At 52.7% G+C, this 54681-nt stretch carries 50 protein-coding genes, 1 tRNA gene, 1 other RNA gene and 2 riboswitches; of the genes, 34 read left to right on the forward strand and 18 right to left on the reverse strand.

Annotation, left to right across the window (positions count from 1 at the left end; all coding sequences use genetic code 11):
- Positions 1-442 precede the first annotated feature (442 nt).
- The 10 genes from guaB (at position 443) to FHS19_RS33895 (ending at position 8822) form a co-directional block, all read left to right on the forward strand.
- Entirely contained in the window at positions 443-1900 is a 1458-nt protein-coding gene (gene guaB / locus FHS19_RS33850; RefSeq protein ID WP_183587774.1) for an IMP dehydrogenase, read from the forward strand.
- Positions 1901-2123: 223 nt separating this feature from the next.
- On the forward strand, positions 2124-3446 hold the full coding sequence (locus FHS19_RS33855; protein WP_183587847.1) for a D-alanyl-D-alanine carboxypeptidase family protein: 1323 nt from the start codon (positions 2124-2126) through the stop codon (positions 3444-3446).
- A 118-nt stretch (positions 3447-3564) separates the two neighbouring features.
- Positions 3565-4446, forward strand: coding sequence for a pyridoxal 5'-phosphate synthase lyase subunit PdxS (gene pdxS, locus FHS19_RS33860; RefSeq protein WP_183587776.1), 882 nt, complete (start codon positions 3565-3567; stop codon positions 4444-4446).
- 19 nt (positions 4447-4465) lie between these two features.
- A complete protein-coding gene (gene pdxT, locus FHS19_RS33865; protein ID WP_183587778.1) occupies positions 4466-5044 on the forward strand; it encodes a pyridoxal 5'-phosphate synthase glutaminase subunit PdxT in 579 nt (192 codons plus the stop codon).
- A 225-nt stretch (positions 5045-5269) separates the two neighbouring features.
- Entirely contained in the window at positions 5270-6559 is a 1290-nt protein-coding gene (serS, locus tag FHS19_RS33870) for a serine--tRNA ligase (RefSeq protein ID WP_183587780.1), read from the forward strand.
- 67 nt (positions 6560-6626) lie between these two features.
- A tRNA-Ser gene (locus tag FHS19_RS33875) sits at positions 6627-6715 on the forward strand.
- Between the two features lie 130 nt (positions 6716-6845).
- A complete protein-coding gene (locus tag FHS19_RS33880; RefSeq protein WP_183587782.1) occupies positions 6846-7190 on the forward strand; it encodes a hypothetical protein in 345 nt (114 codons plus the stop codon).
- A gap of 18 nt (positions 7191-7208) precedes the next feature.
- Positions 7209-7385 carry a hypothetical protein gene (locus FHS19_RS33885; protein WP_183587784.1) on the forward strand — a complete coding sequence of 59 codons (177 nt, stop codon included), beginning with the start codon at positions 7209-7211 and terminating at the stop codon, positions 7383-7385.
- 30 nt (positions 7386-7415) lie between these two features.
- Entirely contained in the window at positions 7416-7571 is a 156-nt protein-coding gene (locus tag FHS19_RS33890) for a small acid-soluble spore protein P (protein ID WP_183587786.1), read from the forward strand.
- 168 nt (positions 7572-7739) lie between these two features.
- Positions 7740-8822 carry a hypothetical protein gene (locus tag FHS19_RS33895; protein ID WP_183587788.1) on the forward strand — a complete coding sequence of 361 codons (1083 nt, stop codon included), beginning with the start codon at positions 7740-7742 and terminating at the stop codon, positions 8820-8822.
- A 59-nt stretch (positions 8823-8881) separates the two neighbouring features.
- Here FHS19_RS33895 and tadA read toward each other — a convergent pair whose 3' ends face one another.
- Positions 8882-9388, reverse strand: a complete 507-nt coding sequence (gene tadA, locus FHS19_RS33900; protein WP_281382627.1) for a tRNA adenosine(34) deaminase TadA — start codon at positions 9386-9388, stop codon at positions 8882-8884.
- Positions 9389-9674: 286 nt separating this feature from the next.
- On the opposite strand from tadA, the gene FHS19_RS33905 reads away from it, so the two are divergent.
- Positions 9675-11975: an ATP-binding protein gene (locus tag FHS19_RS33905; RefSeq protein ID WP_221224199.1), complete on the forward strand. Its 2301-nt coding sequence runs from the start codon at positions 9675-9677 to the stop codon at positions 11973-11975.
- A 50-nt stretch (positions 11976-12025) separates the two neighbouring features.
- Positions 12026-12730 carry a 23S rRNA pseudouridine(2604) synthase RluF gene (gene rluF, locus FHS19_RS33910; RefSeq protein WP_183587793.1) on the forward strand — a complete coding sequence of 235 codons (705 nt, stop codon included), beginning with the start codon at positions 12026-12028 and terminating at the stop codon, positions 12728-12730.
- Between the two features lie 157 nt (positions 12731-12887).
- Here rluF and motB read toward each other — a convergent pair whose 3' ends face one another.
- Positions 12888-13703 carry a flagellar motor protein MotB gene (gene motB, locus FHS19_RS33915; RefSeq protein WP_183587795.1) on the reverse strand — a complete coding sequence of 272 codons (816 nt, stop codon included), beginning with the start codon at positions 13701-13703 and terminating at the stop codon, positions 12888-12890.
- Positions 13687-14487 (reverse strand): flagellar motor stator protein MotA, encoded by an 801-nt coding sequence (motA, locus tag FHS19_RS33920; RefSeq protein ID WP_183587797.1) that lies wholly within the window; start codon positions 14485-14487, stop codon positions 13687-13689. The genes motB and motA overlap by 17 nt, the downstream gene beginning before the upstream one ends.
- Positions 14488-14833: 346 nt before the next feature.
- Between motA and FHS19_RS33925 the strand changes: the two genes are divergently transcribed.
- Both FHS19_RS33925 and FHS19_RS33930 read left to right on the forward strand, forming a co-directional pair.
- Positions 14834-15127, forward strand: a complete 294-nt coding sequence (locus tag FHS19_RS33925; RefSeq protein WP_183587799.1) for a hypothetical protein — start codon at positions 14834-14836, stop codon at positions 15125-15127.
- A 184-nt stretch (positions 15128-15311) separates the two neighbouring features.
- The gene (locus tag FHS19_RS33930) at positions 15312-15617 is read left to right on the forward strand and encodes a 4a-hydroxytetrahydrobiopterin dehydratase (RefSeq protein ID WP_076176937.1); all 306 of its coding nucleotides are present in this window, start codon (positions 15312-15314) and stop codon (positions 15615-15617) included.
- Between the two features lie 84 nt (positions 15618-15701).
- On the opposite strand, the gene FHS19_RS33935 is transcribed toward FHS19_RS33930, so the two are convergent.
- The 6 genes from FHS19_RS33935 to FHS19_RS33960 form a co-directional block, all read right to left on the reverse strand.
- Complete coding sequence (locus FHS19_RS33935) at positions 15702-16061, reverse strand: c-type cytochrome (RefSeq protein ID WP_183587801.1); 360 nt, start codon at positions 16059-16061, stop codon at positions 15702-15704.
- Positions 16062-16225: 164 nt separating this feature from the next.
- Complete coding sequence (locus FHS19_RS33940) at positions 16226-16714, reverse strand: GNAT family N-acetyltransferase (protein ID WP_183587803.1); 489 nt, start codon at positions 16712-16714, stop codon at positions 16226-16228.
- Positions 16715-16935: 221 nt separating this feature from the next.
- Positions 16936-17427: a C40 family peptidase gene (locus FHS19_RS33945; protein ID WP_376772027.1), complete on the reverse strand. Its 492-nt coding sequence runs from the start codon at positions 17425-17427 to the stop codon at positions 16936-16938.
- A 3-nt stretch (positions 17428-17430) separates the two neighbouring features.
- Positions 17431-17570, reverse strand: a riboswitch (cyclic di-AMP (ydaO/yuaA leader).
- A gap of 375 nt (positions 17571-17945) precedes the next feature.
- Positions 17946-18413: a C40 family peptidase gene (locus tag FHS19_RS33950; RefSeq protein WP_183587805.1), complete on the reverse strand. Its 468-nt coding sequence runs from the start codon at positions 18411-18413 to the stop codon at positions 17946-17948.
- Between the two features lie 4 nt (positions 18414-18417).
- A riboswitch (cyclic di-AMP (ydaO/yuaA leader) is annotated at positions 18418-18555 on the reverse strand.
- A 270-nt stretch (positions 18556-18825) separates the two neighbouring features.
- Positions 18826-19671 carry a hypothetical protein gene (locus FHS19_RS33955; protein ID WP_183587807.1) on the reverse strand — a complete coding sequence of 282 codons (846 nt, stop codon included), beginning with the start codon at positions 19669-19671 and terminating at the stop codon, positions 18826-18828.
- Positions 19672-19681: 10 nt separating this feature from the next.
- Positions 19682-21670 carry a M1 family metallopeptidase gene (locus FHS19_RS33960; protein ID WP_183587809.1) on the reverse strand — a complete coding sequence of 663 codons (1989 nt, stop codon included), beginning with the start codon at positions 21668-21670 and terminating at the stop codon, positions 19682-19684.
- A gap of 152 nt (positions 21671-21822) precedes the next feature.
- Between FHS19_RS33960 and FHS19_RS33965 the strand changes: the two genes are divergently transcribed.
- Positions 21823-22332: a YwhD family protein gene (locus tag FHS19_RS33965; protein ID WP_183587811.1), complete on the forward strand. Its 510-nt coding sequence runs from the start codon at positions 21823-21825 to the stop codon at positions 22330-22332.
- Between the two features lie 134 nt (positions 22333-22466).
- Here the strand turns inward: FHS19_RS33965 and FHS19_RS33970 are convergent, their stop codons facing one another.
- Positions 22467-23132 carry a DNA-3-methyladenine glycosylase gene (locus FHS19_RS33970; RefSeq protein WP_183587813.1) on the reverse strand — a complete coding sequence of 222 codons (666 nt, stop codon included), beginning with the start codon at positions 23130-23132 and terminating at the stop codon, positions 22467-22469.
- Between the two features lie 245 nt (positions 23133-23377).
- Positions 23378-25426: a transglycosylase domain-containing protein gene (locus tag FHS19_RS33975; protein WP_183587814.1), complete on the reverse strand. Its 2049-nt coding sequence runs from the start codon at positions 25424-25426 to the stop codon at positions 23378-23380.
- Positions 25427-25894: 468 nt separating this feature from the next.
- On the opposite strand from FHS19_RS33975, the gene speE reads away from it, so the two are divergent.
- Both speE and speB read left to right on the forward strand, forming a co-directional pair.
- A complete protein-coding gene (gene speE / locus FHS19_RS33980) occupies positions 25895-26722 on the forward strand; it encodes a polyamine aminopropyltransferase (RefSeq protein ID WP_076176946.1) in 828 nt (275 codons plus the stop codon).
- A gap of 14 nt (positions 26723-26736) precedes the next feature.
- Positions 26737-27606, forward strand: a complete 870-nt coding sequence (speB, locus tag FHS19_RS33985) for an agmatinase (RefSeq protein WP_145950243.1) — start codon at positions 26737-26739, stop codon at positions 27604-27606.
- A 97-nt stretch (positions 27607-27703) separates the two neighbouring features.
- Here speB and FHS19_RS33990 read toward each other — a convergent pair whose 3' ends face one another.
- The 5 genes from FHS19_RS33990 to FHS19_RS34010 all read right to left on the reverse strand — a co-directional run bounded on the left by FHS19_RS33990 (position 27704) and on the right by FHS19_RS34010 (position 34482).
- Positions 27704-28993, reverse strand: a complete 1290-nt coding sequence (locus FHS19_RS33990) for an ABC transporter substrate-binding protein (protein WP_183587816.1) — start codon at positions 28991-28993, stop codon at positions 27704-27706.
- Positions 28994-29129: 136 nt separating this feature from the next.
- Positions 29130-30749 (reverse strand): response regulator transcription factor, encoded by a 1620-nt coding sequence (locus FHS19_RS33995; protein ID WP_183587818.1) that lies wholly within the window; start codon positions 30747-30749, stop codon positions 29130-29132.
- Entirely contained in the window at positions 30724-32511 is a 1788-nt protein-coding gene (locus FHS19_RS34000; RefSeq protein ID WP_183587820.1) for a cache domain-containing sensor histidine kinase, read from the reverse strand. The genes FHS19_RS33995 and FHS19_RS34000 overlap by 26 nt, the downstream gene beginning before the upstream one ends.
- Positions 32512-32683: 172 nt before the next feature.
- Positions 32684-33520, reverse strand: coding sequence for a carbohydrate ABC transporter permease (locus FHS19_RS34005; protein ID WP_076176951.1), 837 nt, complete (start codon positions 33518-33520; stop codon positions 32684-32686).
- Positions 33517-34482 carry a carbohydrate ABC transporter permease gene (locus FHS19_RS34010; protein ID WP_183587822.1) on the reverse strand — a complete coding sequence of 322 codons (966 nt, stop codon included), beginning with the start codon at positions 34480-34482 and terminating at the stop codon, positions 33517-33519. The genes FHS19_RS34005 and FHS19_RS34010 overlap by 4 nt, the downstream gene beginning before the upstream one ends.
- A gap of 268 nt (positions 34483-34750) precedes the next feature.
- Here FHS19_RS34010 and FHS19_RS34015 point away from each other — a divergent pair, with 268 nt between their 5' ends.
- From FHS19_RS34015 to argS, 3 genes are all read left to right on the forward strand, one after another.
- Positions 34751-35950, forward strand: a complete 1200-nt coding sequence (locus FHS19_RS34015; RefSeq protein ID WP_183587824.1) for a WD40/YVTN/BNR-like repeat-containing protein — start codon at positions 34751-34753, stop codon at positions 35948-35950.
- A gap of 238 nt (positions 35951-36188) precedes the next feature.
- Positions 36189-36614, forward strand: a complete 426-nt coding sequence (locus FHS19_RS34020; protein WP_183587826.1) for a YwiB family protein — start codon at positions 36189-36191, stop codon at positions 36612-36614.
- The gene (gene argS, locus FHS19_RS34025) at positions 36611-38290 is read left to right on the forward strand and encodes an arginine--tRNA ligase (RefSeq protein ID WP_183587828.1); all 1680 of its coding nucleotides are present in this window, start codon (positions 36611-36613) and stop codon (positions 38288-38290) included. The genes FHS19_RS34020 and argS overlap by 4 nt, the downstream gene beginning before the upstream one ends.
- Positions 38291-38442: 152 nt before the next feature.
- Here the strand turns inward: argS and FHS19_RS34030 are convergent, their stop codons facing one another.
- On the reverse strand, positions 38443-39606 hold the full coding sequence (locus FHS19_RS34030) for a S8 family peptidase (protein WP_183587829.1): 1164 nt from the start codon (positions 39604-39606) through the stop codon (positions 38443-38445).
- Between the two features lie 386 nt (positions 39607-39992).
- Here FHS19_RS34030 and rpoE point away from each other — a divergent pair, with 386 nt between their 5' ends.
- The 8 genes from rpoE to rpmE all read left to right on the forward strand — a co-directional run bounded on the left by rpoE (position 39993) and on the right by rpmE (position 48775).
- A complete protein-coding gene (gene rpoE, locus FHS19_RS34035; protein ID WP_183587830.1) occupies positions 39993-40553 on the forward strand; it encodes a DNA-directed RNA polymerase subunit delta in 561 nt (186 codons plus the stop codon).
- 418 nt (positions 40554-40971) lie between these two features.
- Positions 40972-42573 (forward strand): CTP synthase, encoded by a 1602-nt coding sequence (pyrG, locus tag FHS19_RS34040; protein ID WP_183587831.1) that lies wholly within the window; start codon positions 40972-40974, stop codon positions 42571-42573.
- Positions 42574-42748: 175 nt separating this feature from the next.
- On the forward strand, positions 42749-43132 hold the full coding sequence (locus FHS19_RS34045) for a response regulator (RefSeq protein WP_183587832.1): 384 nt from the start codon (positions 42749-42751) through the stop codon (positions 43130-43132).
- A 176-nt stretch (positions 43133-43308) separates the two neighbouring features.
- Positions 43309-44163: a class II fructose-1,6-bisphosphate aldolase gene (fba, locus tag FHS19_RS34050; RefSeq protein ID WP_183587833.1), complete on the forward strand. Its 855-nt coding sequence runs from the start codon at positions 43309-43311 to the stop codon at positions 44161-44163.
- Between the two features lie 196 nt (positions 44164-44359).
- Positions 44360-45610 (forward strand): UDP-N-acetylglucosamine 1-carboxyvinyltransferase, encoded by a 1251-nt coding sequence (gene murA / locus FHS19_RS34055; RefSeq protein ID WP_183587839.1) that lies wholly within the window; start codon positions 44360-44362, stop codon positions 45608-45610.
- Between the two features lie 197 nt (positions 45611-45807).
- Positions 45808-47154, forward strand: a complete 1347-nt coding sequence (gene rho, locus FHS19_RS34060) for a transcription termination factor Rho (protein ID WP_076176962.1) — start codon at positions 45808-45810, stop codon at positions 47152-47154.
- Positions 47155-47180: 26 nt separating this feature from the next.
- Positions 47181-48455, forward strand: coding sequence for a radical SAM family protein (locus tag FHS19_RS34065; protein ID WP_183587841.1), 1275 nt, complete (start codon positions 47181-47183; stop codon positions 48453-48455).
- A 122-nt stretch (positions 48456-48577) separates the two neighbouring features.
- Positions 48578-48775, forward strand: coding sequence for a 50S ribosomal protein L31 (gene rpmE, locus FHS19_RS34070; RefSeq protein ID WP_076176964.1), 198 nt, complete (start codon positions 48578-48580; stop codon positions 48773-48775).
- A 163-nt stretch (positions 48776-48938) separates the two neighbouring features.
- Here rpmE and FHS19_RS34075 read toward each other — a convergent pair whose 3' ends face one another.
- Positions 48939-50186 (reverse strand): stalk domain-containing protein, encoded by a 1248-nt coding sequence (locus FHS19_RS34075; protein ID WP_183587843.1) that lies wholly within the window; start codon positions 50184-50186, stop codon positions 48939-48941.
- A gap of 181 nt (positions 50187-50367) precedes the next feature.
- Between FHS19_RS34075 and ffs the strand changes: the two genes are divergently transcribed.
- The 6 genes from ffs to FHS19_RS34105 all read left to right on the forward strand — a co-directional run bounded on the left by ffs (position 50368) and on the right by FHS19_RS34105 (position 54403).
- An RNA gene (gene ffs, locus FHS19_RS34080) (signal recognition particle sRNA large type) lies at positions 50368-50635 on the forward strand.
- A 224-nt stretch (positions 50636-50859) separates the two neighbouring features.
- Positions 50860-52581, forward strand: coding sequence for a DNA polymerase III subunit gamma/tau (gene dnaX / locus FHS19_RS34085; RefSeq protein ID WP_183587845.1), 1722 nt, complete (start codon positions 50860-50862; stop codon positions 52579-52581).
- A 44-nt stretch (positions 52582-52625) separates the two neighbouring features.
- Positions 52626-52937: a YbaB/EbfC family nucleoid-associated protein gene (locus FHS19_RS34090; RefSeq protein ID WP_076176967.1), complete on the forward strand. Its 312-nt coding sequence runs from the start codon at positions 52626-52628 to the stop codon at positions 52935-52937.
- Between the two features lie 27 nt (positions 52938-52964).
- Complete coding sequence (recR, locus tag FHS19_RS34095; RefSeq protein WP_076176968.1) at positions 52965-53564, forward strand: recombination mediator RecR; 600 nt, start codon at positions 52965-52967, stop codon at positions 53562-53564.
- 200 nt (positions 53565-53764) lie between these two features.
- Complete coding sequence (locus FHS19_RS34100) at positions 53765-54076, forward strand: hypothetical protein (RefSeq protein ID WP_246426964.1); 312 nt, start codon at positions 53765-53767, stop codon at positions 54074-54076.
- A gap of 54 nt (positions 54077-54130) precedes the next feature.
- Positions 54131-54403 (forward strand): pro-sigmaK processing inhibitor BofA family protein, encoded by a 273-nt coding sequence (locus tag FHS19_RS34105; protein ID WP_076176970.1) that lies wholly within the window; start codon positions 54131-54133, stop codon positions 54401-54403.
- Positions 54404-54681 lie beyond the last annotated feature (278 nt).

Here is a 54681-nt window from a genome sequence, read left to right on the forward strand (position 1 = left end):
CCAGCGCCGATGGTACTTGGACCGAAGGGTCCTGGGAGAGTAGGACGTTGCCAAGCGAAGGACCACTGTTGATGTATATCAACGGTGGTTTTTTTTGTTTTATTCAGCCCCTTGGAATGGTGGATTGCTGGGGGTTTGATAGAATTCAGGTGAAAGCATCTTAAAGGTAGTTCCTCCCCCAGTTTCATGTATGAACCGAAAGGATTTTGGACATCCCACCTATGGGGTGTCTGTTGCATAACTTGTCCGCTTCAAGTGGACATGTATTTCCCCCTGCAAGACAAGGGCGATTCCTCTCATTTTTACCAGACTGATTACCTTGACAGCTTTGAGTGGGCTTTGCTAAGATGGCAATAATATATTTTCAGAAACGATTTTCAAGCCTTGCTGTATAAGGATTTTAACAAATACAATACATGACAAATGAGGGGGAAATTACGAAGTGTGGGAACAAAAATTTGCTAAAGAAGGATTTACGTTTGACGATGTCTTGCTGGTACCCCGGAAGTCCGAAGTGCTGCCAAAGGAAGTCGATGTGTCCACGAGACTAAGCGATTCGGTTAAGCTGAACATTCCTTTGATCAGCGCAGGGATGGACACGGTAACGGAAGCTGCCCTGGCCATTGCGATTGCACGTGAAGGCGGCATCGGCATTATTCATAAAAATATGTCGGTTGAACAGCAAGCGGAGGAAGTGGATCGGGTTAAGCGTTCCGAGAGCGGCGTTATCACCAATCCTTTTTCACTGACAGCCGATCACCTCGTATCCGATGCCGAACAGGTCATGGCGAAATTTCGGATTTCGGGTGTTCCGATTGTGGACGAGCATAACAAACTGATCGGTATTCTTACAAACCGCGACCTTCGCTTCGTTCATGATTACAGCATTAAGATTTCTGAAGTGATGACTCGCGAAAATCTGGTAACTGCCCCAGTAGGTACGACGCTCCAAGAAGCTGAAGTCATTCTGCAGCAGCACAAAATCGAAAAGCTGCCGCTGGTCGATGAGAACAACACATTAAAAGGTCTTATTACCATTAAAGATATTGAGAAAGCCATTCAGTTCCCGAATGCGGCAAAAGATGCACAAGGACGCCTTCTGGTGGGCGCGGCCATCGGCATTTCGAAGGATGGTTTGGATCGGGCGGAGGCTCTGGTGAAAGCCGGGGTTGACGTTATCGTCGTCGATTCCGCGCACGGCCATCATATCAATATTCTGGACGCAGTTCGCAAGCTTCGCAGCCTGTATCCGGATCTAACGATCATTGCAGGCAACGTGGCAACCGGCGAGGCGACACGCGACCTGATCGAGGCGGGTGCCTCGGTTGTCAAGGTCGGCATCGGGCCTGGATCGATTTGTACGACGCGTGTTATTGCCGGTATCGGCGTACCGCAGGTCACAGCGATTTACGATTGTGCTTCGGTAGCCAAAGAATACGGAGTGCCGATCATCGCAGACGGCGGTATCAAATACTCCGGTGAAATTACAAAAGCACTTGCGGCCGGCGGCCATGCTGTTATGCTGGGAAGCCTGTTTGCGGGAACGGAAGAGAGCCCTGGAGAATCGGAAATTTACCAAGGCCGCCGCTACAAGGTATACCGTGGCATGGGGTCCATGAGTGCTATGAAACAAGGCAGTAAAGACCGTTACTTCCAGGACGACGACAAGAAGCTCGTTCCGGAAGGAATTGAAGGCCGCGTAGCTTACAAAGGTCCTTTGTCCGACACGATTCATCAATTGATCGGCGGTCTTCGCTCGGGTATGGGCTATTGCGGAACGAAAAGCCTGCAGGAGCTGCGTGAAGATACGCAATTTATCCGCATCACGGGTGCGGGTCTTCGTGAAAGCCATCCGCACGATGTGCAGATCACGAAAGAAGCTCCAAACTACTCGTTGTAATATTCGACACGGTTTGCACAAAACCAACATCTTCTTGTACAGACAGGCCTAAATTAGGCCTGTCTGTCTTTTTTTGCGGTATACCCTGTGTTAGAATAGACAAGTAAGATTTGAGGGCAAGAGGGGAGTTAACAATTCATTGAGTAAGAAATGGAGCAAGTTGGGGAAACCATCTTCGCACAAACGCAAACGTCACTTTGTCAAAAAGAGCGTAGCTTCGGTTATGCTATTGAATATGTTAATGCTGTCCGCTCTGCCGGCTATGGCTTTAGCAGAGGGAACAACGGCAACAACGACTACTACGAATACGGCGGCGACTACTACGGCAAGCAAGGTGCCAAGTGTATCGTCTCTGCAGCTTCAAGTGAGATCCGCCGTGTTGATCGAACCGACGACAGGGCAAGTGCTCTTGTCGGTAAACGCGGATGATCCACTGCCGCCAGCGAGTATGACCAAGATGATGACCGAGTATCTTATCGCGGATATGGTCAAAAAGGGAAAGTTTAAATGGGACGATGTCGTGACCGTTGGGGAAAATGCGGCCAAGACGATTGGCTCGCGTATTTTTCTTGCCCAAGGGGATCAACATACCGTTGAGGAACTGTACATAGCGATGGCGGTGGGTTCGGCGAACGATGCTACCGTAGCGCTGGCTGAGTATGCAGCCGGGTCTGAACAGGAATTCGCCAAGCTAATGAATGAAACGGCTAAGAAGTTCGGGATGAAGACAGCCCACTTTATCAACTCCACAGGGCTCGACCGTGCGGATATGCCTGAGAAGTATCGTCCTTCTGCAGAAGGGGAGACGGTCATGTCCGCGATGGACGCTGCCATCCTGGGCAAGCATATCGTCCAGGACCATCCGGATTTCTCCAAATATACGGCGATCCAATCCTATAAGTTCCGTGAGCGCGACAAAAATCCGATCATCAATTGGAACTGGATGCTTGAAGCGAATAAGGATATTCCGAACTTTAAGGCTTATGCCTACCCGGGTTTGGACGGCCTTAAGACGGGTCATACCAATAACGCCGGAAACTGCTTTACGGGAACGGCCGAACGCGATGGGATGCGGCTGATCAGCGTCGTCATGGGAACGGACTCGGAAGCACAGCGCTTTACCGAGACCCGGAAGGTGCTTGATTACGGCTTCAACAACTTTGAGATCAAGCAGGCTGTGGCCGGTAAATCCAAGGTTGAAGGCCTGGACTCCGTTGAGGTCAAAAAAGGCGTCAAAACTTCGGTTGGGGTCGTCACGGATGCTCCGGTCTCCTTTATGGTACCTAAAGGCTCCGATGCCAAAGGTGTTACCTTCAAGACTCAGCTTGAACCGGCGGACAAGCTTGTGGCTCCGATCAAGCAGGGAACCAAGGTCGGTACCATCACTTATACCTATAAAGTAGATGGAATCGAAAAGCCTCAGACAAAAACCGTCAATCTGATCACATCGGACGAAGTGGAAAAGGGCAGCTGGCTGCGCCTGTTCTTCCGGGCCATCAAGGAAATGTTTGGTGATTTATTTGACGGAATCAAAAATCTTTTTTAAGATCAATATAAGATTTTTGCTTTAGTCCACAAAAGCAGCTCTGTAGAGTATGCAACCATCCTGCCATCCATAAGGCAAGGGCGGATTACATGATATATATTTCGGGAGGCGTAAACCATTGGAAACGGGAACTTCGAGAGTTAAAAGAGGTATGGCTGAAATGCAAAAAGGCGGCGTCATCATGGACGTCATGAATGCCGAACAGGCAAAGATCGCTGAAGCTGCGGGCGCAACGGCCGTTATGGCATTGGAACGCGTTCCTTCGGATATTCGTGCTGCCGGCGGTGTAGCGCGTATGGCTGACCCTACGATCGTAGAAGAGGTTATGAAAGTCGTATCGATTCCGGTAATGGCGAAAGCCCGTATCGGTCATTATGTGGAAGCGAAAGTGCTCGAATCCCTCGGCGTCGACTACCTCGATGAGAGCGAAGTTCTGACGCCTGCCGATGAAGTATTTCATATCGACAAATGGGACTTCACCGTTCCGTTTGTTTGCGGCGCCAAAGACCTGGGAGAAGCGCTCCGCCGCATCGGCGAAGGCGCGTCGATGATCCGTACGAAAGGCGAGCCGGGAACAGGCAACATTGTCGAAGCCGTTCGTCATATGCGTCTGATCAACAGCCAAATCCGCAAAGTTCAAAGCATGTCGAAGGACGAGCTGTATGCCGAAGCGAAGAACCTGGGCGTACCATACGACCTTCTGCTTGGTGTTCATGAGAGCGGCAAGCTGCCGGTCGTCAACTTTGCTGCGGGCGGCGTAGCTACTCCAGCCGATGCTGCATTGATGATGCATCTGGGAGCCGACGGAGTATTTGTGGGATCGGGTATTTTCAAATCCGATAGTCCGGAGAAGTTTGCCCGCGCAATCGTGGAAGCGACGACGCATTACCAAGACTACAAACTGATTGCCGAGGTATCCAAAAACCTGGGTGCGCCAATGAAAGGCATTGAGATTTCGAAGCTGAGCCCGGCTGAGCGGATGTCGGACCGCGGCTGGTAAGAGAGAGAAGGCTGGACATATGAAAATCGGGGTACTGGCGCTTCAGGGTGCCGTAGCAGAGCATATTCGCAGCATCGAGCTGGCCGGCGCCGAAGGCATCGCCATTAAAAAGGTAGAGGAACTGGAGCAAGTTCAGGGCCTGATTATCCCTGGCGGTGAAAGTACGACCATCGGCAAGCTGATGCGGAAATACGGGTTTATTGAAACAATTCAGCAATTTTCTGAAGCAGGCAAGCCGATTTTTGGCACCTGTGCCGGATTGATCGTGCTGGCAAAATCGATCGAAGGTCAGGAAGAGCCCCACTTAGGGCTGATGAATATCACCGTGGCGCGCAATGCCTTTGGCCGTCAACGGGAAAGCTTTGAAACAGATTTAGACGTCAAGGGGATTGAGGAACCGGTTCGTGCCGTCTTTATCCGTGCTCCTCTGATCCGCAGTGTGGGCGATGGAGTGGACGTACTGTCCTCCTATAATGACGAGATTGTGACCGCGCGTGAAGGTCATTTGCTCGCTTCTTCGTTCCACCCCGAACTGACGGATGATTACCGGCTCCATCAGTATTTTGTGGATATGGTAAAAGCCAGTCAAGCGTCTTAAATCAGCAGGATACACGATGGTAACACGATGACACCTTGACTCTTTTGATGATATCTAAAGGCTGCCTCCTGGGTAAGCTTTAGGTAAAAGGTATTCCTCGGATAGCGGCATCAGCGGCGGTCTGAGGAGTCCTTTCAAGGGGTCAGGGTTGTTTTTTGATTCAAGCAGGTCTCATCATGGAAGTACGTCGCATAAGACGTTTTTCTTTTTAGGAGGAATTGTCCAATGTTGGATGTGAAAATATTACGCGGTGATTTCGCGAGAGTGGAGCAGGCACTCAAAAACCGGAACAAGTCGCTGGATTTGATCGCCGGATTTCCTGAGCTGGATACCCGCCGCCGGGAGCTGCTGCAGGAGAGCGAGGCGCTGAAAAACCGCCGCAACACCGTTTCCGGTGAAGTGGCCAAGCGCAAAAAGAACGGGGAGAACGCTGACGAGCTCATTTTGGAGATGCGTCAGGTTTCGGATCAGATCAAGGCGATGGACGAGGAAGTGCGCGAGCTGGAAGCGTCCATTTCGGAGCTGACGATGGCCATTCCGAATATTCCCCACGAATCGGTACCGGTCGGCCAATCCGAAGAAGACAATGTGGAGCTGCGCCGGTGGTCGGAGCCGAAGACGTTTGATTTTTCGCCGAAAGCCCATTGGGATCTGGCTCAGGACCTGGGCATTCTTGATTTTGAAGCGGCAGCTAAGGTTACCGGTTCGCGTTTCACGTTCTACAAGGGGCTCGGTGCTCGTCTGGAGCGTGCGCTGATCAACTTTATGATGGACCTGCACAGCAGCGAGCACGGCTACGAGGAAATGCTGCCGCCTTATATCGTCAATGGGGACAGCCTGCGTGGAACCGGACAGCTTCCGAAATTTGAAGAGGATCTGTTCAAAATCCGTGACACGGACTACTATTTGATCCCGACCGCTGAAGTGCCGGTCACCAACTATTACCGTGATGAAATTTTGTCGGTGGAGGATCTGCCGAAGCACTTCGTGGCTTACAGTTCCTGCTTCCGTTCGGAGGCCGGTTCGGCCGGACGTGATACACGAGGCTTGATCCGTCAGCATCAATTCAATAAAGTGGAGCTGGTGAAGCTTGTGCATCCGGACTCCTCTTACGAAGAGCTTGAGAAAATGACGGCTAATGCGGAGCGCGTTCTGCAGCTGCTGCAGCTGCCGTATCGCGTGATGGCGCTCAGCACGGGAGATATGGGCTTTTCGGCAGCAAAAACGTATGACCTGGAAGTTTGGCTGCCCGAGAGCGGAGCTTACCGGGAGATCTCCTCTTGCTCGAATACGGAGGACTTCCAGGCACGGCGTGCCAACATCCGTTTCCGTCCTGAGCCAAAGGCCAAACCTGAGTTTGTGCATACGTTGAATGGATCGGCTCTCGCCGTAGGACGGACCGTGGCGGCCATTCTGGAGAATTATCAGCAGGCGGACGGCAGCGTGGTCGTTCCGGATGTGCTGCAGCCTTACATGGGCAATGTTAAAGTTATTGTCCCTAAAAACCAGGGTTGATATTAGCATTAAACTGTGGTAATATATTTTTGTTACGCGCTGCGTGACACTGATGTATTTTCCACGTGGAGGGGTACCGAAGCGGTCATAACGGGGCGGTCTTGAAAACCGTTAGGGCGCAAGTCCACATGGGTTCGAATCCCATCCCCTCCGCCATTTAAAAAACAAATGTCAAAGCCGATTCTGCTTATGCAGGAACGGCTTTTTTTGTTTTTGCCAGACCCCGTCATCGCATAAAAAGAGCGTATCCTCCGCACATTAACAAAGGCAGGGGAGGTGTTCAATCATGAACCGAGATTTTGAATTGAACCAAAACAAATTGGTCCAAGCTTGGCAATCCCAGCTTCCTCAAACGCTTGACTCATCCGACCATGCTCAGGTGTTTGCCGACGAGGCAAATCCCCAGGGGCTGCGGATCCATATCGATACCGCGGGGCGGTCGAATTATTCATTTGACTTCCAGTGCTCCTATGTGGATACACGGGAGGTTAAAGTGGATCTGGTGGATGTAGAACGCGAAGGACGCACGGTAGACGAACGCACGGACGTCATTCAGAATATGGCGCAGGATTACACCCGCCAAATTCACGAGTGCGCCCAAGCCCTTCACGATTTGACGCATCACTCTTAAGAAAAGAGGGAGACGACGATGACCAAAGCCAAACCGGGTGTCGACAAAAATCTCAGCAATGTCGTCGAGGATTTGGATCAAACGGCAGTGAACAGCCATCAGGCAAATCAGTTGCAGCAGAAGCGAAACGACCGCAGGCACTGGGATGAAATCAATCATCAGCACACGGTCGACCTGGAGCATCCGCATTCTTAACCATCCTAATGTATACAGGGGGAATCGCCGATGAGTAAACCAAACGCTGTTCCGGTACCTGAAGCGCAAGAGCAACAGCCGCGTAACCGGGACCGGGAGCGGTCCGGCAAGCAGGAGCCGTTGTCGGGATCGAAGAAGGTTAAAAACCGGAATCATGTTAGTCATTTGAATAGAGAAGGGTCGTAAGGCTCGTCAAAAGAGGCATCCGGCAAAAAGCCAGGATGTCTTTTTTTGCGTTAAAAATGAAAATTCACCAAATGATTTCCAAAAAAGGGTTCCGGTACGGGAAGATATCGTTTATGATTACAAGGGGTATTTTTTGCTTTTTAGAGATGAGAGGAGAGAGAGATTGTGATGAAGAAGAAATGGGCAGCCCTGATTCTTACACTGGTCTTGGCAATGACCGTGGTGCTTGCAGGCTGCAGCAGCAAGAAGGAACCGAAGGAAGCGCTGGAGGCTTCGGCCGTCAATGCAATGAAAATGACATCGTACGAAATGAAGAGCAAGGTAACGATCAAAGATCTGCAGGTTACCAGTGCAAGTGCCGACAACGCCGCAACCAGCCAAGTGATGAGCATGCTGAAAAACGCGGAATTGACGATCGATGGGGTATATCAGAACGATCCGCAGCAAACGGAGATGACGCTCGGGATTAACCTGAAGGGCGACATGTCCATGAGCTTTAACATTCCGATGGTAATGACTCAAGATAAATTGTACGTCAAAGTGCCGAGCATCCCGATGCTGCCGCTGCCTGAAGACGTTGTAGGTAAATTCCTGGTACTCGATATGAAAGAGCTGGCAGAACAGCAAGGAACGTCTTTTAACCCCGACCTGATGAATCCCGAAAAGACGAAGAAGCTGGCCGGCGAAATTATGAATACGCTGTTTACCGAATATGACGGTAAGAAATATTTCAAAGACGTTGCGGTTAAAGACGCGAACCTCCCGGATGGCGTGGATGCCAAGCAGGTGGTTCAATTCTATGTAACCAATGACAACGTGAAAGAAGCGGCGGACATTCTGGTGAACAAGGCGCTGCCGAAAATCCTTGATATTATCAGCAAGGATGAGTACCGTGAAATGCTTGGCGTCAACCAGGAAGACATCGACGAGATGAAGAAGGATCTGAACTCGACGGACAGCAAGGATGAAATCAGCAAAGGTCTGAACGATCTGAAGAACTACCTGAAAGTGAACCAGTTCGAAGTCAACACGGCCATCAATAAAGATAACTTCCCTGCATACCAGGAAGCGGTTATGAACGTAGAAATGAACGATCCGGAAACAAAGGACAACATGAAGCTGTCGCTGCAGGCGACGAGCCAATACAGCAAGATCAATGAGAAGCAAACCTTCAGTATTGGCATTCCAAAAGAAGCGGATGTCATTACGATGGAGCAGCTTCAGGAGAAAATGGGAGCTATGACTTACTAAGCAAACCCCGTACAAGTGACAACAGCCCGGCCAGGGTCACCGGCCGGGCTGTTTGTTTGTCAGCCTTTGCCCCGCAGCTTGCGGAAAAACTGGGTCAGCAGCCCTGCACATTCTTCCTGCAGCACATCGGCAATGACCTCGGTGCGGTGGTTGAAGCGCGGCTCCTGCAGCAGGTTCATCAGCGTCCCGGCGCATCCTGCCTTGGGATCGTAGGTGCCGTAAACAACCCGCGGGATGCGGGACTGGACGATGGCACCGGAGCACATCGGGCACGGCTCCAGCGTGACGTAAAGTGTGCAGTCCAGCAGGCGCCACGACTGTACGGCTATACTGGCTTCCCGGATAGCGACAATCTCGGCGTGGGCGGTCGCATCCTGGGACGTTTCCCTTAAGTTATAACCCCGTCCGATGATTTCCCCATTGCGGACGATGACCGCGCCGATGGGCACCTCGCCCAAGTCCTCCGCCAATTTGGCTTGGTGGATCGCCTCGCGCATCCAGTGCTCATGTCGATCATTATCCACAGAATCATCCACATGAAGCGGATGTTTCGTTTGATTTTCCAATGTAAAAGAGCCTCCCTGTACCGAATTTCGGTTTATTCAGCGAACAAGTATTCTATTGTTAACATGCTGTGCACAAATTTGTGGATAACTTATTGATTACACACAGAATTATCCCCAATTTATTAAATAGTACTGTGAATATGTTGATAAGTCGTGCACATGCTGCGTTATTTCGAGTTATGCCGATCATTTTCGACAAGCTTTTCAAATATCAGCCTACAGAGTATGATGGAATAGATTATTCCAATTATCGCCAAGGCAAGATAAGAGGTGACCCGATGTGTCAATGAAGAAGAAACTGTCCCTCACCATGGCCGGTTCACTCTGTCTGATTTTACTTTTAAATATTATTCTTAGTTTGTACACAACGCAAGCCAGTTTACGCCGGGAAAGTGAACGCAAAATGCTCCTTGCCGCCAGGCAGGTAGCCGCTTCGATTGAGCAGAGCCAGGAGAGCGCGGGCATGGTCGAACGCCAAATCGGGGAGCTTTTGCACGTGGCCGCCAAATTGGCGGCTAAAGAGCTGGACCCGGATATCCAGAACATTACGAATGAACAGCTGACCAAGCTGAGCAAGCAGGTCGGGGTCACTCATATTGCCCTGCTTGTACGCACCGGTGACGATATCATTATTGCCAAGTCCTCAGAACCCGCTGAGCTGGGTCTTTCCACAAAAGACTGGGGGTACTGGTATAAGGCGTTTAAGCAGCTCTTCGAGGAAGAACGGGTAACAATTCCGTATGGAGCGGCCGCCGACCATTTTTGGACCGGACCGTTTGAATATTCCAATTCCACACCGAACGTGATCGACAAATGGGGTTATTATTATGACGCCAAGCGAAATTATATCATTGATCCTTATATCCGCACCGACTCCCTCCATCAGATCGGCACCCATATCCCGAGTCCGGAGGAGGTGCTCGACAAAACGAAGGAAATCAACGGAGAAATTCTTGAGATCAGCTGCATCAATCCGCAGACCTTTGCGGGCGTCCGAATGTCCGGACAAGGATATGTCCATGATAAGACTAAGCTGCATAACCGGCCGATACGCTACGGTACCTATACCTATATCGACCTCGATAACGATAAACGGGCCGTTGAGAAAACAGCACAGACGGGAGTCAACGTCGTTTATGAAACCCGCATTGATGGTAAGAAGCTGTTAAAGAGCTTTATCCCTGTGAATAGTGCCTCCCAGGCATCCTACATCATCAGCATCGTCATGGATTATGCGGAAATATCCAAGGTATTGCAAAAGCAGCTTGTCTCTTATATATCGATTTCGGCCCTGCTGTTGATTTTGTTCGTCATTGTAAGCTATAAACAGGCCGGATCTATCATTCGGCCGATCGATGCGATTCTGGGAAAAGTGAAAAATGTCGCCCAGGGACGCTTCGATACGCCGCTCGTCATCAACAGCAAGGATGAACTCGGACTGCTCGCCGCCAAAATCAATACGATGACCGATAATCTGAGCAGCTATACCGACCAGCTCAAACAAGCCGTGGAAGAGAACCGGTCGGTGAAAGAGCATCTGGAATCTGTTATCCAGCAGACGGCGGATGCCATTCATACGACGGACCTTGAGGGGAATATCATTCAGGTCAATCAAGCTTTTGAAAAGCTGTACGGCTGGTCAAGCCATGAAGTGGTCGGCAAGCGGATCCATCTGATTCCCGACCATTTGGAAGGGGAGGTTCGGACAAGGCTCGACGCTTTAATGCAGGGCGAACAGCTGCCGGCAGTAGAGACGGTCCGGATGAAGAAGGACGGGACACCTGTAGAGGTCAGCATCAGCACGTCCGCGGTCAGGGATCCGGCAGGTAAAGTCGTATCATTCATCAGCATTTCGCGCGATATGACGGAGAGAAACCGGATGGACGAGCTGCTCCGCCGGTCCGAGAAGCTGACCACGGTCGGGCAGTTGGCGGCCGGCGTGGCGCATGAGATCCGCAACCTGCTCACGACGCTGCGGGGATTCCTGCAGCTGCAGGAGTATAACAACCGCGTCGATCCGAGGCACAACCAGATCATGCTGTCTGAGCTGGAGAGAATCAATCTGATCGTGAGTGAATTTTTAATTTTGGCCAAGCCCCAGGCCGTGCACTTCCGAAATAAAAATGTTCGTGATATTTTAGAGGATGTGCTGTCGCTGTTGAACAGCCAGGCCAATCTGCACGGCATTGAGTTCATCATGGCCTCCCAGACGGCCGAAACGGACGTCCATTGCGAGGAGAACCAGTTGAAGCAAGTCTTTATCAATTTGCTGAAAAACGCCATGGAGGCGATGCCAGAGGGCGGCGTCATCCATATCGAACTGTTCCGGCCGGATCCGAATCACCTGGGAATTACGATTACGGATGAGGGCGTAGGGATTCCTGAGCACCAGATGGAGAAAGTAGGAGAGCCCTTCTTCACCAACAAGGAAAACGGGACGGGTCTTGGTCTGATGGTCAGTCAGCGGATTGTGGAGGGCCATAAAGGATCAATCCAGATCGAGAGCGCCGTAAACAAGGGCACTCGCGTTACGCTAACGCTGCCGGCGGCACGGCCGGAGCATGGGGAAGGACGAGAACGGGAATAGCCCGTACACTTGTCCGGGGTAAACCATAATGAGAGATGGGGTTATAAGCTTTGAGGATTAACAAATATATCAGTGAGACCGGGTATTGTTCCCGGCGCGAAGCGGATAAGCTGGTAGAGAGCGGGAAAGTGACGATCAATGGCGTTCAGGCGGTGCTGGGCAGCCAGGCGGAGGAAGGGGACGACGTCCGCATTAACGGCCAGCCCCTGCAGTCAAAGAAGGAGACGCATGTCTACATTGCGCTGAATAAACCGGTTGGGATCACCAGTACGACGGAGCAGCATATCAAGGGCAACATTGTGGACTTCGTGGGCCATTCGGAGCGAATTTTTCCGATCGGCCGGCTGGACAAAGATTCCGAAGGCCTCATCCTGCTGACCAGTGACGGCGACATCGTCAATAAAATACTTCGGGCCGAAGGCAAGCATGAAAAGGAGTACATCGTGACGGTGGACAAGCCGGTTACGCCATCCTTTTTAACAGGCATGTCCAGCGGGGTGAAGATTTTGGGGGAAATGACCCTTCCCTGCAAGGTGACGCGGATCTCGGAGCGGGTGTTCAAGATCATTCTGACCGAGGGGAAAAACCGGCAGATCCGCCGGATGTGCAGCGCCTTCGGCTATGAGGTGCGCAGGCTGCAGCGGATCCGGATTATGAATATTCATCTGGGCCCCCTTGGCAAAGGCAAGTGGCGGGATCTGACGCCGCAGGAAAAGGAAGAGCTCGGACAGCTGCTGAATTACCGCCTCGGGTAGAGGGGCGGGCCAAGCCAGATCGAATTTATGCAGGAGGCTCTTGCGATATAAGCCAAGCTGGTTCCCTGAGGCGTGTACCTTTTAATATTCAAACTATTCAAAAAAGGCTGCTCCCCTTTGCCGAAGGGAACAGCCTGTTCATTTGGTTATCGCTGTGCTATTTTTTATTCGTGGTTACCGGGATTTGCTCGCTGGTATCCTGGTACTTCCGGATGATGGATACCTCGACGCGGCGGTTTTTAGCCCGTCCGGCTGCGGTATCGTTGGAAGCCACCGGCCTGAACTCGCCGAAGGCGGTGGAGGTGAACTTAGCCGGGTCGAGCTGCTTGTTGGTGAGCAGAATCTTCAGGAAGTTGAGCGCCCGGTTGGAGCTCAGATCCCAGTTGGACGCATACTCGCTGTTCGAGATCGGCATATTGTCCGTATGGCCGGACACGACAACGTCATACGTCGGGAACTGCTGCAGCATGCTGCTGATGGCGAGCGCCAGCTGGCGTGACTCAGGCTTCACCTGAGCGCTGCCTGAAGCAAACAGGGCGTTGTCGCTGATCGTGATCGTAAGCTGCGATTGGTTCAGTTTCGTATCCAGCTGGTTCGTCAGGCCGTTCGTCTTGATATATTGATCCAGCTGCTTCTTCAGCTTCTCCAGGTCTTCCTGTTCCTGCTTGGCCAGTTGAGCCTTCTGTTTCTTATCATTGTTATTCGTGACGATGCTCTCTTGAGTGTCCTTTTTGCCCTGATCCATATTTTTATCCATCGGCAAATTCGATCTGAAGTTGAGCACTCCGTTTCCCGTGCTGAGGGCATTGTTGAAGGCCTGGCTCATTTCCTCGAATTTCTTGGCGTCCGTGGCGCTCATGGAATAGAGTACAATAAACAGGGCCAGCAGCAGCGTCAGCAGGTCGGCATAGGGAAGAAGCCAGGATTCGTCGGCATGCTCCTCATGCGGTTCATGTCTAGTCTTTTTGGCCACCCAAACCATCCTCCTTCTCATTCATTTGAGCGCGCTCGGAAGGGGTTAAGAAGACGGAGAGCTTCTGGCTGATCGCAATGGTGGATACGCCGGATTGAATCGACAGCAGTCCTTCCACCATCATGAGCTTGAGCTCCACTTCTTTTTTGGACAGGCGTTTCAGCTTGTTGGCAATCGGGTGCCACAGGACATAACCGGTAAAAATACCAAGCAGTGTCGCAATAAAGGCCGCGCCAATCGCGTGGGCCAGCTCGGCCATATTCTCCATCTTGGTCAGGGCGGCGATCAAGCCGACGACGGCACCGAGAACCCCGAGGGAGGGAGCATACATACCGGCCTGGGAGAAGAGGAGGGCACCTGCACGGTGACGTTCTTCCGTCGCCGCAATATCCTCCATCAAGACGTCGCGAACGAACTCCTGGTCGTTACCATCGATAATCATACGCATACCGTTGCGCAGGAAGGCGTCATCGATTTCTTCGACCTTGGTCTCCAGCGCGAGGAGGCCTTCCCGGCGGGTGATGGAGGCCCATTCCATGAACAGAGTGATGAGCTCTTGACGCTCCATGAGCTTTTGTTTGACGAAGGTCATTTTTAACAGCTTGGGGAACTTCTTGATCTCAGACATCGGAAAGCCGATAAACAACGTAGCGGCGGTTCCGGCGAGAATAATGACATAAGCGGCGGGCGTCAGCAGGCTGACGATCGGGGCGCCCTTCAGCACCATACCGACTAAGACCGCTACCACACCGAGTATCAGGCCAACAATCGTTGAAATTTCCATTGCACACCTCATCCATGAGAAATAGAATTGAATCCTTTCGGAATCGACCGCGTTTACATCCTTGCAACATGGTCGCTTTCACAAAAAACGGTTTATATTATTTATCGACACCATTCTCTTTTTTTTTAAGGGATATTTTCCGGTATAATGAAATGACAAGGTTCATCTGTCCTACAAAATCAGGTCTGAGCAGCATACCCTGAAGGGAATAATTACAGCTCAAACGGGTGACGAATGGCCCACTTGAGGCCCCGACCCAAGGGCGCATGGAGCAGGGCATTCACCATTCACATTAACCGCTTATAGATCGTATGAGTAACTAAACTTCGAAATTGGAGGGAATGGCATGGGTGTTAAGCATGGCCGTGACTATGACGGCATACTGACCGATTTGACGGCAGCTGTCGGGGAAATTCCGGACAGTTATTTATTTTTTGAAATGGCGGAGCAGGATTGGATGCAGCTGGGCATCGAAGAGAAGCGTGAGGTGCATGAGGCGCTGGCTGAGGATTTGTTCTACGCGCTGGGAGCCGAACCTGTCATCAGCGTTGGAAGCGGTGTCGTGATGTATGACAAGGACCATCATCGAATCAACCTCTTGATCGGCGACGAAGAGCTGACCGTAGTCTCACTGATATAGTCCCTGGGGCCGGATGGATTTTTTAAACCCGTCCATGGTAAGATATTATTCGTATGTACTCTCCTTGGAGAGACATGATTACATTCAGGGATGAATACAATGGGTAAAGGTTTTCGCCCGAGCATACATTAATGAACATCCTGATGAACCTCGGGGATGTTAGGTTTCAGGGAGGAACGGAAGAATGGTATATACGCAAGAAGAAGTAGAAACGCATTTGTCTAAGCTGGAAGGCTGGGAGCTTGAAGAGGGCCGCTGGATCGTGCGCAAATACGTTTTCTCCAATTTCATGAAGGGCATTTCCTTTGTGGATGAGGTTGCGGCCATTTCAGAGGCTTTTGGCCACCACCCCTTTATTACGATTGATTATAAAAATGTGACGCTGCGTTTGACTTCATGGGATGAAGGCGGGATTACGTCCCTCGATGTCAAGGAGGCCCACCAGTTTAACGAACTGTTCGAAAAAATGCGTTCCGGTGAAAAAAGGTAAAGAGAATAATGCAGCAAATAAAAACACGCTTTGCGATGAACGTTCCGTTCCTCCAAAGCGTGTTTCTGTATGGATTACAACCGTTTATTTCTTCTCAGCCAGCCACTGGGCTACATTGGCGATCTCTTCGGCTTTCAACTTGTCTTTAAAGGATGGCATGCCGCCTTTACCTTTAGTGATAATGGTGTAAATCTCTTCAGCGGACAGTTGGCTTCCGATCTTTTGCAGGTTCGGGCCTACGGCACCCTGAAGCTGATCCCCGTGACAGCTAATGCAGCCTTGCTCTTTAACCGTAGCTTCGGCCGCCGCGGCGTCCATCGTGACTTCCGGCATGGTCGGCTTCTCTTCTTCCGCCACCTGCTCTTTGCCTGGAAGCGTAAACATGAGCACAATTGCCATAACCACTGCGATCGTTAATACACCGCTCATGATCCATTTTTGCATCCGTTTTCGTCCTTTCTATGTAAACTGTCATTCTTCATTCCTTCATTATAACGGAACAAGCCATCACATCAAATAGTTTGTGTCAAAAAAGCAAACGAATCCAAGCTTGGCGCCACCAAAAATACACAAATTTGTACCATTTTAAGATGATGGAATTCATAAATTTAGACCCCTTCATAAACCATACAGTGAAACAGCTGCTCTCCTTCGGGGGTCAGCTTGGGGTAGGTATCGGCGATGACAAACCCCGATTTCTCGTAAGCCCGGATAGCCCGCTTATTCCATGTATGCACTTCAAGATCGATTTCGTCCCCAGGCCGTTGTTCACGGGCGGCGCCGACCACAGCCCGCATAAAGCTCTTACCCAGCCCCCGGCCGCATAAATCAGGCCTCATGCCAACACCAAGCCGGGTCACGCCTGCCAAGGGAAAGAACTGCGCGAACCCGCACAGGGTATATCCAGCATCCAGGACGGACACATACTGGCTATGCCTCACCTCAGGATCGCCTAATTCGACGCCAAGCGCCTCCATCTGATCCCACGGCAGCCAGCCGTATAAATCGTATGGAGGGTCGTACGCCCAGCCGCAGACGGTCTCAGCATGCTCCCGGGTCATGGGAACGATCATGAAGCTCTCATGTTGGAGGTTCATGTACAGATCTCCCTTCCAGACCTCCCTGTAGGATTTGAACATTGGAGAAAAAATATTCCGGATTACCGCAGATATCTGTTTAATTCCGGTCTAGAGGGGTAAATGAGAAGTAGCGGGCGGGAATGGAAAGGCTACCCATTTCTGTCCGCAAAAAATCCCGCAAAAGGAGATTTCGGCAAAAATCTCATTCTACGGGATCTCTTACCCTTGCTTTACCTGCATTACTGGACGTTATCGACGTCCTCGGAATCGACGGCGGCGGTTTTGTATTTATCCGTACTCATGATTCGTTTGGCGCCAACGTAGCGGTTGACGTAGTAGCTGTCGCTCAGAGAGCTGATGATCACACCGCGAGAAGTGGAGGCATGTGCGAATTTTCCGTCGCCGACGTAAATTCCGACATGGGATACTCCGGCTCCCGATGTATTAAAGAATACCAGGTCGCCTGCTCTCAGATCGCTGCGGGATACGGCCGAACCCATGCTGAACTGGGAACCAGATTGATGGGGCAGATCGATGCCCAATTGATCAAATACATACATTGTAAATCCCGAGCAGTCAAATCCGTTTGTTGTGGTTCCGCCCGTTCTGTACTTGGTTCCGATAGCACTGTCGATCACTTTATCCATCTTGGAATCCGCGAAAGCGCTTCCTGTGCCGACCGTGAGCACGATGGCGAAACTCATGACTGCTGCTGCAAGCTTCTTCTTCAAGTAAAATACCCCTTCCGGCGCCTGCGAGGTTAGCTTAAGGATTCGGTAGAAGGCCCCCTATGATCCCTCTGAAGCAAGATCAATTCACCCATAACTGGTTCCCCCGCTTTCCTTAGTGTGAGGAAATTCGGCATGAACTTTTTACACTATGTATAATTCCCTGTTACTTCTTATTCGTTCGCAACTTTGTATCAGGTAAAGATTACAAAGTTGTTACTATCGCTGGGACTATTGTAACAAAGGAATCGGACTTTGGCAATTGTTTCTAAAGAAAAAGAAGATTTGTAGGAAAAATTATAGGAAATGATGTTTATTTGTTGGACGAGTGGTTAAAAGAAATGACAAGGGTGGAAAAAAACAGGAGAAAACCGTGGATTTACTCGAGCAAAAAAATTTTCGAGATGCTGTTACCTTTTCGCTGTTTCATACGTCTTATAAATAACAACAAACCCGCGGGGCGATTTCGGCAAAAATCAGCGGCGCGGGTTGTTCTGGATATGCATTGTTTTGAGAGATAATCAATTGTAAACCGCAGCTTGGTACTTGGCCGTACTCATGACCCGTTTGGCGCCAACGTAGCGGTTGGCGTAGTAGCTTTGGCTCAGCTTGCTGATGGTAACGCCTTTCGAAGAGGACGCGTGCGCGAATTTTCCGTTGCCGATGTAAATGCCGACATGGGATACGCCTGCGCCCAGGGTGTTAAAGAAAACCAAGTCTCCTGCTCTCAGCTGGCTTTTGGAAACAGCGGTACCTGTTTTATATTGCGCAGCCGATACACGCGGGAGGCTTACACCCAACTTTTGAAATACGTAACGCGTAAAACCGGAGCAGTCGAAGCCGTTCGTTGTTGTTCCGCCGGTTTTGTAAGAAACGCCGATCGTGTTGTTAATGACGTGGTTCAGAGATGAATCCGCAAATACGCTGCCGGTGCCCATGGAGAACGCAAGTGTAAGGCCCAGCGCTGCGGCTGCTAACTTCTTCTTCAAAAAGATAAACCCCTTCCAATGCCTGCGAGGTTAGCTTAAGGATTCGGTAGAAGGTCCCCTATGATCCCTCTGTAGCGAGATCAATTCACCCAAAATTGGATCCCCCGCTTCCTGGTGCCCGGGAATTCGGCTCGTGATGATTGCACCGGAAATGGACATGCTGACAAGTTACCTATAATTGTTACATACCAATCAAATGAACGGACAAATGATGAAATCAGTTACAGCAAAGTCAAAATCGTTACAGCAAAGATTACAAAGTTGTTACTAAGTTCGTACTCGGATTATTTTAACAGAGGATTTATACTTTGGCAAATGGTTAACACTCATTTTACAACAAAAACCCCGCCTCTTTTCAACAGAAAGAGACGGGGTTCTTCTTTTATCAATGGATTAAAGTGATGACAAAATTTTAACTATTCCGAAATATTTTTTTCGTACGGTTCGTTTGCTGATGCCACAAATCATATTGGGAGGAGATATTCCATAATTTAAAGATACAGCTGACCATATGATAGCCTTGCTGGATAATCAGGGTGGCAAGCCCTGCCCAGATCAGGGAGACGCTGCTGGTAATGCCATACAAAAGCAGGCTGACCGCGCCCAGCAGAACGGATATGCCGATAACCGGCAGCGCGCTTCGCAGGCAGATCCAGAGCGAGGAGAACATGCTGGTTCCACCGGTTTTGCCGAACTGCATGAACAGAATCATCTGATGGACGATATAGCAGTACAGAAGCCAGACCGCCATGTACGGGATGCAGTGAAGCAGCTGGGCGTGGTTTTGGATCGCGCTAAGCAGAATCGGATACATCTTCGGGATGATCCAGTATAACGGAGCTGCGATAAGCACCCATTCGATCAGGTGAAAAAGAAAGACGGTTTTGCCGTGCAGCTTCATGCCCTGGAAGAAAAACAGTCCGCGGTCCCCCTGATGCTCTCGATGCAGGCCGTAGAAGATGCCAGCGTGGATAAAAGGGGTCAGCAGCATACGGAGGGCGACCATCCCCAGCAGAACCCACAGGTAGGTATGCACGGTGCTGCTTTGGGTCAGGCTCATTTGTCCCTCCACATAGAAGAGGACCTGGCTGAGCTCAGTCGGCGGGGGATCGGGATACCGCATCAGCAGCGGTACGACCGCCGAATCGATCAGACGGTACAGGAAGTAGCCCCAGAGCAGCTGGTACAGGAACATGATGATGATGACATAAAATTGGTCTTTGACACTCTTCCAACCGTTAACAATATAGGATTTCACTGCTCTCACCTCACCAGGACAGACTTCCAAGCAGGGTCTCAATCAGCTTGGTAATGCTCACGTTCCAGCGGAGGAGCACTTTATGATCCATGTCCGCTTTTAGATAGTTGTTCACATGCTTGTTTTCCAGCACGATCGTATAGCCGGGATCGATCATGGCCCAGGCCAGCGGGGAACTGTACGTCAACTTGAACTGGGTGCTGGCATTCTTTACGTCCCAAACCTTTTTGATCTGATGCCCGTCCGTAAACGTGAACAGAATCGGCACCTGCGGCAGATCGCCGCCCTTTTTGCTGACCTTCACCAAAGAATCGTACCGGGGCTGCACCGAGTCCTTATCCTTGCGCACCGTAATCTCGTCGACCGAAAAATCGGCCATCTGGCTGCCGTATACATATTGATCAAAGAAGGTCTGCCACGATTTGCTGGTTACCTGCTCGACCACCTTTTGAAAATCAGCCGTGGCAGGATGCTCGAAACGGTATTTCCTCGCATAGGTGGACATGATGTTCTTCATGGTCTGGGCGCCGGTCAGCGTCTCCATTTCTTTCAAAACCATCTTGCCGCGGTAATACACGTTCAGCGCATATTGATTCTGCGACGTATATTTCCAGGAGTCCTGGGTCAACGGTGCAGGTGAAGCGATGAGCGAGGACTGGATCGGCAGATTGGGAATGACGCCGTATTCCTGCTCCATCAGCTTATCCTCGGCGTAAGAGGTGAAGCCTTCGTCCAGCCAGGCTTCCTCGAACTCGTTGCTGGCGATCATCCCGTAGAAGTACTGGTGGCCGATTTCGTGGAGGACGGTCCGCTCGAGGTCGTAGCCCGGGGAGTCGTCCTTAGCCCCGAAGGCCGTAATCAGCGTCGGATACTCCATGCCGCCGGCCCCGTTACCCGCTTCGGGCGGAACGACGATGGACAGGGTGGAGTACGGATACTTCCCGTACCATTTGCTGAAATATTTTAGCGCGGCCTTGGCGGCGTAGAAATAGCGCTCCTTCAAATCCTTGTGGGCGGGATCGAGATACAGCTTGATCCGGACCCCGGGCACCTCCGCTGAAGCGAAGGGCTCCTCGGCGACGATAAAGTCGGGGGATGCGGCCCAGGCAAAGTCATGTACGTCGTCGGCGTAGAACTGATAGATCTTCTCGCCGTTCTTGATCTGTGAGTTCTGTACCGGGAAACCGGTTGCGGCCACCGTGTAGGTCTTTGGCACGTGAATGCGGACGCTGTAAATGCCGAAATCGGAGTAAAATTCCGAATTTCCATGGTACTGGTGCAGGTCCCAGCCCTCGCTCGTCCGGCCGCGCATTCCGACGGGCTCGTAGACGGCGATTTTGGGGAACCACTGCCCGGCCATGACAAAGTTGCCGGCGGTCCCCATTCGGGCGAAGATTTTGGGCAGTTGGACTTCGAATTGCATGGTCAGCGTGATGCTTTCGCCTGGTTTCACCGGTCGCGGCAGACGCACTTTGATTAAGGTCTTGTCCTTCGTATTGCCGTCATCCGGCTGCACGTATTGAATCCGATGCATCAGCGACAGACCGTCGGCCGTCTTCATCGCAGTCAGTGTCATGGACCCAAAGCCGTCCGCGGGCATCGTGTCATTGCGCAGCTTTCCGCCCGATTCCTTCATAAACGTCGTGTCCATGGAAGAGAAGGCGTTCGGATAGAGGTGAAAATACAGCTCGTTTACCGTTTTTTTGCCGGGATGGGTCCAGGTCAGGGTCTGGGTTCCTTTAATTACCCGGCTGTCCGGATCAAGGGTCGTATCGATGTGATATTCCACCACCCGCTTGCTGAGCACCTCCGCGGTCGGCTGCTGGACGCTCTCCATCTGTGACGGAGGCTTATAAGCCGCTGGAGGCTTGGCCTTATCCGGAGCGTAGGAAGGCATGGACTCGGGCGAATCCTTAAAGACGAACCACAGTGTTCCCGTAATCAGGAGTACAAGAACGAGAAAGGATAAAAAGACGAGTTTGGCGCGTGCTGGGGCCATATACGAATACCTCCCGTTGACAAGCATCTAAGGCATGTATATGTTGGCTTTCCAGCGATTATTAGTTAAAATAAAATTAAGTTGGACGGGTATCCAAAAATAGCGGAGGCGCAGAGCAGCGTTTCTGTTTTCAAATAGGAGGAACATCGGAAATGGACAACAAGGAACAGGTAGGCAAGAAGCCCATCGCACTGAACATCGTCAGCGGCAAGAGCAAGCACAAGATGGGCTTTGGGGCAGGCTCCATCGATCTGAACAACATTTCTCCGGTCATTATCGACCGCGGCGAAGCCGTCATCGATATCGGAGCGATGCATGCCAAGAGCAAGCCGGAGCGCCGCATTCGCTTTACGCCGAACCGGGAGGAAGTCCCGAACGGACGCCAGGTGTGGATTGTATGGGTCGCGGTGGACCGGAACGAGGATGGACAATTCTACGGCGGTGCCACGGCCAGCGAGATGTGGATCGATGAAGAAGAGAGACGGGGCTGGAAAATCCTTGCCGATCACGTAAACCGGATGGATGCCGCGCTGAAGCGGAAATTTATGCTGGACGAATTGGGGCCGGAAGAAAAGACGCTGCTGAAAAACCTGCTCGTATCGCATAATGAACAGTGGTGGGAAGACTCGCCGGATGAGCTGAAGAAGGCGCTGGAGGTATAGCGTAAATCGCGGGCTCTCCTTGTCATAAGAACAAAAGGACCTGTTTCCTGCTGACGGATGTATCGTATCTGTCGGCAAGGCAGGTCCTTTTTTGCATGGCATGAAGGGACAGGGACATCGTATACAGCACGGAATTAACCCCTTAGCGAAAAAGGTAGCGGCTCAGTGGCTTTGACCGAAACATACGGATGGCCGTCAATATAAAACCGCCACGGCTTGAGGGCGTACTCCTCCGCGTAATCAATATTGATCCGTGGAGACTGGACGATCGGGAGCCCATCGGTCCGGTCGCCGGACTCTAGCCGCAGCGGGCTGTCCGTATGACGGAGCGCGCAGCCGTTCAGGCTGCGGTCAATCCGCAGGGCGCGGCACAGCTTGCCGGGGCCGTTGCACAGGTTGGCGGCTTTGCCGGAGACGCTGCCCCGGTACCGCCGCATCAGCTCGGCATCATACTCGCTCAGCGGCTCCACCGCCCGGATGAGCACGGCCTGCGGGTCGTCCGCCTCACCGACGACAACGTTGACGCAGTGGTACATGCCGTAGATCAAATACACGTAGGCCAAGCCCCCGGCGGCAAACATCGTCTCGGTCCGGGCGGTGCGCCGGTTGCCGTAGGCATGGCTCCCTTTGTCTTCGGCGCCGCCGTAGCTCTCGGTCTCCACGATCCGGCAGCGGATCTCGCCGTCCTCGGTCTCCCGGACCAGCGTCTGACCGAGCAGGCGGGGCGCGGCCTCCAGTGCGGTCATGGATAGAAGCGAAGGGGAGATGAGCTGACCGCCTTCGTTATCCGGGTTCATCATCAGGATCACCTCGTCGGGTTAGTTCATTCTATATATAACCGGAATTCAGGGCGGAAGGCAAAGAGTAATCCTGCTAAGCAGAGCTTGGCTCCTTGCTCCGGTATACTCGGGCTCCTTGGGAGCGGGGCAAAGCGATGCATTTCGGAAGAAAGAAAAGAGGGAGCGGCTCAACCGGCTCCCTCTTTTGTATTGTTATCGGGCGGCACCAAGCCTACTCAGCCCCGTACCTTTGTAGAACGCTGCGTTTAGTCGGTGAGCCACCGCTTAAAGTCGGACCACCAGGAGTGTTCCTCGGCTTTGTTTTTCACGTCGGGCTGTTCCTTCTCCCCGCCGTGAAGCGAGCAGTATTCGGTCGGTTCGGTACCGACGATGAATACCTCGAGCTTCTTGTGGGGACAGTCGGCCGTGGCGAGCTTGCCGGATTCTTCATCAATGTAGACGCTGACGACGCCGCTCGGAATCGTGAAAATTTTGGGCGGTACGTTCTCCAGCGCCTTCTCGGTATACTGGGCAAAAATGGGCGCTGCCCGGTGGGCGTCCGTCGTCGCGATCGTCTTGCCCTTGTCAAAACCGACCCAAACAGCCGTCGCAAGCTCCGGCGTATACCCGACCAGCCAAGCGTCGGTATCGGTCGTTCCGGTCTTGCCGGCCACGGGACGCTTCATGATGGAGGATACCCGGTTACCGGTCCCGCCGGATTCAAATACGCTCTCCATCAAGTGCGTCAGCACGTAAGCCGCCGCCGGATCGACGACCTGCTCGCCCGCGGGCTTGGGGGCTTCGTAGATCACCTCGCCGGCGGCATCGGTAATCTTCAGCACGGCGACCGGCGGGATCCGCTTACCATTGTTGCTGATAACCGCAAAAGCGGAGGCCATTTCGAACGGGCTGATGGGCGAAGTCCCAAGCGCCAAAGAGGGGACGGACTCAAGCGGGCTGACGATGCCGAGCTTGCGCGCCGTGGCGATCACGTTATCCGCCCCGATCTTCAGCATCGTATTGACCGCATAGATGTTGTCCGAGGCCGCGATGGCCTGCTCCATGTTAATCTCGCCCAAATATTTGTCTCCATAATTGCTGGGCTGATATGTTTTCCGGTTGTTGTCGTAGTGAAACAGGGTCGGTTCGCTGTTAAACGTCGTGAGACCCGTCATCGTCTTAGAAGACAAAGCCGTTAAATACATAATCGGCTTGAAGGAGGAGCCGGGCTGGCGCGTCTTGGCCAGCGCATGGTTGTACTGGCTCTCCTTGTAGTTCTTGCCGCCGACCATCGCTTTGACATAGCCGCTTCGCGGGTCGATCGACACGAGGGCGGTCTCCAAATCGCTGGCCGAGTCCATTCCTTTGCCCACGGCCTCTTCAGCCGCGGCCTGGGCATGCGGGTCCAGGGTCGTATAAATGTTGAGACCGCCGTGATCGAGCATGTCCTCGCTGATGCCGAGCTGGCTGGTCACCAAATTTTTTACATAATCCCGAAAATACGGCGCCGTCAGGTTGGATTTCTGCTGTCCCTGCGGTTTGATCGCCAGCTTCTCGGCTGCGGCCTGGTCCGCCTCCTTCTGGGTAATATCGCCGGTGGCCACCATGGTGCCCAGGACGATCTTCTGCCGCTTCTTGGCGTTATCCAAATGGGTGTAGGGCGAGTAATAGGTCGGCCCCTTGGGAATCCCGGCCAGCATGGCGCTTTCCGCCAGATCCAGCTCCTTGGCCGGCTTGCCGAAATACATCAGGGAGGCTGCTTCGATGCCGTAAGCGCCGTGACCATAGTAAATTTCGTTCAAATACATTTGAAGGATTTCATCCTTGGTATACTTCATCTCCAGCTGAGCGGTGTACATGGCTTCCTTGATTTTGCGGGACCATGTTTTTTCATGGGATAAATATAGATTGCGGGCAAGCTGCTGCGTCAGGGTGCTTGCGCCCTGAACCCGGGCCATATGCTCCAGGTTGACGAGTGCCGCGCGTCCCATGCCCTCCAGGTCAAACCCAAAATGGTCGTAGAACTTGCGGTCCTCTACCGACAGGGTTGCCTTCACGAGCAGCGGTGAAATTTGATTGAGCTTGATGGGTTCGTAGCTGCGCCCGCTGGCCGAAAACGTGGCGATAATGTCGCCTTGACTGTCCAGAAGGCGGGAATTACGGTCCGTATCGGCAAGCGGAAGGTTTTTTTGATACAGCCAGCCGAGCAGAACGCCTCCCGCGATCAAGAGGAGGATGACCATGCCGATGAAGAGCCTGAGCATCAACAAGAACCGGTTTTTCCGTTTGGGCCGCCGTGTGAATAGTTTCGCCATGTACTGTAGCCCCTTTCCTTACAAAAAGAATGGCATTTATCATTTTTCAGCGGAGCTGAATAATTCTATTTTTCGTAAGAGAAACTTCCGCCAAAGCGTGGTCAGTCTGCTATGAAAGAACGTCGAGGACATTTTCTCCTACTTTCATTATGGGAAATGCAGGCAGCAGATATTCACGCCGGGCCCGGGATCCCCGGGAAAAGCGTTCGGCCTCCCGGTCATGCAGGGCGAGGGGGGCATACAGGCCGCCGGAGGAATAAAAAGCCCGTGCTGAAGCGGCCTTAGCCAGGGGGAGAAGCGCAAGGAAAGTGTTTCTTTACACGAATTTCTTCTATCGCGTATAATTCAAAGGATGTGTTTATACATCGGCAGTTTGGTACAATAAAGAAGATGTACGCGCTACTCGAGAACATGCGGCAGGGATGATCCATCCCTCCTTTATCCTGGGAAAGAAAGAAGGTAATGACGATGGAATTGTGGTTCACGGAGAAACAGACGCCCGCATTCGGTATTACTGCCAAAATCAAACAAACGTACGTAAATGAAAAAACCGATTTTCAGGATCTGGCCATGGTAGAGACTGAAGAGTTTGGAAATATGCTGCTGCTTGACGGAATGGTCATGACGACCGAGAAGGATGAATTCGTATACCATGAAATGGTGGCGCACCCGGTGCTGAATACGCATCCGAATCCGAAGCACGTTCTCGTCGTAGGCGGCGGAGACGGCGGCGTGATCCGCGAAATCATCAAGCATTCGAAAGTGGAAAAAGCCGTGCTCGTCGACATCGACGGCAAAGTCATCGAGTACTCGAAGAAATACCTGCCGTCCATCGCGGGCAAACTGGAAGACCCGAAGGTGGAGGTGCTGGTGAACGACGGTTTCATGCACATTCATGAGCACAAAAACGAATACGACGTCATTATGGTTGACTCCACGGAGCCTGTGGGCCCGGCTGCGCCTTTGTTTGAACGCGGCTTCTACCAAGGCATCTATGAAGCGCTGAAGGATGACGGCATTTTCGTGGCGCAAACGGACAACCCTTGGTTCAAGGCCGACTTGATCCAGAAGGTGAACAAGGATGTGAAGGAAATTTTCCCGATCGTGCGCGTTTATGCGGCGAACATCCCGACATATCCTAGCGGCTTATGGACATTTACGATGGGCAGCAAAAAATACGATCCGCTCGAGGTGGACGAGTCGCAAATTCCGGAGATGGACACGAAGTACTACACGCCTCGCCTGCACAAGGCGGCTTTCGTATTGCCTAAATTTGTGGAAGATCTGACGAAATAGGGGGAAGCAACATCATGAAACTAGACCAAGCTTATTCGGGCAACGTATTTATTTGCAGCTCGGACGATTACGAAAATTCCAAGGCGGTCATTTACGGCATGCCGATGGACTACACGGTCAGCTTCCGTCCGGGATCCCGGTTCGGTCCGGCGCACATCCGTCAGGCTTCCGTGGGTCTGGAGGAATACAGCCCTTACTTGGATAAAAGCATTCTGGATCTCAAATACTTCGACGCCGGCGATCTTCTGCTGCCGTTCGGCAATGCAGGACGCAGTCTCGAAGTTATCGGCGAGTACGTGGGGAAACTGCTCAGTGACGATAAATTTCCAATCGGGCTCGGCGGTGAGCACCTGGTGACCTGGCCGGTCATCCAGCAAATGTACGCGAAGTATCCGGATCTGATCCTGATCCATATCGACGCGCATGCCGACCTTCGCGAACAGTACGAGGGCGAGCCGCTGTCACACTCGACGCCGGTCCGCAAAGCGGCCGGGCTGATGGGCGGCAAGAACATCTACCAATTTGGCATCCGCTCCGGTTCGCGCGAGGAGTTCCAGTACGCCCGTGAGAACATCAACTTCTATCCGTTCGACGTGGCGGCTCCTCTTCGGGAAGCCCTGCCGCAAATGGGCAATCGTCCCGTATACGTTACGATCGACATCGACGTGCTCGATCCGTCGGCGGCGCCGGGAACGGGAACCGCGGAAGCGGGCGGCATCACCTCCAAGGAATTGCTGGAGGCGGTGCACCTGATCGCCAATTCCGAAGTTAACGTGGTGGGCTGCGACTTGGTGGAAGTGGCGCCCGTCTATGATCATTCGGAGCAGACCCAGATCGTGGCGGCAAAGCTGATTCGCGAGATGCTGCTCGGATTTGTAAAATAATCGAACGCAAAGAAGCACCCGCTAATAACCGGGTGCTTCTTTTTTATGCCTTCGGACGAAGGCGTAATCCGAATTCCTTCTAGGGGGAAGCTGCAAGTTAGTCCAAGCTCTTGCTCAGCTTGACGATCTGGTTCCAGCCGTCGTCGATGCTGATTTTTCCGAACATGATTGACTGTGTGATGTTGTCGTATTCCTTCGTGAAATTGGCCCAGCCGCCCTTGTTGCCTGGACCCGGGTCGAACGCGGCCCCGTCTTTGGACACTTCGTTGATCAGGCCCAAGGCGTTTTTGTCGACATCGGTGAACTTAGGCTCGAGTGCATCGGCGACGGTCTTGTTAACCGGGATTCCGCGGGAAGTGCCGAGGATATCGCCGGCTTCCTGGCTGTTGACGAACCAATCGATAAATTTCTTCGCTTCCTCTTTGTATTGGCTGTTGGGGCTGACGCTCCAATACATGGAGGCTTTCAGCCATCCGCCCGCCTGTGTCCCCCGAGGCTGGGTCGTCAGCGCCATAACGCCCGGTTTCAGGGCGTCCGTTCCGCCGAATTCCGCGGCATGCGCGCCCCGGAGCAGAATTTTCTCCTGAATGAGCAGATCCATCTGCGCGTCCTGCGATTTATCCGACACCGTCACATCCGGCGGGGGCACGAGATGGTCCTTGCGCAGCTGAGCCCATTTGTTCATCCAATCTTTCCAGGTGGCTTCGTCATAGTGGAACTTTCCGTCTTTGCTCATCGAGAAGCCTTTGCCCATGCTCAATTGATAGGTCATGTAGGATGCGCTGTCTGCCGTCAAATCCCGGGTCAGGTATTGGTCTTTGGCCAATTTCGGCTTCAGGTCGCGTGCCATGGCGAAAAACTCATCCCATGTCTTGGGAGGCTGAACCCCGAGGCTGTCCATGATCGTCTTGTTGTATACCATACCCCAGGCGTTGTTGCCGAGAGGCATCGCGTACAGCTTGCCTTGATAGGTGCCTGTTTCGAGCAAGGCCTTGTCGATGTTATCCGTTGGAATGGACGAGAGATCCTCCAATCGGCCGCTGGAGGCCCAGTCGTTGAACCAGGCGGCATCCATTTGGAAAATATCCGGCGTGTTTTTACCTGCGGACTGGGTCGAGAGCTTGTCTTGGTATCCGTCGAACGACTGGTATTCCGGCTCGAACGTGATACCCGGATTGTTTTTGGAGTATAAATCAAGCGCTTTCAAAGTTGCATCGTGACGGGCCTGCGAGCCCCACCACATGATCCGCAGCGTGATGGACTTGCCGTTTCCGGTGCCCGCAGCTCCGGTTTCTTCCTTCTTGACCCCGCTGCAGGCGGACAGAACGAGGGACAGCATAAGGACGGCCGCAGTGCCTGCGGCAAGACGTTGCCATGATTTTCTCATCGATTGAACCTCCCTTAAGTAACAGATCTCCTTCTTGCTCTAAGGTACCAAGCCTAGGGACACCCGCGTAGCAGACAATGTAACAAATCATTTCAGTATTTTACGAATATCGGTGAACCGCCGGCATGAGGCTGCATTACGCCCGGTAGAACTCGGTCGGACTGCGGCCGGTATGCTTTTTGAACAGCGTAGTAAAGTACGGAACGTTGCGGTATCCGACCCGCTCGGCAATTTCGGCGATGAGCAGCTTCTTCTCCAGGACCATGCTCTTGGCCTTTTCCATCCGGACCCGGGTTAAATAATCGCCGAACGTCTCGCCGGTAAACTGGCGGAACAGGGTGCTCAAATAATTTTTGGATATATAGACCTGATCGGCGACATCCTGGAGATGGATATTTTCGGCGTAATGCTCGTGAATGTACTGAATGATAAAATCCACCGTTTCCTTATGCTTCAGGTTCTCATTGGGGGTAAACCGGCGGCAGATCCGCTTCACTTTCTCCGCCACCCATGCTTTCCATTGCTCCGCGTTCTCCATCAATCCCAGCTCCTTGGACAGCTCCGCTGGAGGCAGCTCGTCGTCAAGCTTGAGGCCGGAATCGTACAGCGTGAAGGAGAGGATGGCAAACAGCTGTGTTCCGAGGGCTGCCAGCTCGCCGGGGGAGAGCTGTGCCACGCCGCTGTCGCTGCTTGCGAAATCCTCCAGCGCCAGCAGGGCCCGCGGCTCATCGAAGGTCCGAACTGCATCCGCCATTTCCTGAAAAAATCGGACCGGCCGCACATTGCGCGCTGCCGGGTGCCGGAAACCGCCTTCGGTGTAGACGTAGACGCAGGGATGGTTTGCATCCGGCTCGCGCCGCTCGGCCAACGCCTGAAAGGCCTCTTCCGTGGAATCCGCAATAGCCGTCCAATCATCTTTCCGGAGGCCCGCCCCGATACGCAGCTTGACCTGAAGGTAACGGTCCACCGTCTCAATGATGCGCCCGGCCAATGCCAGCACCTCGGAGCGAAACGCTTCTGCGGGCCAGGAGAGGGGCTTATACAGCAGCAGGGTCATATGATGACTATGCAGCTCTAGAAAGTAGCTCCTCAGCCCGTCCTGCCTGGCCAGCTCCTCGACCGTATTACCGACGGCAAAGCGGAACAGGTGCCAGTCCCGGGCCGAGATGCCCTCGGTCCGGCCCTGCCGCTTGATTTCCAGAGCCAGCATCATGAACTGGGCGCCTTTCCAGCCAAGCCGGTCCAGCATCCGGTACGGCCCGGTCAGCGGGGAAAAGGTCCCGCCCGTCAGGGCCGATTTCACCCATTCCCGCTCCAGGTAAGGCTCGTACTGCATCAGCCGGTCCTGAAGCTCCTGTTCGCGGTGCTCTGCCGCTCTTTTCTCCGACAATTCGGCGATTACGCGCTGCAGTACCTCGCGGATGGTTGCCGGTGAGGCCGGTTTGGGCAAATAATCGTCGACCTGCAGCCGCAGTGCTTTACGGGCATAATCAAAGTCCGAATATCCACTTAAGATGATGATTTTGCCGTCAAACTGCTGCTTGCGAAGCTGTTCGATCATCTCCAGCCCGTTCATGACCGGCATATAGATGTCCGTAATGACGATGTCCGGTTTGGCAGTTCTGATCAGCCGGAGCCCCTCTTCACCGTCCATGGCCTCCCCGATGGGACGGATGCCGAGCTGCTCCCAGGGAATGAGCCGCGACATCCCCCCGAGCACCTGCCGGTCGTCATCCACGATTGCGAGCGTCCACATCACTTCGTCCTCCTTCCAAATCCAGCTGCTGCGTCAGCTTCGGAAGATAAATTTCCGCCTCGGTTCCTGATCCGTCGGTGCGGTTCCGTAGTGATACGCCGAAGGGCGGACCGAAAAATACTTGAATGCGCTCGGTTACATTACGGATGCCATATCCGCCTGCCGGATGGCGCCGCCGGGTCTTCCAGTCATCCCGGAGGCCGACGCCGTCATCCCGGATCCGGATCCGGATGCCACGGTCCTCGTGTGCGGCATACAGGACGACTCGGCCATGGCAGCGTCCATGGAAGCCGTGCACGATAGCGTTTTCCACGAAGGGCTGCAGGGTCAGCTTCGGAATCAGCAGCTGGCGCAGATCCTCCGGACAGTCGATCTCCCATTCCAAGCCCTTGCCCCTTTTGAACTGCTGAATTTTTAAATAGCATTCGACGTGAAGCAGCTCATCCTGCATCGGGATCATGGATTCGCCGCCTGACAACCCGATTCGGAACATTTGCCCCATCAGTTCAAGCACCCGGCTGATCTCCTCCTGGCCGGCCTCCAGCGCCATCCAATTTAGCTGATCCAAAGTGTTGTAGAGAAAATGGGGGTTGATCATCGCCTGCAGCGCCTTGATTTCCGCCTCGCGCTGCGCTTTGTACTGCTGCTCCAGCGATTGGTACAGCGTCTCGATCCGTTCGGTCAGCTTGCGGTAGCCGCTGAAGAGACTGCCAAATTCGTTGCGGTATTCCGTAGGCAGCGGCAGCCCCGGCTTTCCGGGATTGAATGCCTGCATCAGCTGAACCAGCTTCCGGATCGGCACCGTGAAATTCCTCGAAAGGAACAGCGTGAAGAACACCGACAGCAGGATGGCGGCCGCTCCGATTGCAGCCATGGTCCATGCCAGGCGGACACTTCCGCCAGTGATGTCCTTCCATGGCGTAAGCTCGACCAGCATCCAGCTGCCGGGGGCCGTACGGGACCAGACGGTCAGCATATTCTTCTCCGGAAGCGAGCCTGCCGCTTGCAGCAGCTGATGCGCATGACCGGCATCTCCGCTGACCTCCTTCAGAATGGCATCGATTTCTCCGGGAGGCGGAGCGATCCGGGTGTGCATGATCATCCGACCGCCGGAGTCGAGCAGCAGCCGGCTGGCCGAGGAATTGTCCTCGGTCAGGATATCCTGCAGAAATTTGACGCGGACATTGATGATCAGAATTCCCCGGTTGACCCCGTCCAGCGTCGTGATTTTACGGATAAAGCTGATGACCTGCTGCTTCCCCTGGGGCGAGCCGACCTCGCGCTGTCCGATCCAGACGAAGTCGGCTTTGTCGACGGCCGGATACCAGCTTTCCCGGCTGGCGTAAGCGAGCGGAAGGTACTGAATGTTGGCGTTGGGGTCGACTTGCAGCGGTTCGCTCATATAAATCTGAAAGGAGAACATCGAGCGGGAGCTGTTCAGCATCGGCGCCAGATAATCCCGGTTCAGTTCGTCCCTGGCCGTTTTGCGGGCATAATAATCTCCTTTCATCGTCAAATAATTGACCAGCGGGGAGTTGATGGCCACAGCGAGCGAGGTCTGCTCCACGGCGCTCATCTGGTCGGTGAGCTGCTTGTTCAGCTGCTGCAGCACCGCCTGCTGATACATGGAGGCGCTGTCCGCCTGCTCATTGGCGGAAAACCGGTAGCTGACGATCATCATGATGGTGATCAGGACCGCGATAAAAGCGGCAAAGCTGAAGAAAAACACATAATCGATACGGAACATGCGAAACGGATTCATGGCTTTTCCCCTCCTCTTGGGTGCGGCGAGGCCATAGCGTTAACGCGCTGCTAACCCAAAGCGGCCGTCCAGGGCGCGCCGGGAGAGAGGCTTACGTTCACGATACGGTCCGGAAGAAAAGCATGGAATGAGCGAGTACCCCGTGGTTTTCGTTTATTGCGCTCCAGGATGACTAGCCTTTCAGCCCTGACGTTGCGATGCCCTCGACGAAATGCTTTTGCGCCAGGAAGAAGATCACGACCGGCGGCAGCACGGAGAGCAGGGACACGGCGAGCAGCTGACCCCACGGCACGGCCGACTGGGAATCGATGAACATTCGGAGCGCCAGCGGGACGGTATATTTGTCCACGGTATTCAGATAAATCAGCGGACCGAAGTAATCGTCCCAGCCCCAAATAAATGAGAAAATCATGACCGTAATCAGCGCCGGCAGGGTCAGCGGCATCACGATGCGCAGGTAGATGCCAAACCAGGTGCAGCCGTCGATTTTCGCCGACTCGTCAAGCTCCCGCGGAATGCCCCGGATAAATTGGACGATCAGGAAAATAAAGAAGGCTCCGCCCATGGCCGACGGGACGATCAAAGGCAGATACGTATTGATCCAATCGAAAGAATGGAACATCGTATACTGCGGGATGAGCGTGACCTGGCCCGGCAGCATCAGGGTCATCATCAGGATGGAAAACCACAGCCCTTTCAGCGGAAAGGTCAGCCTGGCGAACCCGAAGGCCACCAAGCTGGCCGAGATGACGTGCAGGACCGTGGTCGCCACGTTCAGCTTGAGGCTGTTCATGAAGAAGCGTGTAAACGTATACTTGGGCAGCGCGTTCCAGCCTTCCGTATAATTCTGCCACAGCCATACTTTGGGGAACAGGGAGGGCAGGCTGATCTCGGCTGTCGATTTGAAAGAGGCGCCGATCCACCAGAGCACGGGGTAGAACATCACAAAGCAGAACACGATCATCAGAATATGAACCAGCCAGTTTTGTTTTTTCAGAACGCCTGTCATTTGCGACCCTCCGTTTCCGTTTCGTAGAACACCCAATATTTGGACGCAATAAAATTAATCGCTGTGGCGATGCCGATAATGACCAGCAGGATCCAGGCCAGTGCCGAGGCGTAGCCCATCTGCAGCGAACCGAAGGCTTTGTTGTACAGGAACAGGGCAAACATTTCGGTCGAATTGACCGGCCCCCCGTTGGTAACGACAAACGCCGAGGTGAACATCTGGAACGCGTTGATGATCCCCATGATCAGGTTGAACAGAATGACGGGCGACAGCATGGGCAGCGTAATCCGGACGAATTTGCGAAAAGGTGTGGCCCCGTCCACAGAGGCTGCTTCGTAGAGCTCCCCGGGAACCTGCTTAAGACCAGCCAGGAAAATAATCATCGACGAGCCGAACTGCCACGCCGTCAGCAGCACCAAGGTTCCGAGGGCGGTGGAGGGCGTTCCGATCCAGTTCTTCGGGGCGATGCCGACCATAATCGCAAGCTGGTTGATAAATCCGTTGAGGCCGAAAATGTTGCGCCACAGCACGGCTACCGCCAAGCTTCCGCCGATCAGGGACGGAAGATATATAATCGTCCGGTAGAAAGAAATTCCCCGGATATTCCGGTTGAGCAGCATGGCGACCAGCAGCGCTGCCAGCAGCTTCAGGGGAACCGAAGTAATGACGTACAGGAAGGTCACCTTCAGTGAATTAAAGAAGAGACGGTCCTGCGAAATATCCTGATAATTTTTGAGCCCGATCCAGCGGGCTGGTTCCAGCAGGGAAAACTCGGTGAAAGATAAATAGAAGGACTGAATAATGGGCCACAGCTGCAAAATGAGAAAGCCCAGCAGCCAGGGAGCGATGAACAGGTAGCCGGCCAGCGGGGCGTTCCAGCGTCCTTTCCACGTTTTGGCAACCGTTTTCATGTTTTTGCCCGGCGGGGCCTTGTCCGCCGCAGGTATCGTTTGTGCATTCAAAATCAATCACCTCACGCCTTTTAGTAGCTCCCATTGTATCCTGCTCTGAACCATGCCTGTAGGCGAAGGATGCACAAATTCTTTCACTATTGAATGGTGTTTGCTCCTGTTTGGCTTGCTTCGCTCTCTTGTTTTGCGCTGTGCGCAAAGCCAAAGTCGCTTACCTATCCAAACACTCGCATGCTACTTCTGGAATCAGGAAGAGGACGTTTTTTTGCGAGTGGCAGGTCACCAAAGAGGGTAATGTAATCGATATGGAGGTGTCGTTATGATCATGAAAAAGCTGCTTAGAAGATCTTCCTTGGCTGCCGCTGCACTTATGCTGATAATGCCGGCGGGCTGGGGGTTATCGTCAGCGCGGACTTCGGCTGCTGCCTCAGCAGCTGTTCCCTGCGGAAGCGGCGATCACGGCTTGCTTCAGCAGGAGCAGAAACAGCACATGGGCGAAGGCGCGGATCCGCTTCATTTTACCGACATTCAGTTTCTGAACGGGTCGACGGGCCGGGCGGCAGGAACCGGGTTTATGATCGGCACATCGGATGCGGGGTGCCACTGGCAGGAAATTTACACGGGGAAATGGAATTTTGCCCAGATTCAATTTACGGACAATGTGAACGGATGGGCCATCGCCACCCTTCCTTCCCACCAGACCACGCATCTGCTCAAGACGGTGGACGGCGGATCGCATTGGAAAGAGGTGTATACGGCCAATCTGCCGTTTAACCGGCTGGAGGCGCTTAGTAAGAACACGTTGCACGGCTATACGCAAAACGGCGCCTACCGGACCGATAACGGCGGGAACAGCTGGGTGAAAATCCCTACGCCGGCCAATACGAGATATGCGGCGTTTCAGGATAAGAACAACGGGTATGTCCTAGTCGTGGTTCCCGGCTCGGGCTATAAAGTGCTGGGCACGGCCGACGGCGGGCACAGCTGGAGCACGAAGCTGAATGTGAAGTATGACTCCCCGTATCCTGCGGGCGGACAAATATACAGCAGGGACCATCAGGTCTGGGCGCTGTTCTATGGCGGCTCGGGCATGTCCCAGGTATCCTACTCGCTGTATGGCAGCACGGACCAAGGCGCACATTGGAAGCGCGTCATCGCCCAGTCCACGGCCGGCGGAGGTCCAGCTCCCGGCAGCGGGGCGGCTGTCGTCAATCAGGGACCGGCCCAGCCAGGCGGACACCCTGGCAACATGCAGCTGATCGGTCGGGAAACGGCCTTTCTATCCGGCGGATCTCCGGCGGGCGGTATGGTGTCTGTCGGCGTGACTTATAATGGAGGAAAAACGTGGAAGAACGTAAAGCCCTCCATTAATGGTTACGATTCGCGGATCTCCTTTACGGACGGCAAGACAGGTTGGCTTGTGGTGACCAGCGCCACCAAGTCATCGATTTATGCGACCCATGACGGCGGTGCCAGCTGGAACCGGAAGTTCGCTTTTAAGGAAGCGTTGAATCCTTAAACGGAGCGTCACTGGACGAATGAAGTTACAGATCACGATCAAAAGGGCGGGACTGCCGGTTATCACTGGCGGTTCCGTCTTTTTTCGATAACGGCGAGGGTTTCCCGGAATACGAATTCCCGGCGCTGTGAAAGCTGTACAGTAGCGGCAGTCCGTGACAGGCACGGTTTGTATTGAATTGATACAGCGAACTGGATATAGTAGTACAATAGGAAAGAATAGATTGGAGTATTGCGTAATGCCAGATGCCAGAAAGGCGACCGTCCGTCTGCGCAGCCGTCATGACGGCCAGGAGGTCAACCAGGAGATGACAGCGCAGGTATTTGCCCGCGGACAAGCTCTTTATGTGATGTACGAGGAGCCGGAAGCGGATTTGCAGGGGCGGAAGACCAAAACGACAGTAAAAATAGGCGCAAACAGCCTGAAAATGATCCGGCACGGCGCCGTGGAATCGGAGCAGTCTTTTCAAGAGGGGCAGCGGCTTCCAGGCTTTTACCGTTCGCCATATACGTCCTTTAACCTATCGACGGATACGCGTTCCCTTAAGATGGACCTGAACGGAATGACAGGGGAAATCAGCTGGGCGTACGATCTGTATGTATACGAGGAATGCACAGGGCATTTCACCATCAGCTTTTTTATACAGGAGGATAATCAATCATGACACTTAATCCACTCGAACAGATTCATCAGCTGGTTTTGGAGGCGGTCAAGGACGCTGTTGTCGCCGCCGGACTGGTTGACCGTGAAGAGCTCCCCAGCATTACGCTTGAGGTGCCAAAAGATAAATCTCACGGGGACCTTGCCACCAACGCTGCCATGCAGCTGACCCGAATTGCCAAGAAAAACCCGCGCCAGATCGCCGAAGCGATCCTGGAGCATATCGATGTGAAGAAAGCGTCCATCGAGAAGGCCGAAATCGCCGGTCCGGGCTTCATTAACTTTACGCTGAACAAAAGCTATCTGTACCCCGTGATCGAGCAGGTCTACGCGCAGGGCGAAGACTATGGACGCGTGCAGCTTGGCCAAGGGCAGCGCGTGCAGGTCGAGTTCGTCAGCGCCAATCCGACCGGCAGCCTGCACCTGGGACATGCCCGGGGAGCCGCTGTGGGCGACGCCCTGTGCAACATTTTGGACTTTGCCGGGTATGAAGTAACCCGCGAATACTATATCAACGATGCGGGCAACCAGGTCGAAAACCTGTGCAAATCGATCGAAGCCCGGTATCTCCAGGCGCTCGGACAAGATGCGGAAATGCCTGAGGACGGATACCACGGCGAGGATATCAAGGGGTTTGCCAAGGAACTGGTCGCCGAGAAAGGCGATTCCCTGCTGTCCATGGATCCGGGCGAGCGGACGGCGTTCTTCCGTTCGTATGGCCTGGAGAAAGAGCTTGGCAAAATCAAACGCGATTTAGCGCGCTTCCGGGTACATTTTGACGAATGGTTCAGTGAGACTTCCCTGTACGAGAAGGGTCTTGTTGAAGCATCCTTGAACGAGCTGAAAGCCAAAGGCCAGGTATATGAGCTGGATGGCGCCACCTGGCTGCGGACGACCGAATACGGGGACGACAAGGACCGTGTATTGGTGAAGAACGACGGCACCTATACGTACCTGACTCCGGATATCGCGTATCACCGGGACAAATACAACCGCGGCTATGACCGCATGATCAATATTTGGGGAGCCGACCACCACGGCTATATCCCGCGGATGAAAGCAGCCATGGAGGCTATTGGTAACGATCCCGACAAATTGACCGTGCTCATCGCGCAGATGGTCAGCCTGTTCCAGAACGGGGAGAAGGTCAAGATGTCCAAGCGTACGGGGAAAGCCGTAACGATGGAGGACCTGATGGAAGAGGTCGGCATCGACGCCATCCGCTACTTCTTCACGATGCGCAGCATGGACTCCCATCTCGATTTCGACATGGATTTGGCCATTTCGACGTCTAACGAAAATCCGGTATTTTATGTTCAGTATGCGCATGCGCGGATTTGCAGCATTTACCGTCAGGCGGAAGAGCAGGGGGTTGCGCTGCTCCCGCTGTCTGAAGTGGACCTCACGGTCTTGAACACGGAGCATGAGTATGACCTTCTCCGCAAAATCGGCGAGCTGCCGGAGGAAATCGCCACTGCTGCAGCGGGCTACGCGCCGCACCGGATGATCCGCTACGTATATGACTTGGCTTCGCTGTTCCACAGCTACTATAAGGCGCAGCGCGTTATCACCGAGGATGCCGCTCAAACGCAGGCGCGCTTTGCCCTGCTTGGCGCCGTGCGGACCGTTATCGCCAACGTGCTGAGAATCGTGGGCGTATCTGCTCCGGAGAAGATGTAATTCCTTTTTTTGAATACGCCAAACATATAAAAGGCCGTCTCCGGTTATTGCCGGAGGCGGCCTTTTTCAACAAATGCTAAATATTGTGGTTGTTTGGCATGAAGAACGCGGGCAGAAGCTCCGTTTGTCCTGAGCGGCACTGCCGCTATCGTTTAGCTTGGATTGTTTTTGCGTTTGATGCCTTCGCGCAGCAGCCGGTAGGCATTGATCTCACCGGTATGCACGACGCGGGATTGCCCTTTTCTCGGGCGCAGCGGTGTGGCGGTTGCGACGAGGAGCTCCTTGATTTCGGCCGGCGACAGGTCGGGATTTTGGGCAAGCAGCAGCGCGATCGATCCGCTGACATGCGAGGTCGCCATAGAGGTGCCGCTCATCTCGTGGTACTTGCCGCGTGTCCAGGAGGAAATAATTTTATCGCCCGGTGCGTAAATATCAATGAGGTCGCCGCGGTTGCTGAAGCTGGCAATACGGCGGTTCCGGTCGGTCGCCCCCACGGATATGGTCTGCCCGTACCTTGCAGGATAATCGATGCTTCGCCGTTTCCCGTCATTGCCGGACGAGGCAACGATCGAGATCCCGGCGGTATAGGCCTTGCCGACGATGTCCAGCAGCGCCTTGCTTTTGGTCTTCATACCGAAACTCATATTGATGATGTGCATGCGGTTGCGGACGCACCAGTCGATTCCCTGGATAATGTCCGAGACATAGGCGGATCCGTTGTTGTCAAAGGCTTTGACCGGAAAAATCATGGCCCGCGGAGCGACGCCGATCATGCCGTCAGGACCGTTCGCGGCAGCAATGGTTCCTGCAATATGGGTACCGTGCCCGTTGTCATCGAGCGGCAGCAGATGCCGGTGCAGCAGATTGATCCCTTTGGCCAGCGACTGGCGCAGATCGGGATGGTAATAGTCGGCCCCGGTATCGATCACTCCGATCCGGATGCGATATCCTGTCGAAGTGGACCAGGCCTTGGGAGCCTGAATTTGCTTGACTCCGTACGGAATGCCCGGGCTTTGGTTGACTTTGTTGTTCACCAAGGTATGGACCTTCATTTGGGTGTCTTCTTCAATAATAAGATCGTCGTGGTACTTGGACATCAACCTGCTGCTGACCGGAAAAGGGGCGATAATGGCCTCGAGGAGATCGGATACCTGGATGCCGGGCATTGTCGGATACCGAAGGTGAAGCGTCTGCAGCCGATCCTGGCAGGCATAGAAATGCCGCGGTTCGCGAAACCTGATAATATTTTTTTCACCGGACGATACGGGACTCTCCATATCTTCAAGCAGCATCTGGATAAAATCGGTGTAGTCCATGTTGGGCAGTCCCCCTCATAATGAACCCTGCTTTTGCATTGTATGAGCGGGGAGTGCAGCGGGAGTGGGAACATGCCCTTTTTTGACGAAATAGGCCCTGCCCCGATGTCAAAAGCCGGAGGCGGACATAATATAGACTGAAGAGGCCATGGGCGTCTCTTTCCAGGTCCCGTGAGGAGTTTCTCTTTCGTGGGCGGATACAGTCGGAAGGCGGAGGATACTCCGCCTTTTCACTCGCCTTTTTTGGGACAACCTTGCAGCCTTCCTTTATGCACTTAAAACTTGCATTTTATTTATAAATAGGTTTTACTTAGTTTTGATAATGGATATGTTGTTATAAGTAACGATATATAAGGTGAACTTTGCGTGAGAGGAAGTGTCCGTAAGTGAGTAACTCACTCCAGCTTAAAATGGATCCCGAGAAAATCCGGGAAATGCCAATGGTCGACCTGGCCTTTGCCGTTTTGAAGGCGGCCAATACGCCGTTTTATTATCTCGACCTGATGAAAGAGGTAGCCAAGCTTCGCGGCTTAACCGATGAAGAAGTTAAAGAGACCGTTGCGCAGCTATATACAGAAATTAATATCGACGGCCGGTTTGCCTGCGTAGGAACGAACCTGTGGGGACTCAAGCGCTGGTATCCGATCGACCGCTCCGAAGATCCGATCAGCAGCGCCAAGCGTCCGCGCATCATTAACGATGACGACGATGATGAGGATGACGATTTCACGGACGAGGAAGATACGTTTGCTGAGGACAGCGACGATGATTTCGACCGGATCGACGAAGATCATGACGACATCTATTCCGATGACGATTCCGAAGAAGAAGTGGAAGATGACGAAGACGTGATGCTCGACGACGAAGACCTGGAAGATGAAGATGCCGCCGACGAGGAAGAGGAAGAAGAAGAAGAAGAAGAAAACCTCGATGAGGACGAAGATTAATTCCATTCGCAGAATCGCAATCCTCTCTTGACAGGGGACAAGGCACAGAGTAAACTATTGCATGGGCTTATGATTGAGATTTAAATATGCGTATAATAATAAAAAGTGCCCCGTACTACGGGTGTCACTTTTTTGTTTTTTAATGCGGTATGTCATGGAAGCGGAACTCTCCTTCCATCATATCCGCGGGGGTAGATGAACTGGGAATGGAATGGAAATGATTCGTCTTTTTTAGTTCAATCTATATAATGTCGATTACCCAATTGTGCCATTTGATTTCAAATGGCGCATTGTTGTTCACAGAGAGAGAAAGCAACAAACTTGTTTCGGCCCGATTCCGATGAAAAAACGTGAATTGGGTTACGCTAAACATCATATGTCGCCTGAATTTCTGGACTTTAATAGGAGGGTTTTTACAGTGACAAAGTATATTTTTGTGACGGGCGGGGTCGTGTCTTCCTTGGGTAAAGGAATTACCGCCGCTTCACTCGGAAGGCTGCTTAAAAATAGGGGTTTAAAGGTGACGATCCAGAAATTCGATCCGTATTTGAACGTGGACCCCGGCACCATGAGTCCTTACCAGCACGGTGAAGTATTCGTAACGGACGATGGCGCCGAGACCGACCTTGATCTGGGGCACTACGAAAGATTCATCGACATCAACCTGTCCAAGAACAGCAATGTCACGACAGGGAAAGTGTACTCTTCGGTGATCAGCAAGGAACGCCGCGGGGAATATTTGGGCGGAACGGTTCAGGTCATTCCACATATCACCAACGAAATTAAGGAGCGGGTGTTCCGTGCAGGCCGCGAGGCAGGCTCTGACGTCGTGATTACGGAAATCGGCGGAACCGTCGGCGATATTGAAAGTTTACCTTTTCTTGAGGCCATCCGTCAGATCAAGAGTGAAATTGGCCGCGAGAATGTTATGTACATCCACGTGACGCTGATTCCTTACATTAAAGCTGCAGGGGAAGTGAAGACTAAGCCGACCCAGCACAGCGTGAAGGAACTGCGCAGCATCGGCATTCAGCCGAACGTGATCGTATGCCGGACGGAGCATGAGCTGTCTGCGGATATGAAGGCGAAAATCGCGCTGTTCTGCGATATCGACGAAAGTGCGGTCGTGGAGTGCCGAGACGCATCTACACTTTACGAGGTACCGCTGAACCTTCGTGATGAAGGACTCGACGAGATCGTGGTCAACTACTTGAAGCTGACGACGCCGAAGCCGGACATGACCGAGTGGGAAAGCCTTGTGGATCGCATCAACAAGCTGGAGAAAACGGTGGAAATCGCCATCGTCGGCAAATATGTCGCTCTGCATGACGCTTATTTGAGTGTGGTTGAATCCCTTTCCCATGCAGGATTTGATGCAAACGCCGATGTGAAAATCCGCTGGGTGAACGCGGAAGAAGTGACCGATGAGAACGTGGGCGAACTGCTGCACGGCATCGGCGGCATTCTGGTTCCAGGCGGCTTCGGTGACCGCGGGATTGAGGGTAAAGTATCGGCGATCCGTTACGCCCGTGAGAAGCAAATTCCGTTCTTCGGCATTTGCCTCGGCATGCAGGTGTCTGTGATCGAATACGCCCGTTCCGTGCTGGGACTTGAAGGAGCGAACAGCTCGGAAATCAACCCGTCTACCGAGTATCCGGTGATCGACCTGCTTCCGGAGCAGAAGGATATTGAAGACTTGGGCGGAACGATGCGCCTTGGATTGTATCCTTGCAAGCTGGCCGAAGACTCCCTGGCGATGCAGTGCTACAATGACGAGCTCGTCTATGAGAGACACCGCCATCGTTATGAGTTCAATAATGAGTACCGCGAGCAGGTTGAAAAAGCGGGCTTGCGCATTTCCGGAACGTCCCCGGACGGACGCCTGGTGGAAATTGTGGAACTCCCCGGCCATCCTTGGTTCCTGGCTGTGCAGTTCCATCCGGAATTCACGTCTCGTCCGAATCGTCCGCAGCCGTTGTTCCGTGAATTCGTGAAGGCTGCGCTGCAAGTAGAACGTTAATATACAGCTATGGGTCTCCCTTAGGAGACCCATTTTTCATTTATATGAAGTTGCAGGAATTTGTATCTAGAAGGCGAATACCTTTAAATGGAGATTGCAGGAGTATGGAATTAACAGTTTAGTTAGGAACTAGGGGTATGATTCGGACGCAGCTGATTGTTGGGAGGTAAGTTGAGTGAATAACAAAAAGGTATTGATCGTCGATGACCAGAACGGCATTCGCATTTTGCTTATGGAAGTGTTCAACAGTGAAGGTTATACGACGTTTCAGGCGGCCAACGGCAAGATTGCACTGGAAATTGTGGAGAAGGAATCGCCGGATCTGGTTCTGCTCGATATGAAGATTCCCGGAATGGACGGGCTTGAAATCCTAAAGCACATCAAGGAAATGAACCCATCCATCAAAGTCATTATGATGACAGCCTACGGAGAGCTCGATATGATCAAGGAAGCGACCGAGCTTGGAGCGCTCATGCACTTTACGAAGCCGTTCGACATCGATGAGATGCGGGTGGCGGTGAACATGCAGCTCAAAGACAGCCCGGTTCAATTTGGCTAAAGCGATGGAATTCTGCTGACCCGGCAGAATTCTTTTTTTGCCTTGTCCTTCCTATACCTGCTTAATTTCAAATGCTTGTTTAGCATTTACAATATGATGTGGTATAATAGCGCTGAATGCGAATTTCGGCTTAAAACCCTTAGATCAGACAAACACTTTTTAGGAGGATTGGAACCATGCCATTAGTATCCATGACAGACATGTTAAACAAAGCACTTCAAGGGAAGTATGCGGTTGGTCAATTCAACATCAACAACCTTGAGTGGACGCAAGCGATTCTTGCTGCCGCCGAAGAAGAGAAATCCCCGGTAATTCTGGGCGTATCCGAAGGCGCGGCTCGTCATATGGGCGGATTCTATACCGTTGTAAAAATGGTGGAGGGCCTGCTTCAAGATATGAAGATTACGGTTCCCGTAGCCATTCACCTGGACCACGGTTCTAGCTTCGACAAATGTAAGGAAGCGATCGATGCTGGATTTACATCCGTCATGATCGACGACTCTCACAGCCCGATCGACACCAACATCGAAACGACGCGCAAAGTGGTTGAATACGCACATTCCAAAGGCGTTTCCGTAGAAGCCGAAGTCGGAATGGTCGGCGGTCAGGAAGATGACGTAGTCGGATCTGTTATGTATGCCAAACTGGATGACTGCGTGCGTATCGTCAAAGAAACCGGAATCGACACACTGGCTCCGGCGCTTGGCTCTGTTCATGGACCTTACAAAGGCGAACCAAACCTCGGCTTCAAAGAAATGGAAGAGATTCGTGACGCGGTGAACCTTCCGCTCGTTCTTCATGGCGGTACAGGCATCCCGACGCATGATATCAAGAAAGCCATCTCTTTGGGTACATCCAAAATCAACGTCAACACCGAGAACCAAATTTCGTTCACCAAAGCGGTGCGTGAAGTTCTTGCTGCAAAACCGGACGTATACGATCCGCGTAAATACATCGTTCCAGGCCGCGATGCCATCAAGGCAACCGTTGTCGGCAAAATCCGCGAGTTTGGATCCAACAACCAGGCTTAATGTTACACAAGGTTTGAAGTAGGGCCCAGCCCTACAGTGTGGTTCATGATATAGAGGGCTGCCCCGCTCCGGGGCACCCAATTGAATAGCAAGGAATGGAAAGCACACCGCTTAGCCGGTGTTTTTCCATTTCATACACCAAAATGGACACAGAACTATTTTGCGGCTGCGAAGTATGTGGGGGGAACCTTAGCTTATGGAAAAATTGATGATCAGCGGTGGACGCCCACTGCAAGGCACCGTTTCAATCAGTGGGGCGAAGAACAGCGCCATCGCGCTGATTCCCGCGGCTATTTTGGCGGAGTCCGAAGTAATACTGGACAACCTGCCGCTGCTTAGTGATGTGGCGGTATATGCAGAAATACTGGAAGAACTTGGGGCGAAGGTGTCCTGGGATGGGAGCCAGATGAATATCGATCCTTCGCGGATCGTATCCATTCCGATGCCCAACGGGCCAGTGAAGAAGCTGAGAGCCTCCTATTATATGATGGGTGCGCTGCTTGGCCGGTTTAAGGAAGCTGTCGTCGGCCTGCCGGGAGGATGCAATTTCGAGCCCCGTCCGATCGATCAGCATATTAAAGGTTTTGAAGCGCTGGGCGCGACCGTGACGAACGAGCATGGCGCGATTCATCTCCATGCGAAGGAGCTGCGCGGGGCAAAAATTTACCTCGACGTATCCAGCGTAGGCGCGACGATTAACATTATGCTGGCGGCTGCCAGAGCCAAAGGCTCCACAATTATCGAAAATGCGGCGAAAGAGCCTGAAATTATAGATGTGGCCACGCTTCTGAACTCCATGGGAGCCATTATTAAAGGCGCCGGCACGGAAACGATTCGTATCGAAGGCGTATCCGAGCTGCACGGCTGCCGCCATTCCATCATCCCGGACCGGATCCAGGCGGGAACGTATATGATTGCCGCCGCGGCAACGCGCGGTGACGTATTGATCGACAATATTATTCCTAAGCATTTGGAAGCTGTCACAGCCAAGCTCCTCGAGATGGGGGTCCAAATCGAGGAGCTGGACGAGAGCATTCGTGTGATGGGGAGTCCATCATATGGGCATGTCGATGTGAAAGCACTGATATACCCAGGATTTGCTACGGATTTACAATCGCCAATGACCAGTCTGCTAACCCAGGCCGATGGCGTAAGCGTGCTCAGCGATTTTGTCTACAGCAACCGGTTTAAGCATGTGCCGGAGCTGGTCCGCATGGGCGCCAAAATTCGCGTCGAGGGCCGTTCGGCCGTCATCGAGAAGAGCCGCCTAAATGCGGCCAAAGTCAAGGCTTCCGACCTCAGAGCGGGGGCTGCACTGGTGATCGCCGGCCTTACGGTAGAGGAAGGCGTGACGGAAGTGACCGGCGTGGAGTACATCGACAGGGGTTACGACCACCTCGTCAGCAATCTGCGGATGCTTGGCGCCGATGTTTGGCGCGAACAATAATCAGGGTGCTGTAATATTAGGAGAATGCGGGAAATAGATTGAATGAAGCCGATTTTTTCATCATGACCTGCATATCTCCTTCTAATTTGGGTAATCCTATCCTAATGAGGATTTTCATAGACTCATAGATTGGCGTCTTCATCCATTTGATGCTAAGCTCTTGTCAGGACTTATAAAATTGAATAGGTGGTTATTACATGGATTTACAAATTGCCGATTTGGAAGAAATGAAGCTGACCGAATTGTACAAACTGGCGAAGAAATACCAGATCCCTTATTACGGTCAGTTGAAGAAGAAAGAACTGATTTTTGCTATTTTGAGAGCGCAGGCCGAACAGAGCGGACTTATGTTTATGGAAGGTGTGCTCGAGATTCTTCCGGAAGGTTACGGCTTCCTAAGGCCGATCAATTACCTGCCAAGCACGGAGGACATTTATATCTCCGCCTCCCAGATTCGTAAATTCGACCTTCGTACGGGAGACTTGGTATCAGGGAAGTGCCGCGCACCGAAGGAGAACGAGCGGTATTTCGGTTTGCTGCAAGTCAATGCAGTCAACGGGGAGAGCCCAGAGACGGCATCCGAACGGTTACACTTTCCGGCACTGACTCCTCTCTATCCGCAAAAGAAACTTGTGCTTGAAACATCCCCTAACCATTTGTCTACTCGAATTATGGATTTGCTCGCCCCGGTCGGTCTGGGACAGCGTGGTTTGATCGTTGCACCTCCTAAAGCAGGTAAAACGCTCCTCTTAAAAGAAATTGCCAACAGCATTTCCACCAACAATCCCGAGATTGAACTTTTTGTACTGCTGATTGACGAACGTCCTGAGGAAGTGACGGATATGCAGCGTTCCGTAAAAGGAGAGGTGGTTGCGTCAACGTTTGATGAGCTGCCGGAGAACCACATCAAGGTTGCGGAACTGGTGCTTGAACGCGCGCTGCGTCTGGTTGAGCATAAGAAGGACGTTGTCATTCTGATGGACAGCATCACCCGTCTGGCCCGTGCTTACAACCTGGTCATTCCGCCATCCGGACGTACGCTGAGCGGCGGTATCGATCCGGCGGCATTCCATCGTCCGAAGCGGTTCTTTGGTTCTGCCCGGAACGTGGAGGAAGGCGGCAGTCTGACCATTTTGGCCACGGCGCTGATCGATACCGGTTCGCGGATGGACGATATTATTTATGAAGAGTTTAAGGGAACAGGCAATATGGAGCTGCATCTGGACCGCAAGCTGGCCGAGCGCCGTATTTTCCCGGCCATCGATATCCGCCGTTCGGGTACGCGTCGTGAAGAGGTGCTGTTAACGAAGGATGAGCTCGATACCATTTGGGCGATCCGTAAAAATATGAACGAATCCGCCGACTTTGTGGAGGGATTCTTGAAGAAATTGCGTGACTGCAAAACCAATGCCGAATTTTTGGCTTCCTTTGACGTGCATGGAGCAGGAAACGGCCACAGCCGCAGTTCCTCCTCGTCCTCGAACAGCCACAGCAGCAACCGGCGCACCTCACGCCCGTCGACGGCTTCCGTGCCGCTGACTTAAATTTAGAGCATAAAGAGGAGAACATCATGTATCTGGTATATGCCGATGAAAAAGGCAACGTATTTGATCATCCAACGCTGTACGGCCTTGGCCGCAGCGCGGATATGATCGTCGAAATTATGGAAGATGAGCTGATTCCGCTGCCGGAAGGCGCGACGCTGGTCGGTCTCCCCAACACCCGTGCCATCGGTATGGACCCGGAAACGGGTGAGATGACGGCGCTCCCGGGAGACGCTCAGGCCGTGGGGGCATTGCTTCCGCAGGGGTACACCCGGTTATGCCTGCCCGGCTATGTGAAGACGGACAAGGAATACAAGCTGCCGCTCTTTGGTTACTCGGCGGTCGTGTGGAAGGATGGACAATTTTACACGACGGGCCGGCTGTCGGATGACCCGGAGAAGTGGAATCCGCTGAACTGTGATATAGAGGAATTGGAGCTTGGCGTGAAGCGCCTGACGGAGAAGTATCCGGAGAACCGGCTGTACCAGCATTTGTCCAATTGTGCGCTCGGTTATGAATGTCTGACGGCCTCCAATACTTTTCTGAATCGTTGGGAAGGAGCCGTACCTGTATCTTACTCCTGTAACGCCGGATGCTTCGGATGTATTTCGGAACAGCCGGATGACAGCGGATTTGTGGCGCCTCAGACCCGGATGAATTTCAAACCGAGAGTGGACGAGCTCGTTCAAATTATGCTGGAGCATTTAAAAACGCCGGAGTCGATCATCAGCTTCGGACAAGGCTGCGAGGGCGAACCCTCCACGCAGGCCAAAATCATCATTGAAGCGATGCGCGAGGTGCGTTCGATTACGGATATGGGATATATTAATATCAACACGAATGCCGGCCTGACGGATTTCATCCGCGGCATCGTCGATGCGGGTCTGGACCTGATGCGGGTGAGCACGATCAGCGCGCTGGACGATCATTATAACGCCTACTATAAGCCGCGTGGATATACGCTCGCCAATGTGGAGAAATCGCTGAAATATGCGTCGGACCAGGGCGTGTATACGTCCATCAATTATTTGATTTTCCCTGGCGTCACCGACCGCGAAGAGGAAATCGAAGCGATGGTGGAGTTTGCGCGCCGGACCAATCTGAAGCTGATTCAGCTGCGTAACCTGAACATTGATCCAGAGAGCTATTTGGAATTAATCCCTCCGGCCAAAGGCGAAATTTTGGGGATGAAGCAGGCGATTGAAATTTTTCAAGCGGAGCTTCCGGATGTGGTCATCGGTTCGTATACCCATGTTCCACCTGCAGGCATGATCCGCCCGAAAAAGCCGATTCTGTCTTAATCCGGCTGTGCCTATAACCCGAAGAAATCATTGATTTATAGGCGTGTCCCTGCTATAATGAATTTATGTGTCAACATAACTCTGGGTCCGCCTGAGGCTCAGGGCAAAAAGAGGTGAAAGTCATGAAAACAGAAATTCAACCAAAATACCACGTTACTACGGTAACTTGCGCATGCGGCAACACGTTCGAAACGGGTTCGGTCAAAGAAGAGCTTCGCGTCGAAATCTGCTCCAACTGCCATCCGTTCTTCACTGGTAAACAGAAATTCCTGGATGCTGGCGGCCGTGTTGATAGATTTAAGAAGAAATACGGAATGTAATCGCTGCCTGGCAGCATAGATCCGTTATATTTTTAACAAATGACAATCCCCGGTTCGATGAACCGGGGATTTTTTCTTTAATGAGATCAGTATAATGACATAAACTCGATCCTGTATTCCGTAAAAAACCTTCCTTTTACGCACTATGCATGTATTCCGCGTCTTAATCGTTCAAGTCGACCGATTGGCCGATTTTTGCCCATACGTTGGTTTTGTTAAAGCCGAGGCGCCACAAGGCGATACCTTTCAGGTTATGCCGCTTGGCGAGGCCAATTTTGGTGTTCACGGTGTTCTCGTTTTCACTCGCCAAGTTAACGCCGAGAACCAGCTTGCCGGCAGGTACCTGTTTGAGCGCAAGCTGGATGGCCGCATCCACTTTGTCGTTAGGCTGCGGATTCTTCTCATCGGTATAGGCATAAGCCATAACGATGAGCTCATCGGCCAGCGTACCCAGCTTTTTGTAATCATATCCATGAAAAGAACCGTTCAGAGGCGGCAGGGCGATCGACAGCTTCAAGCCCTGGGCGTGAGTAGCGGCCGCTGCTTTTTGGACGAAAGCATTATATGATGCCTGTACAGCCGCTGCGTCCCCCGTAAGCCCAAGGCCTTCCAGGTCCAGCAGGATGCCTTGGAATCCATTGGTTTTGGCCGTATCTACCATCTGCTGAATCAGGCTTGCCTGAAGCTCAGGATCCTGGGTCGCCTTTGTCAGTTCCAGCTTGGTATCGCCGGAGAACACCATCAAGTAAGGGGTTGTGCCGGCTGCAGCAGCGGAGCTGACAAGGCTCTCCGGCGTCACATCGCCAGCCGCTTGCGGCCATTTGAAATCCTGTCCTGTCGTTGTGAACCGGCCCTGGTCGTCGATACGGCTCCAGCCAAAGGCGGCTGCATCGAAGCTTGGAAGCAGGCTTGACTCAGAAAATGACGAGAGGGCGTAAAAGGCCAGCGTATACATCTTTTCTTGGGGGGACACGATAGTAACGGTATGCGTCGTCTGATCCCAATTGACGCCGGCGCCGAACTGCTGGCTGAAGAAGCTTAGCGGAATCAGGACGCTTCCCCCGGACATTTGGGGAGCTACGGTCAGCGCCGTTTTGGTCCCGTCCACGGTCGCGCTGCGGCTTCCGACGGTCAGAACGACCTTTTTCGTGGAATCCTTGTCCGTCTTTACTGCTGTGATCTGCTTGGCCGAGGCATTCCACTGCACATTGATGCCCAGCGCTTCGGAAATGGCCCGGAAGGGCACGAGTGTCGTTCCTTGAACGACTTTCGGTGCGGCCGGGAAAGGCAGCGGATATCCGTCCAGCACGATACTGACGGGTGCAGCGGCGCTTGCCGGCTTCTGGCCGATGCCGCTCCAGGCAGTGGCTGCAATGAGCAGGCACAATGCGGTTTTGGTTGCTTTATTCATGCGCGATGTTCCTTTCCATTTTAAATCGTATGTGTAAGATTGGTTGTGGTATAGGACCACTATATCAATAAACGTTTGCTAGATGAATAAGGAACGAGAATAATAGATTTATTTTTTAGCGTTTATCCACTTTCTGCCGGGTGGTTGCTTTTTGTACAGGCATGCGATATACTTATTTTCACCGTGCTAGATGGGGAGGTAGCGGTGCCCTGTAACTCGCAATCCGCTGTAGCGAGGTTGAATTCCTGTTAGAGGTATTGTCGATGTGAGGTTTGGTCCCTACGTGCAATGTTGACGGCTGGGTCCTCCGCAATGAGTACTTGTGAACCTGGTCAGGTCCGGAAGGAAGCAGCCATAAGCAAGCCCACTCTTGTGCCGGAGGATAGCCTAGCCCGAGTTGTTACGCAGGGGTGCCGCTCGGATCGCAATCATCAATAACAGGTGCACGGCTTAAACTTGACAATTATTTCAGCATCTTTGCCATCAGGTGGTAAAGATGCTTTTTATTTATTCCGGAAGTTCTCATGGCGGCCTTTCGGTAACGGACGCAGGCGGCGGACAGGTAAAACCCTGCAGCAACATGCGTGTTGGACGTTTTGCATGGCGCCGGATTATAGTATAATGATGAGGCAACGAACCCACGCTTAGTGGAAGTTGAAAGAGGGTAAGCGAAGTGGAACATATAGCGTTGTACCGTGCCTGGCGGCCTCAGTCGTTCCAGGACATGGTGGGACAACAGCATATCATTCAGACGCTGCAGAACGCGATCCGTGAACAGCGGGTTTCCCATGCCTACCTGTTCAGCGGCCCGCGCGGAACCGGTAAAACCAGCGCTGCCAAAATTTTGGCCAAAGCGGTGAACTGCGAGCGTGGACCCGCTGCGGAGCCGTGCAATGAATGCGAATCCTGCCGCAGAATTACTTCGGGTGCGGTGATGGACGTGCAGGAAATCGACGCCGCCTCCAACCGCGGCGTGGAAGAAATCCGCGATCTTCGCGAGAAGGTGAAGTACGCACCGACCGAAGTAAGGCATAAGGTTTATATTATTGACGAAGTGCATATGCTGACGACAGAGGCGTTTAATGCGCTTCTTAAGACGCTGGAGGAGCCCCCTCCGCACGTCATGTTTATTTTGGCGACGACCGAACCGCACAAGCTGCCGGCGACGATTATATCGCGCTGTCAGCGGTTTGATTTCCGCCGGGTATCCCTGGAGGAGCAGACGGATCGGTTAAGACAGATCTCACAGGAAGAAGGCATTGAGGCGGAGAATGAAGCGCTTCAATATATAGCAAGGCTATCCGACGGCGGGATGCGGGATGCGCTGAGCATCTTGGATCAGATTGCGTCGTTTACCGGCGGTCATGTATCTTATGAACAGGTGCTGAGTATGACGGGCGGGATTGCTTCGGAGCAATTCGGCAAACTTGCGCAGGCCATTCTGGATGGCGACGTGGGCCAGGTGCTCATGCTGGTGGAAGGCTTTATGCAGGAAGGCAAGAGCGCCGATAAATGCATGGAGAACCTGCTGTATTATTTCCGCGATCTTTTGATGATCCAGATGATTCCGCAGGCAGACAAGCTCACGGACCGTGTCCTTCACCCCGAAGAATACAAGGAGATGGCCGCTGCCTTTTCCCGCAAGCAGCTGTTCCAAATGATCGATACGCTCAATCATTATCAGAGCGAAATGAAATATGCTTCCCAGCCGCAGACGTTGTTTGAGGTTGCGCTGCTCAAGCTGTGCGGCATCCCCCGTGAAGCGGGGGACAGTGATCGCCCTCAAGAGGCGGCGGCCGATTCGGCTGTGATCAATCAGCTCAAGCAGCAGGTCGCCTCTCTGGAGAAGAAGCTCGAGCGCTTCATCAAGTCTGGTGCGGCTCCGGCCGCCGGCGCTAGCGGACCGTCCAGGCCTGCAGCTCCGCCGGCCCCGCGTATGTCGTCGGCCGCGAAGATTCCAGCGAATATGGATCAGTTTGTAGCAAGTAAGGGAAGTCCTGAATTCATGGAGATTCAGCGCCAGTGGGCTCACATCCTGCAAGGAGTCAAGGAGGAGAAGGTGACGGTCCATGCCTGGTTTATGGACGGGGAGCCGGTCTCCGTGCTCGATGACGCCGTATTGGTCGCCTTTAAAAACAATATCCACCGGGAAACGACCGAGAAGCCGGCTAATAAGCAGGTGATCGAAGGCGTGATGCACTCGGTGCTCGGCAAACCGTATCATTTAGTCACCATGATGCAGCGGGATTGGAGTGCCTCGATGGAAGGGGCTGCGCAGCCCAAGGAAGAGCTGAAGCTTGAGCACGAGCATGAGTCGAAAGATCCAAATTCAAAACCATGGATTGATGAGGCGCTCCAGATATTTGGAGAAGACCTCGTTATCATAAAAGATTAACCGCACCTTGAAGTGCGCTCAATTAATTAAAGGAGAGATGACCCATGAATAATATGAATCAAATGATGAAGCAAGTGAAAAAAATGCAGGAGCAAATGCTCAAGGCACAGGAAGAGCTTGCTGACAAAAAGGTCGAAGGTACTTCCGGCGGCGGCGTGGTTACCGTTGAAATGAACGGCCACAAAAAACTGCTCTCCATTACGATTAAGCCGGAAGCCGTTGATCCGGACGATGTGGAAATGCTGCAGGATCTGGTGATGACTGCAGTGAACGATGCGCTGAGTAAAGCGGACGAAATTGCGAATGCCGACATGGGCAAATTTACAGGCGGAATGAAAATTCCCGGCTTGTTCTAAATTTAAAGCTGAAGGAGATCCTGCGCTTTGTATTATCCCGAACCGATCTCGAAGCTGATCGATGCGTTTACGCGACTGCCGGGCATCGGGCCGAAAACCGCGGCCCGGCTTGCTTTTCATGTGCTGAACATGAAAGAAGACGATGTCATTGACTTTGCCAAGGCCCTAGTCAGCGTCAAGCGGAATCTCACCTACTGTTCCGTATGCTGCAATATTACAGACACCGATCCGTGCCGAATTTGCCAGGATAAAACGCGCGATCCGTCTGTCATTTGCGTAGTGCAGGACCCCAAAGATCTTGTCGCCATGGAGCGGACCAAGGAATTTAACGGTTATTACCACGTTCTTCAGGGGGCCATCTCTCCGATGGAGGGAATCGGTCCCGATGACATTCGGCTGAAGGAACTGCTTACACGGCTTAGTGATGAACGGGTTAAGGAGCTTATTTTAGCGACGAATCCGAATATCGAAGGGGAAGCGACAGCGATGTACATTTCGCGGCTGGTACGCCCTTTTGAAATCGTCGTGACGCGTATTGCGCATGGTCTGCCGGTAGGCGGCGACCTGGAGTACGCGGATGAGGTAACCTTGTCGAAGGCTTTGGAAGGACGCCGTCAATTGAATTGATGTTAAGCTTGGTGTTTAGCGTTTTTGTTAAATGATTATTTCCATAATGAATCGTGCACTAATAGAAGGAGCCTCCTCGGAGGCTTCTTTTTTGTTCTAAGTTTGTCCCTTTCCTGAATAAGTATGAGAATGGAGACGGTATGAGGTGCTTTGTGCTTTAGCCGCCCATATCTTTCGTGGACAAGGGAGGAGTCTGGGACATGACTTGGTTCAAAAAGAATAAATCAGGAATGTCTGCCCGGCAGTACCAAGAGGAACAGGAAGAGAAGTGGATCGTTTATAACGATGTCCAAAATGCTCATGCGGAATGGGAACGGGCCAGGCTGCGGTTTGAGGAGGCGCTCGGACAAGATCAGATCGATTATGCCATTTATATGTTGGAAGCAGCGGAGCGCAAGTATCAAATGCATCTGAAGCAAGCAAAAGACATCGGCCTCAACCGAGTGCAAATGATAACAAGGGAAGCATCAGCGGCAGCCAGAGGGATGGGCACCCGGACGATGTCCCATTAAATTGCGAAGGTCATCATTTTATTTATAACGATTCCATTGGGAGGAGATTCATCCATGACCGTTAAAATGTTGATTTGGGGTGTGCTTGGCGTCTCGCTGTTTCTGCTTCTGTTCATCGTCTTCAAGAAAAAGCTGGGGTTCGGCTGGTTGACGATGTTCGGCGCGCATTTGGTGTTGGCTGCACTGGGACTTTACCTGGTAAATTTCTCAGGCCTGATGTCCGAAGTATACATCCCCCTTAATCCAGCAACGATAGGAACAGTAACGGTGTTGGGACTGCCTGGCGTAGCGCTGCTGTATGGTTTAAAATTAACATTAATGGGGTAGTTGACGAGTGGTTGCATTCTGTGGTACATTAATTCTCGCCCCTTTCGAAAAGGTACAAGCCTGCCAGACCGGCAGGAAGCGAAAGAAAAAAGAAATTAAAAATAGTGCTTGACGAATTGCTGGGTAACATGATATATTATAAGAGTTGCTGCTGAGATAAAGCGGCGACGCTGAAAGAGAAGTTTTGATCTTTGAAAACTGAACAACGAGTGAGTATAAACGCGAAGGTCTTATGACCGGAGCGAATGGAGATTAAATCAATCTCGTCAGATTCAAAA

Origin of the sequence: Paenibacillus rhizosphaerae (assembly GCF_014192015.1) — a bacterium.
Classification (GTDB): Bacteria; Bacillota; Bacilli; order Paenibacillales; family Paenibacillaceae; genus Paenibacillus_AQ; species Paenibacillus_AQ rhizosphaerae.

Excerpts from the sequence above, each read along its gene's own strand:
- FHS19_RS33855 (WP_183587847.1), top strand. The coding sequence starts at position 2,124 with ATGCTATTGAATATGTTAATGCTGTCCGCTCTGCCGGCTATGGCTTTA.
- pdxT (WP_183587778.1), top strand. The coding sequence starts at position 4,466 with ATGAAAATCGGGGTACTGGCGCTTCAGGGTGCCGTAGCAGAGCATATT.
- serS (WP_183587780.1), top strand. The coding sequence starts at position 5,270 with ATGTTGGATGTGAAAATATTACGCGGTGATTTCGCGAGAGTGGAGCAG.
- FHS19_RS33880 (WP_183587782.1), top strand. The coding sequence starts at position 6,846 with ATGAACCGAGATTTTGAATTGAACCAAAACAAATTGGTCCAAGCTTGG.
- FHS19_RS33885 (WP_183587784.1), top strand. The coding sequence starts at position 7,209 with ATGACCAAAGCCAAACCGGGTGTCGACAAAAATCTCAGCAATGTCGTC.
- FHS19_RS33890 (WP_183587786.1), top strand. The coding sequence starts at position 7,416 with ATGAGTAAACCAAACGCTGTTCCGGTACCTGAAGCGCAAGAGCAACAG.
- FHS19_RS33895 (WP_183587788.1), top strand. The coding sequence starts at position 7,740 with ATGAAGAAGAAATGGGCAGCCCTGATTCTTACACTGGTCTTGGCAATG.
- FHS19_RS33905 (WP_221224199.1), top strand. The coding sequence starts at position 9,675 with ATGAAGAAGAAACTGTCCCTCACCATGGCCGGTTCACTCTGTCTGATT.
- motA (WP_183587797.1), bottom strand. The coding sequence starts at position 14,487 with ATGGAAATTTCAACGATTGTTGGCCTGATACTCGGTGTGGTAGCGGTC.
- FHS19_RS33925 (WP_183587799.1), top strand. The coding sequence starts at position 14,834 with ATGGGTGTTAAGCATGGCCGTGACTATGACGGCATACTGACCGATTTG.
- FHS19_RS33930 (WP_076176937.1), top strand. The coding sequence starts at position 15,312 with ATGGTATATACGCAAGAAGAAGTAGAAACGCATTTGTCTAAGCTGGAA.
- FHS19_RS33935 (WP_183587801.1), bottom strand. The coding sequence starts at position 16,061 with ATGCAAAAATGGATCATGAGCGGTGTATTAACGATCGCAGTGGTTATG.
- FHS19_RS33940 (WP_183587803.1), bottom strand. The coding sequence starts at position 16,714 with ATGAACCTCCAACATGAGAGCTTCATGATCGTTCCCATGACCCGGGAG.
- FHS19_RS33960 (WP_183587809.1), bottom strand. The coding sequence starts at position 21,670 with ATGGCCCCAGCACGCGCCAAACTCGTCTTTTTATCCTTTCTCGTTCTT.
- FHS19_RS33965 (WP_183587811.1), top strand. The coding sequence starts at position 21,823 with ATGGACAACAAGGAACAGGTAGGCAAGAAGCCCATCGCACTGAACATC.
- FHS19_RS33970 (WP_183587813.1), bottom strand. The coding sequence starts at position 23,132 with ATGATGAACCCGGATAACGAAGGCGGTCAGCTCATCTCCCCTTCGCTT.
- FHS19_RS33975 (WP_183587814.1), bottom strand. The coding sequence starts at position 25,426 with ATGGCGAAACTATTCACACGGCGGCCCAAACGGAAAAACCGGTTCTTG.
- speE (WP_076176946.1), top strand. The coding sequence starts at position 25,895 with ATGGAATTGTGGTTCACGGAGAAACAGACGCCCGCATTCGGTATTACT.
- speB (WP_145950243.1), top strand. The coding sequence starts at position 26,737 with ATGAAACTAGACCAAGCTTATTCGGGCAACGTATTTATTTGCAGCTCG.
- FHS19_RS33990 (WP_183587816.1), bottom strand. The coding sequence starts at position 28,993 with ATGAGAAAATCATGGCAACGTCTTGCCGCAGGCACTGCGGCCGTCCTT.
- FHS19_RS33995 (WP_183587818.1), bottom strand. The coding sequence starts at position 30,749 with ATGTGGACGCTCGCAATCGTGGATGACGACCGGCAGGTGCTCGGGGGG.
- FHS19_RS34000 (WP_183587820.1), bottom strand. The coding sequence starts at position 32,511 with ATGAATCCGTTTCGCATGTTCCGTATCGATTATGTGTTTTTCTTCAGC.
- FHS19_RS34005 (WP_076176951.1), bottom strand. The coding sequence starts at position 33,520 with ATGACAGGCGTTCTGAAAAAACAAAACTGGCTGGTTCATATTCTGATG.
- FHS19_RS34015 (WP_183587824.1), top strand. The coding sequence starts at position 34,751 with ATGATCATGAAAAAGCTGCTTAGAAGATCTTCCTTGGCTGCCGCTGCA.
- FHS19_RS34020 (WP_183587826.1), top strand. The coding sequence starts at position 36,189 with ATGCCAGATGCCAGAAAGGCGACCGTCCGTCTGCGCAGCCGTCATGAC.
- argS (WP_183587828.1), top strand. The coding sequence starts at position 36,611 with ATGACACTTAATCCACTCGAACAGATTCATCAGCTGGTTTTGGAGGCG.
- FHS19_RS34030 (WP_183587829.1), bottom strand. The coding sequence starts at position 39,606 with ATGGACTACACCGATTTTATCCAGATGCTGCTTGAAGATATGGAGAGT.
- fba (WP_183587833.1), top strand. The coding sequence starts at position 43,309 with ATGCCATTAGTATCCATGACAGACATGTTAAACAAAGCACTTCAAGGG.
- murA (WP_183587839.1), top strand. The coding sequence starts at position 44,360 with ATGGAAAAATTGATGATCAGCGGTGGACGCCCACTGCAAGGCACCGTT.
- rho (WP_076176962.1), top strand. The coding sequence starts at position 45,808 with ATGGATTTACAAATTGCCGATTTGGAAGAAATGAAGCTGACCGAATTG.
- FHS19_RS34065 (WP_183587841.1), top strand. The coding sequence starts at position 47,181 with ATGTATCTGGTATATGCCGATGAAAAAGGCAACGTATTTGATCATCCA.
- rpmE (WP_076176964.1), top strand. The coding sequence starts at position 48,578 with ATGAAAACAGAAATTCAACCAAAATACCACGTTACTACGGTAACTTGC.
- FHS19_RS34075 (WP_183587843.1), bottom strand. The coding sequence starts at position 50,186 with ATGAATAAAGCAACCAAAACCGCATTGTGCCTGCTCATTGCAGCCACT.
- FHS19_RS34090 (WP_076176967.1), top strand. The coding sequence starts at position 52,626 with ATGAATAATATGAATCAAATGATGAAGCAAGTGAAAAAAATGCAGGAG.
- FHS19_RS34100 (WP_246426964.1), top strand. The coding sequence starts at position 53,765 with ATGACTTGGTTCAAAAAGAATAAATCAGGAATGTCTGCCCGGCAGTAC.
- FHS19_RS34105 (WP_076176970.1), top strand. The coding sequence starts at position 54,131 with ATGACCGTTAAAATGTTGATTTGGGGTGTGCTTGGCGTCTCGCTGTTT.